Annotated in this window: 48 protein-coding genes (2 of these 48 cut by a window edge); 33 read left to right on the top strand and 15 right to left on the bottom strand. The window is 54.2% G+C overall.

Annotated features, from left to right (window positions below):
• On the bottom strand, positions 1-218 hold the 5' portion of the coding sequence (dxs, locus tag ABD851_RS04335; RefSeq protein ID WP_344975896.1) for a 1-deoxy-D-xylulose-5-phosphate synthase. It extends 1,714 nt beyond the left edge of the window; 218 of the gene's 1,932 nt are visible here — the first part of the coding sequence; its start codon is at positions 216-218; its stop codon lies off the left edge, out of view.
• Between the two features lie 166 nt (positions 219-384).
• On the opposite strand from dxs, the gene ABD851_RS04340 reads away from it, so the two are divergent.
• From ABD851_RS04340 to ABD851_RS04360, 5 genes are all read left to right on the top strand, one after another.
• Positions 385-1,407, top strand: a complete 1,023-nt coding sequence (locus ABD851_RS04340; RefSeq protein WP_344975899.1) for a sensor histidine kinase — start codon at positions 385-387, stop codon at positions 1,405-1,407.
• 70 nt (positions 1,408-1,477) lie between these two features.
• On the top strand, positions 1,478-2,200 hold the full coding sequence (locus ABD851_RS04345; protein WP_344975902.1) for a LytR/AlgR family response regulator transcription factor: 723 nt from the start codon (positions 1,478-1,480) through the stop codon (positions 2,198-2,200).
• A 39-nt stretch (positions 2,201-2,239) separates the two neighbouring features.
• Positions 2,240-3,007, top strand: coding sequence for a phosphoglycerol geranylgeranyltransferase (locus ABD851_RS04350; protein ID WP_344975905.1), 768 nt, complete (start codon positions 2,240-2,242; stop codon positions 3,005-3,007).
• 249 nt (positions 3,008-3,256) lie between these two features.
• Positions 3,257-3,790 (top strand): hypothetical protein, encoded by a 534-nt coding sequence (locus ABD851_RS04355; protein WP_344975910.1) that lies wholly within the window; start codon positions 3,257-3,259, stop codon positions 3,788-3,790.
• Positions 3,791-3,795: 5 nt separating this feature from the next.
• Entirely contained in the window at positions 3,796-4,284 is a 489-nt protein-coding gene (locus ABD851_RS04360; protein WP_344975915.1) for a YcxB family protein, read from the top strand.
• Between the two features lie 5 nt (positions 4,285-4,289).
• Here ABD851_RS04360 and ABD851_RS04365 read toward each other — a convergent pair whose 3' ends face one another.
• Positions 4,290-5,561 (bottom strand): UDP-N-acetylmuramoyl-tripeptide--D-alanyl-D-alanine ligase, encoded by a 1,272-nt coding sequence (locus ABD851_RS04365; RefSeq protein WP_344976402.1) that lies wholly within the window; start codon positions 5,559-5,561, stop codon positions 4,290-4,292.
• 16 nt (positions 5,562-5,577) lie between these two features.
• Entirely contained in the window at positions 5,578-7,113 is a 1,536-nt protein-coding gene (locus ABD851_RS04370) for an SUMF1/EgtB/PvdO family nonheme iron enzyme (protein WP_344975918.1), read from the bottom strand.
• A gap of 233 nt (positions 7,114-7,346) precedes the next feature.
• On the opposite strand from ABD851_RS04370, the gene porV reads away from it, so the two are divergent.
• From porV to ABD851_RS04400, 6 genes are all read left to right on the top strand, one after another.
• On the top strand, positions 7,347-8,525 hold the full coding sequence (porV, locus tag ABD851_RS04375) for a type IX secretion system outer membrane channel protein PorV (RefSeq protein WP_344975921.1): 1,179 nt from the start codon (positions 7,347-7,349) through the stop codon (positions 8,523-8,525).
• A gap of 66 nt (positions 8,526-8,591) precedes the next feature.
• On the top strand, positions 8,592-9,089 hold the full coding sequence (gene ispF / locus ABD851_RS04380) for a 2-C-methyl-D-erythritol 2,4-cyclodiphosphate synthase (protein ID WP_344975924.1): 498 nt from the start codon (positions 8,592-8,594) through the stop codon (positions 9,087-9,089).
• A 126-nt stretch (positions 9,090-9,215) separates the two neighbouring features.
• A complete protein-coding gene (dut, locus tag ABD851_RS04385; protein WP_344975927.1) occupies positions 9,216-9,653 on the top strand; it encodes a dUTP diphosphatase in 438 nt (145 codons plus the stop codon).
• 2 nt (positions 9,654-9,655) lie between these two features.
• On the top strand, positions 9,656-11,413 hold the full coding sequence (locus ABD851_RS04390) for a tetratricopeptide repeat protein (RefSeq protein WP_344975930.1): 1,758 nt from the start codon (positions 9,656-9,658) through the stop codon (positions 11,411-11,413).
• 22 nt (positions 11,414-11,435) lie between these two features.
• Complete coding sequence (gene lolB1, locus ABD851_RS04395; protein WP_344975933.1) at positions 11,436-12,260, top strand: lipoprotein insertase outer membrane protein LolB1; 825 nt, start codon at positions 11,436-11,438, stop codon at positions 12,258-12,260.
• 51 nt (positions 12,261-12,311) lie between these two features.
• Positions 12,312-13,742: a murein hydrolase activator EnvC family protein gene (locus ABD851_RS04400; protein ID WP_344975936.1), complete on the top strand. Its 1,431-nt coding sequence runs from the start codon at positions 12,312-12,314 to the stop codon at positions 13,740-13,742.
• A gap of 56 nt (positions 13,743-13,798) precedes the next feature.
• On the opposite strand, the gene bshA is transcribed toward ABD851_RS04400, so the two are convergent.
• Positions 13,799-14,920 carry an N-acetyl-alpha-D-glucosaminyl L-malate synthase BshA gene (gene bshA / locus ABD851_RS04405; protein WP_344975939.1) on the bottom strand — a complete coding sequence of 374 codons (1,122 nt, stop codon included), beginning with the start codon at positions 14,918-14,920 and terminating at the stop codon, positions 13,799-13,801.
• Positions 14,921-15,103: 183 nt separating this feature from the next.
• On the opposite strand from bshA, the gene ABD851_RS04410 reads away from it, so the two are divergent.
• A complete protein-coding gene (locus ABD851_RS04410) occupies positions 15,104-15,436 on the top strand; it encodes a hypothetical protein (RefSeq protein ID WP_344975942.1) in 333 nt (110 codons plus the stop codon).
• Between the two features lie 133 nt (positions 15,437-15,569).
• On the opposite strand, the gene ABD851_RS04415 is transcribed toward ABD851_RS04410, so the two are convergent.
• A complete protein-coding gene (locus ABD851_RS04415; protein WP_344975944.1) occupies positions 15,570-16,283 on the bottom strand; it encodes an SAM-dependent methyltransferase in 714 nt (237 codons plus the stop codon).
• A gap of 111 nt (positions 16,284-16,394) precedes the next feature.
• Here ABD851_RS04415 and ABD851_RS04420 point away from each other — a divergent pair, with 111 nt between their 5' ends.
• The 5 genes from ABD851_RS04420 (at position 16,395) to ABD851_RS04440 (ending at position 19,508) form a co-directional block, all read left to right on the top strand.
• The gene (locus ABD851_RS04420; RefSeq protein ID WP_344975947.1) at positions 16,395-17,018 is read left to right on the top strand and encodes a DNA-3-methyladenine glycosylase; all 624 of its coding nucleotides are present in this window, start codon (positions 16,395-16,397) and stop codon (positions 17,016-17,018) included.
• A 116-nt stretch (positions 17,019-17,134) separates the two neighbouring features.
• A complete protein-coding gene (locus tag ABD851_RS04425) occupies positions 17,135-17,986 on the top strand; it encodes a bifunctional helix-turn-helix domain-containing protein/methylated-DNA--[protein]-cysteine S-methyltransferase (RefSeq protein WP_344975950.1) in 852 nt (283 codons plus the stop codon).
• Between the two features lie 38 nt (positions 17,987-18,024).
• Positions 18,025-18,732, top strand: coding sequence for a 2OG-Fe(II) oxygenase (locus ABD851_RS04430; protein ID WP_344975953.1), 708 nt, complete (start codon positions 18,025-18,027; stop codon positions 18,730-18,732).
• Positions 18,733-18,735: 3 nt separating this feature from the next.
• The gene (locus ABD851_RS04435; protein ID WP_344975956.1) at positions 18,736-18,981 is read left to right on the top strand and encodes an Ada metal-binding domain-containing protein; all 246 of its coding nucleotides are present in this window, start codon (positions 18,736-18,738) and stop codon (positions 18,979-18,981) included.
• Positions 18,982-18,992: 11 nt separating this feature from the next.
• A complete protein-coding gene (locus ABD851_RS04440; protein WP_344975959.1) occupies positions 18,993-19,508 on the top strand; it encodes a GNAT family N-acetyltransferase in 516 nt (171 codons plus the stop codon).
• A gap of 68 nt (positions 19,509-19,576) precedes the next feature.
• On the opposite strand, the gene ABD851_RS04445 is transcribed toward ABD851_RS04440, so the two are convergent.
• Both ABD851_RS04445 and upp read right to left on the bottom strand, forming a co-directional pair.
• Positions 19,577-20,602, bottom strand: coding sequence for a PorP/SprF family type IX secretion system membrane protein (locus ABD851_RS04445; RefSeq protein WP_344975962.1), 1,026 nt, complete (start codon positions 20,600-20,602; stop codon positions 19,577-19,579).
• A gap of 60 nt (positions 20,603-20,662) precedes the next feature.
• Positions 20,663-21,316, bottom strand: coding sequence for a uracil phosphoribosyltransferase (gene upp / locus ABD851_RS04450; protein WP_344975965.1), 654 nt, complete (start codon positions 21,314-21,316; stop codon positions 20,663-20,665).
• A 141-nt stretch (positions 21,317-21,457) separates the two neighbouring features.
• On the opposite strand from upp, the gene ABD851_RS04455 reads away from it, so the two are divergent.
• Positions 21,458-22,114, top strand: a complete 657-nt coding sequence (locus tag ABD851_RS04455; protein ID WP_344975968.1) for a DedA family protein — start codon at positions 21,458-21,460, stop codon at positions 22,112-22,114.
• Between the two features lie 96 nt (positions 22,115-22,210).
• Here the strand turns inward: ABD851_RS04455 and mdh are convergent, their stop codons facing one another.
• The 3 genes from mdh to ABD851_RS04470 form a co-directional block, all read right to left on the bottom strand.
• Positions 22,211-23,149, bottom strand: a complete 939-nt coding sequence (gene mdh, locus ABD851_RS04460) for a malate dehydrogenase (protein WP_344975971.1) — start codon at positions 23,147-23,149, stop codon at positions 22,211-22,213.
• Between the two features lie 164 nt (positions 23,150-23,313).
• Positions 23,314-23,835, bottom strand: a complete 522-nt coding sequence (locus ABD851_RS04465) for a peroxiredoxin family protein (protein WP_344975974.1) — start codon at positions 23,833-23,835, stop codon at positions 23,314-23,316.
• Between the two features lie 47 nt (positions 23,836-23,882).
• Positions 23,883-24,107, bottom strand: coding sequence for a hypothetical protein (locus ABD851_RS04470; RefSeq protein WP_344975977.1), 225 nt, complete (start codon positions 24,105-24,107; stop codon positions 23,883-23,885).
• Positions 24,108-24,283: 176 nt separating this feature from the next.
• Between ABD851_RS04470 and efp the strand changes: the two genes are divergently transcribed.
• Genes efp through accC form a run of 3 tightly spaced genes read left to right on the top strand, consistent with a single transcriptional unit; the run spans position 24,284 to position 26,757 of the window.
• Positions 24,284-24,850, top strand: coding sequence for an elongation factor P (gene efp, locus ABD851_RS04475; RefSeq protein ID WP_344975980.1), 567 nt, complete (start codon positions 24,284-24,286; stop codon positions 24,848-24,850).
• Positions 24,851-24,880: 30 nt separating this feature from the next.
• On the top strand, positions 24,881-25,366 hold the full coding sequence (gene accB / locus ABD851_RS04480) for an acetyl-CoA carboxylase biotin carboxyl carrier protein (RefSeq protein WP_344975982.1): 486 nt from the start codon (positions 24,881-24,883) through the stop codon (positions 25,364-25,366).
• Between the two features lie 35 nt (positions 25,367-25,401).
• Positions 25,402-26,757, top strand: coding sequence for an acetyl-CoA carboxylase biotin carboxylase subunit (gene accC, locus ABD851_RS04485; RefSeq protein ID WP_344975985.1), 1,356 nt, complete (start codon positions 25,402-25,404; stop codon positions 26,755-26,757).
• Between the two features lie 235 nt (positions 26,758-26,992).
• On the opposite strand, the gene ABD851_RS04490 is transcribed toward accC, so the two are convergent.
• Complete coding sequence (locus ABD851_RS04490; RefSeq protein ID WP_344975988.1) at positions 26,993-29,188, bottom strand: glutamine synthetase III family protein; 2,196 nt, start codon at positions 29,186-29,188, stop codon at positions 26,993-26,995.
• Between the two features lie 301 nt (positions 29,189-29,489).
• Between ABD851_RS04490 and purL the strand changes: the two genes are divergently transcribed.
• Entirely contained in the window at positions 29,490-31,697 is a 2,208-nt protein-coding gene (gene purL / locus ABD851_RS04495) for a phosphoribosylformylglycinamidine synthase subunit PurL (RefSeq protein WP_344975991.1), read from the top strand.
• A gap of 150 nt (positions 31,698-31,847) precedes the next feature.
• On the opposite strand, the gene ABD851_RS04500 is transcribed toward purL, so the two are convergent.
• Entirely contained in the window at positions 31,848-32,708 is an 861-nt protein-coding gene (locus ABD851_RS04500) for a glycosyltransferase (protein WP_344975995.1), read from the bottom strand.
• A gap of 11 nt (positions 32,709-32,719) precedes the next feature.
• Positions 32,720-36,040 carry a preprotein translocase subunit SecA gene (gene secA, locus ABD851_RS04505; RefSeq protein ID WP_344975998.1) on the bottom strand — a complete coding sequence of 1,107 codons (3,321 nt, stop codon included), beginning with the start codon at positions 36,038-36,040 and terminating at the stop codon, positions 32,720-32,722.
• 426 nt (positions 36,041-36,466) lie between these two features.
• Here secA and ABD851_RS04510 point away from each other — a divergent pair, with 426 nt between their 5' ends.
• The 7 genes from ABD851_RS04510 (at position 36,467) to ABD851_RS04540 (ending at position 48,414) form a co-directional block, all read left to right on the top strand.
• Positions 36,467-39,199 carry an outer membrane beta-barrel protein gene (locus ABD851_RS04510; protein ID WP_344976001.1) on the top strand — a complete coding sequence of 911 codons (2,733 nt, stop codon included), beginning with the start codon at positions 36,467-36,469 and terminating at the stop codon, positions 39,197-39,199.
• Between the two features lie 109 nt (positions 39,200-39,308).
• A complete protein-coding gene (locus tag ABD851_RS04515; protein ID WP_344976005.1) occupies positions 39,309-40,565 on the top strand; it encodes an MFS transporter in 1,257 nt (418 codons plus the stop codon).
• 18 nt (positions 40,566-40,583) lie between these two features.
• Entirely contained in the window at positions 40,584-41,738 is a 1,155-nt protein-coding gene (locus ABD851_RS04520; RefSeq protein ID WP_344976008.1) for a Gfo/Idh/MocA family protein, read from the top strand.
• Between the two features lie 200 nt (positions 41,739-41,938).
• The gene (locus tag ABD851_RS04525; RefSeq protein ID WP_344976012.1) at positions 41,939-42,994 is read left to right on the top strand and encodes a sugar phosphate isomerase/epimerase family protein; all 1,056 of its coding nucleotides are present in this window, start codon (positions 41,939-41,941) and stop codon (positions 42,992-42,994) included.
• Positions 42,995-43,156: 162 nt separating this feature from the next.
• The gene (locus ABD851_RS04530) at positions 43,157-43,888 is read left to right on the top strand and encodes a 3-keto-disaccharide hydrolase (protein ID WP_344976016.1); all 732 of its coding nucleotides are present in this window, start codon (positions 43,157-43,159) and stop codon (positions 43,886-43,888) included.
• A gap of 219 nt (positions 43,889-44,107) precedes the next feature.
• On the top strand, positions 44,108-44,905 hold the full coding sequence (locus ABD851_RS04535) for a 3-keto-disaccharide hydrolase (RefSeq protein ID WP_344976019.1): 798 nt from the start codon (positions 44,108-44,110) through the stop codon (positions 44,903-44,905).
• 86 nt (positions 44,906-44,991) lie between these two features.
• Positions 44,992-48,414 (top strand): ThuA domain-containing protein, encoded by a 3,423-nt coding sequence (locus ABD851_RS04540; RefSeq protein ID WP_344976024.1) that lies wholly within the window; start codon positions 44,992-44,994, stop codon positions 48,412-48,414.
• A gap of 123 nt (positions 48,415-48,537) precedes the next feature.
• On the opposite strand, the gene ABD851_RS04545 is transcribed toward ABD851_RS04540, so the two are convergent.
• Both ABD851_RS04545 and ABD851_RS04550 read right to left on the bottom strand, forming a co-directional pair.
• On the bottom strand, positions 48,538-48,903 hold the full coding sequence (locus ABD851_RS04545; RefSeq protein ID WP_344976027.1) for a transmembrane 220 family protein: 366 nt from the start codon (positions 48,901-48,903) through the stop codon (positions 48,538-48,540).
• A gap of 15 nt (positions 48,904-48,918) precedes the next feature.
• Complete coding sequence (locus ABD851_RS04550) at positions 48,919-49,815, bottom strand: sugar phosphate isomerase/epimerase family protein (RefSeq protein ID WP_344976031.1); 897 nt, start codon at positions 49,813-49,815, stop codon at positions 48,919-48,921.
• Between the two features lie 434 nt (positions 49,816-50,249).
• Here ABD851_RS04550 and ABD851_RS04555 point away from each other — a divergent pair, with 434 nt between their 5' ends.
• The 4 genes from ABD851_RS04555 to ABD851_RS04570 all read left to right on the top strand — a co-directional run.
• A complete protein-coding gene (locus ABD851_RS04555) occupies positions 50,250-53,489 on the top strand; it encodes a SusC/RagA family TonB-linked outer membrane protein (protein ID WP_344976034.1) in 3,240 nt (1,079 codons plus the stop codon).
• 36 nt (positions 53,490-53,525) lie between these two features.
• Complete coding sequence (locus ABD851_RS04560; RefSeq protein WP_344976037.1) at positions 53,526-55,337, top strand: RagB/SusD family nutrient uptake outer membrane protein; 1,812 nt, start codon at positions 53,526-53,528, stop codon at positions 55,335-55,337.
• A 116-nt stretch (positions 55,338-55,453) separates the two neighbouring features.
• Positions 55,454-56,998 carry an FG-GAP repeat domain-containing protein gene (locus tag ABD851_RS04565; RefSeq protein WP_344976041.1) on the top strand — a complete coding sequence of 515 codons (1,545 nt, stop codon included), beginning with the start codon at positions 55,454-55,456 and terminating at the stop codon, positions 56,996-56,998.
• Positions 56,999-57,183: 185 nt separating this feature from the next.
• Positions 57,184-57,671 carry the 5' portion of an EboA domain-containing protein gene (locus tag ABD851_RS04570; RefSeq protein WP_344976045.1) on the top strand. The gene runs 238 nt beyond the window's last position, so only the first 488 of its 726 coding nucleotides appear in the window; its start codon is at positions 57,184-57,186; its stop codon lies off the right edge, out of view.

Genomic DNA, 57,671 nt, shown 5'->3' on the forward strand with positions numbered 1-57,671 from the left:
ACCAGCTGGTCGTCCGGTGTGTTGAACACGTAATGCAGGGCAACGGTAAGCTCTACTACACCCAGGCTGGCGGCAAAATGGCCGCCATGCACGCTCACCACATCGATGATATACTGCCGCAGTTCGTCGCAGAGCTGGTTGAGCTGGTCACGTCTCAGACTTTTCAGGTCATCGGGGGAACTGATCTGGCTGAGCAGCGGACCGGGGGTGATGTCCATAGATGCCCGTTTAAAGGGTAAAATAAGACCAAAGATAACGTTTTTCTGCCTTTCACCTTTCGCCTTTCGCCTTTTAGCCTTCACCCCGCCCATTGATATAAAAGGATTTCCTAATTTGCCGTTACGGGTATAGATTTGGTCCCTCGGAGGAAGATTGCCAACCGGTATGTTTAAGAACATTTCAAGATATTATTGGTGGTGTCAGCTGGGGGGATGGCTGTCCTGGCTGGTGCTCAATACCATTGTGTACCTTACGCTGGGGAGGGTCAATACCGATTTTCTCATTTACCAGCTTTTCCTGATTACCAGCGGCTTCGTGGTGACCCATCTTTTGCGGACGATGATCGTGCATTTTCACTGGCTGGAGTATTCGCTGGATAAGGTCATCATCCGGTCCCTGATTGCGGTGATCGTCTGCGGGGTGCTGATCGCCCTCATGCTGGGCGGGCTCAACGGGCTCCTTCATTTCGACAAGGAACGGACGCTGTTCGATCCGAAACGGCTTCTGGGCGCTTCTTTTCTGGTCATGGTATGGACCATGATCTATTTTCTCTGGCATTATTTCCAGAAGGACCAGCAGTATAAGATGGACCGGCTGCAGCTGGAGTCGGTGGTCAAGGGCCTGGAGCTGCGGACGATCAAATCCCAGCTGAATCCGCATTTTATCTTTAATGCCCTGAACAGCATCCGGGCGCTGGTGGATGAAAATCCGCAGCGGGCCCGCACCGCCATTACCGAGCTGTCCAACATCCTGAGGAGCTCCATGCAGCTGGAGAAGATGGAGACGGTGAGGCTCGAGGATGAGCTGAGCATCGTCAGGGATTACCTGGCGCTGGAGCTGATCCGGTTTGAGGAGAGGCTTAAGGTTCAATACCATATCGACCCGGAGACGCTGGACCTGCCGGTGCCCCCGATGATGTTGCAGACGCTGGTGGAGAATGCCCTGAAGCATGGCATTTCCAAATCAATCCGCGGCGGCGTGGTGGAAATCGTCTCCCGCATTGTGGGTCTGCAGCACGAGATTACCATCCGGAACACAGGGCACCTCTCCGCCAATGTCAACGAGGACGGCTTTGGTCTGAAAAGCACGCGGCAGCGGCTTGAGCTCCTTTACCGGGATAAGGCGTCCTTTCAGATTTATAACGGGGATGACCAGCTGGTGGAAACAAAAATACGGATACCGTTGTAAAAAGCTTGGGAGCCTGGTGACAGGGCGGAAGGTCTTATCTTACTGTTAAAAAAAGATAAATATTTTACGGATGAAAAAGGCGCTTATTATCGACGATGAAAGGCTGGCGCGCAGCGAGCTGAAAAAACTCCTGACCGATTTTCCCGAGATCGAGGTAGTGGGTGAAGCGGTGAATGCAAAGGACGGGGAGGAGAAGATAGCCGCCCTCCAGCCGGACCTGCTTTTCCTGGATATACAGATGCCGGACAAAACGGGCTTTGAGCTGCTGGCTTCCCTGGAAAAGGTGCCGCAGGTGATCTTTACTACCGCGTATGACGAATACGCCCTCAAGGCCTTTGAATACAATGCGCTGGACTACCTGATGAAGCCCGTGGAGCCCAAACGGCTGGCCGACGCGCTCCAGAAGCTGCAGCAGCAGGAGGAGAAGGAGCGGCTGGTGCAGCAAAACCGGGGCAAGCTGAGCGAAGCCGATCAGGTCTTTGTGAAAGACGGGGATCGCTGCTGGTTTGTGAAGCTGCAGGACATCCGCCTGTTTGAAAGCGTGGGCAACTATGCCCGGGTTTATTTTGAACAGAATAAACCGCTGATCCTGAAGTCGTTAAACGCGCTGGAAGAACGGCTGGACGAACGGACGTTTTTCCGCGCCAACCGTAAACATATCGTGAACCTGCGGCATATCGAAAAGATCGATACCTATTTCAACGGGGGGTTGCTGCTGGAAATGCAGGGCGGCGAAAAGATAGAGGTATCCCGCCGTCAGGCGGTACGCTTCCGGGAGATGATGAGCCTGTGAGTGATGGAATTCCGGCAAAAAGCATAGATTTGTCACATTATGATCCCTGCCAACGCGATATATACTTCCCTGACAGCACAGAAACAAGCGGGCCGTAAGTCATTTGCGGTCCTGATCGACCCTGACAAGACCAATCCTGCCGCCCTCGAAAAGCTCATCGGGCAGTCGGTAGATGCCGGGGTGGATTATTTTTTTATGGGAGGAAGCCTGGTACTGACGGATAATCTCGACGAATGTATCCTGCAGATCAAGCGTTCGTGCGACATACCGGTGGTCCTGTTTCCCGGCCACCCTTCCCAGCTCTCCCGGCATGCGGATGCCCTGCTGTATCTTTCGCTGATCTCGGGCAGGAATGCCGACCTGCTGATCGGTCAGCACGTCATCTCGGCGCCGGCCGTACGCCAGAGCGGCGTGGAGGTAATTGCCACCGGCTACATGGTCATTGACGGGGGAACGCCTACGGCCGTTTCCTATATGAGCAATGCCGCCCCTATTCCCGCCAACAAGGACGATATCGCCCTTTGCACCGCCATGGCGGGAGAAATGCTGGGCAAGCGCGTTATTTATATGGATGCCGGCAGCGGCGCCCGGCAGACCATCTCGGAAAGCATGATCGCGCGCGTGGCCGCTCACATCTCCGTGCCCCTGATCGTCGGCGGCGGGATCAAAGATCCGGAAAAGGCATACCGCAACTGTAAGGCGGGAGCCGATGTGATCGTAGTGGGGAATGCCATTGAAAAGGGCGAGGCTCCCGTGCGGGAAATTGCCGCTGCCGTTCATTCCCTGCCGGTAAGTACTCCGGCATAACCCACCGCCAATATTATTTTTTTGAAAAAAAATTTGGAACGTAATATTTTTTGCCCTATGTTTGCTTTTAAATAGGGTTTTCATAAGATAGTAACAACGTCGGCGCATTTCCATGCGCCGTTCTTGTTTTTACCCATTTACGGATTCCGGCCCCGGGCAGGACGGTATTTTACGTCGGGCTTCGCCGGCGGTTATACGGTTTCTTTTTCTTCGACATTCTTAGTACCTTACGGTCAAATCCGGATGTATATGAACAAGCGGTTGATCTTGATGCTGGTGCTGGCAGGCAATATCCCGTTTTTTTCTTCCGCCAAGGGGGATCCGATCGGTAAAGGGGAGAAAATAGCGGATGACAGTTGTGTGAAACGCTGCCCGCCCCGGGGCGTGGAGGAATTTATTTTTATGTCGCCCCGCACCCAAAGCCGCAGCCAGGAAGACGACAAATGTGTATTCTACAAAAGCATTACCGAATTTTACAAATGGTACCTGCAGCATGAGGATATGATCCGGACGGCCTTGTCCGGCGATAACCGGGAGAAGGACTTCCTGCCGCCGCTGAACCTCAGCTGGGAAAATCTCCATGAGTATTTTGAATACATCAAAACGCATTATCCTGATGTCGCTATCCGCGCGGGTGACAACAGCGCCGGCCGGCCTGCGGAGCTACCGGTCATCCAGGCCGTCCGCCCCGCGGCCCCGGCTGACGTACCGGATCAGGATATTACGGCTCCTGACGAACCATCTTCCTCCGGCGATGTGCATGTTCAAATCATAGCCAGGTAAGCCACATGCAGATTAACTTTCGTTATCAGAAGGCCGAAGTGATCAATGCGCTGCGGTTCCATTTTTTAAACCGCGCGGAGATCAGGCTGTTCCGGATAGCCCTGTTTGTGCTGCTGGGCATAGCGGTGTTGGGTTATTTTCTGCACATGGTATCCCTGCCGGTGGTGGTGGCCATTGCATTGATGCTGGCTGTGCTGCTGCTGGCCTTCTGGTACCTGCTGCCGCTTTCTATCTACCGGAAAGCAGCTACCTTCAAAGAATTCATCCGGCTGCAGTACAATGAGGACGGGGTTACCATCGGCACCCACGTCGGCGAACGCAGCCTGTCCTGGCGCAGCTTTAACAGCGTGGTGGAAACGGCTACCTTCCATTATCTCTACCGCGATAAGAAATCTTTTTTCCTTGTGCCGGCCCAGGCCTTCCGGGACGAAGCGGAGCGGGGGGATTTCAGCAGGCTGCTGCGAAGCAAATTCGATGATTATATAAAAAAGTAAGCGGCTCAGCGGATGATTTTCTCCATGGCTATGCTCCGGGACCCCTTGATGAGCAAGGCGGTGTTTTCAAAATGCTGCTGCCTGTACCATGTTCCTGCCGCTTCTGCGTCGGGGAAGAAGAGGTAGGGATGATCCACCCGGGCAAAGTCGCCCCCCACCAACACCACCTGCAGCCACGGATATTGTCCGATCAGCCGCACCAGCTCCCGGTGCTCAGCCAGGCTGTCGGCCCCCAGCTCCATCATGGCGCCCAGCAGCAATACCTTGCGGGACCCTTTTAGGGCCGCGAAGTTTTCCACTGCCGCTTTCATGCTGGTAGGGTTGGCATTGTAGGCGTCGAGCACGAGGGTGTTGCTGCCTTCATGTATTACCTGGGAGCGCTGGTTGGCGGGCAGGTATTGCTCCAGCGCTTCCCGGGCCTTTTCGGGCGGTACCCGGAAATATTTCCCTACGGCTATGGCTGCCAGTGCGTTATACAGGTTGTAGTCCCCGACAAGACGGGTAGCTATGGGGCCGGTATAGCTGGTGCTGAGGTGCAGGAAAAGCGTGTTCTCCCGTATGGAGCCGCTCAGCTGCACATCTTCGCCGGTACCGTACCAGTAGATCTCCCGGATGTCATGGCTCATTTCCCGGAGATAGCCGAAATCCCGGCAGACAAAAGCGCTGCCGCCTGTGGCCCGGAGATGGTCAAACAGCTCTCCCTTTCCCCTGCGCACTCCTTCGATGCCCCCGAACCCTTCCAGATGGGCTTTTCCGCAATTGGTGATCAGGCCGTGTGTGGGGTTGGCGATAAGGCAGTAGGAGGCGATCTCCCGCAGATGGTTGGCCCCCATCTCCACGATGGCGATTTCAGTGCCGGCCGGTATGCGGAGCAGGGTAAGCGGCACCCCGATATGGTTGTTCAGGTTGCCTTCGGTAGCATAAGTGCGGTAGGCGGTACCCAGCACCGCGCGGCACAGCTCTTTGGTGGTGGTTTTGCCGTTGGAGCCGGTGATGGCGAGCACGGGGATGTTCAGCTGGTCGCGGTGATGGCGGGCCAGCTGCTGCAGGGCGGTCAGGACGTCATCCACCAGGATGCAGCGTTCGTCCGTCCGAAAAGCCGGGTCGTCGATCACGGCATAGGCGGCGCCCTGTTCCAGGGCGGCTGCCGCAAAGCGGTTGCCGTTGAAATGCGGGCCCTTCAGGGCAAAGAAGAGACTTCCCTCCAACGGGGCGCGCGTGTCGGTATGTACGGCCGGATGCCGGCGGTAAAGCTGGTATAGCGACGGAATGTCCAGAGCGAATGCTTTCGGCTTATCTTTTTGCCCTTGGCTTGCGGAAGTAGTTCCCGGTCTTGAAGTTGTTGCCTTCCTGGCTGCCTACGCGGTCCATGGCGCAGCGAAACCCAACGGTGTTGGCGGCCATGTCCTGCTGCATATAGCGGCGGGTACCCGGCGAGAGCCAGTAGGGGCGGTCATTCCAGGAACCGCCTTTGATGACGCGGCTTTTATCGTTGATCAGCGTGGTATGGCCGTAATCATAAGTGGCGCCGGAAAGCGAATCCCCGTCAAGGTAGTCCCTGACGTCTGCCCGCTGGTAATTCAGCCGGTCGGCGATCAGGGAATCCGGCTGGAGGATGGTCTTTACCTGACCCAGGCTGTCCACTTCCGGCTCGCCCTCCGCATTGCGGTATACATCGCGGAATACATTCCCGCGGAAATAGTTGAAATCGTCGCCGTCTTCCGGAGTCAGGGGGCGATACACGTCCCTTACCCATTCGCTGACGTTCCCGGCCATATTATAGATGCCGAAGTTGTTAGGGTAGAACGATCTTACCGGTCCCGGTATGGAAGCCCGGTCATTCAGCCCCCCGGCCACCCCCATATTGTCGCCGGAGCGCTGTTTGAAGTTGGCCAGGAATTCACCCTGCCAGGCTCCGCGGCGCGGGTCGCGCAGCCCGTTCGGGTTTACGGACCAGGGGTATACCTGACGGTTCATGATCAGGGCCTCCCCCTGTTTGCCTTCGCGTTTGGAGGGATTGGGGTTCTGTCCGATATAAGCGAGGGCCGCATATTCCCATTCCGCTTCGGTGGGCAGCCGGTAGTCCGGCAGCATGACCCCGTCGGACATGTTGAGGGAGCGGGGAGAGCCGTCGGGATTTTTGTAAGGCGAGCTCTTTGCGCCGGCCTTTTTACCCGGAGTGCCTTCGTACAGCCCGGCAATGTAGGACTTGGTGGTAAAATTGTTTTCGTCCGCCTCGTTGTTGATATCCGTGGGGGAAAGCACGCCGGCCTCTATGAGCATCTTTTCGTTGACCCGGTCCGAGCGCCAGCGGCAGTAGTTGTTGGCCTGCTCCCAGGTAACGCCCACTACGGGAAAGTCGTTATACGCCGGGTGACGGAAATAATATTCGACAAGCGGCTCGTTATAGGCCAGCTGGCTTCGCCAGGCCAGGGTATCGGGCAGCGCGGCCCGGTATATCTCGGGATAGCTGCCGCTGAACACCCTTCCCAGCCAGTAAAGGTATTCCCGGTAGTTGACGTTGGAAACTTCGGTTTCGTCGATGTAGAAGGAAGATACGGTGACCCGTTTGGGGATATTGTTCCAGTCGCCCATCACATCCTGCTCGGTGGATCCCATGGTAAAGGTACCGCCCTGTACGAATACCAGGCCGGGCCCGCTTTGCTGCTCCTTATTTTCCGCCACATAATAACCGCCCCAGTTCGGGTCGTTATAGTTCCAGCCCGTAGCGGAGGATTGGTCGTGCTTTTTTTTGATAAGCCCGCAGGAACCGAGGCCCAGCAGTAATGCCGCAAAAGCCAGGATTCCCGCCTGTTGTAGTCTGCTCATGGAACAAAGACATTATACCATACGTAATAACGCAAATATAGCAGTTTTATTTTTGCAGCGGCATGTTCCGTGCGGGGCGGGGAAAACGGCCCATTTCCGCGGAATACGGCGGCATCCTGCAATAAACCTCCGCGGGGTCCGTTATAAGCGCATCCGGCGGACGCTCCACCCGGATGGGGAGCGGTATGCTTAATTTGACTATTTTTACGTCCTTAAATAATTTTACAGCCTGCATGAGAATAGCGGTTGCCTTTTTGTGTGCGAGTAGCGTGTATTTGCTTTCTGCACCCCGTGCGGCGCTGGGCCAGGTCTCTACCGGCGAGCTTGACGGGCGGATCAATACGATCAATACGGCGGTGCCTTTTCTGCGTATATCCCCGGATGCCCGCAGCGGGGCTATGGGAGATGCCGGCATTGCCCTGTCGCCGGATGCGAGCGCCGTTTTCTGGAACCTTTCCAAGCTTCCCTTTGCGGAGAAAGAGAGCTCGGTATCCCTGACCTACACCCCCTGGCTGAAAGAGCTGGTCAACGACGTGTTCCTGGCCACGGTCAGCGGCTATAAAAAGATCGACGACGAACAGGCTATCGGCGCCTCTCTGCGCTATTTCGATATCGGCCATATACAGTTTACCGATGAATACGGGCAGGACCAGGGCGATTTTCATCCCCGCGAATTTGCTTTCGACGCGGGCTATGCGCGCAAGCTGTCCGACCACTGGTCCGTCGGGCTGGCGCTGCGTTACATATACTCCCATCTGGCCTCCGGCATCAACACCAGCACGGGCATCTCCTACAAGGCCGGGCAGGCCATTGCGGGGGATATTTCTGCCTTTTATACCCAGGATGTCACCAACAGCAACGGTACTATGGATACCTGGAACGCCGGCATCACCCTTACCAATCTCGGCAGTAAGATATCCTATACCCGTAAGGCGGGAGAGGGAGACTTTCTCCCATCGGACCTCGGCATCGGAGGGGCGTATACCCACCGGATAGACGAACAGAACAAGATCACTTTCGCAGCGGATATCAACAAGCTGCTGGTGCCCACCCCCGACACCAGCGGGAGAGATGAGAACGGGGTGCCCCGTTACCGGCGGAAAAGCGTGGTGGAAGGTATCTTCGGCTCTTTTTCGGACGCCCCGGGGGGATTTAAGGAAGAATTTCATGAGCTGATGTATTCGCTGGGCGTGGAATACTGGTACGACGATCTGTTTGCCGTGCGGGCGGGATATTACAATGAGCACCGTACCAAGGGCGACCGGAAATACCTGACCGTGGGCGTCGGCATTAAGTACGAACAGCTGGGCTTTAATTTCTCCTACCTGATCCCTTCCGGGGGCATACAGCAAAATCCGCTTTCCAATACCCTGCGTTTTTCCCTGCTGGTGGATTTTAAGCAAAAGGAATAATATCGGCTGCGCGGAGCTTCCGGTAACTGCCGTTTTTTTCACCCTTTATCATATCAATCCGTAATTATGTCGTTTCGTATCGGTTCAGGAGTAGATTTTCATCGGCTGGAGGCCGGCCGGCCTTTCTGGCTGGGGGGCGTACAGGTGCCCCATGACCGGGGCGCCGTGGGGCATAGCGACGCCGACGTGCTGCTGCATGCCATCTGTGACGCCATGCTGGGAGCGGCCTGTCTGGGCGATATCGGGGTGCATTTTCCGGATACGGATGCGGCTTATAAGGATATCGACAGCAAAGTGCTGCTGCGCCGGAGCCGGCAGCTGATCCGCGAAAAAGGCTACCGGGTGATCAATGTGGATACGACGCTGTGTCTGCAGGAGCCCAAGATAAAATCTTATGTCCCCGCCATGCAGCAGGCCATCGCCGCTTGTCTGGATATCGGGACCGGGGATGTCTCCGTCAAGGCCACCACTACCGAACGCCTCGGTTTTGTCGGCAGGGAGGAAGGGGTGATCGCCTATGCCACGGTGCTGCTCATGCGGGACGGGGCGGAATCCCTTGAATAAGTTTTATCTTTGATCTGTCCCCCAGCCCCCTGAAGGGGGAAGTCGATTTGATAATGTGCTGATTTGGTGATGTGCTGATTGCCTTCTCATCAAATTTCCAAATCATCAAATAAAAATAAATCGAATATGCCTTCCGTTAAGATCATTAACCAGTCGCCTTTTCCCCTGCCTGCCTATGCTACGCACAGTGCCGCGGGCATGGACCTGCGTGCTCACCTGGAAGCGCCGCTGACGCTGCAGTCCCTGGAGAGGGCCCTGGTCCCGACCGGTCTTTTTATGGAGCTGCCCGAAGGCTATGAGGCCCAGATCCGCCCCCGCAGCGGCCTGGCCCTCAAGCAGGGACTGACCCTGCTGAATACGCCCGGCACCATTGATGCGGATTACCGGGGGGAAATCCGTATTATCCTCGTCAACCTGTCCGGCGATCCTCAGGTTATCCACCCGGGCGACCGGATCGCACAGATGGTCATTGCCCGTTTTGAGCAGGTGACCTGGGAAGAAGTGGAAATGCTTTCCGCCACCGTGCGGGGCGACGGAGGTTTCGGGCATACCGGAAAACACTGAATATGCTGCGCTGCCGTACGATAATAGTCTTGGGATGTGTGGGTGCGCTGGTTGTAGCAGGCTCCTGCCGGACCACCCGCACGGCAGGACAGGATAATGCCGTATCCGCCGTCAGCACAGGCGCAGACGATTGGCTGTCTCCAGCGCAGCGGGTCGACAGTCTTTTCTTTGAGGCAAAAAAAACAGCGTTTGCCGGAGAGCCGAAAGCGGCGATCCGGCTTTTTGAAGACGTTTTACGCCTGCAGCCCGAAAACGCTGCGGCAAAATATGAGCTGTCCCGGATCTTCGGTCAGCTCCACGAACCCGCCGCGGCCCTCCCTTATGCCCGGAGCGCCTACCAGGCAGACAGCAGCAACCGTTGGTTTACCATTGCTTATGCCGACGCCCTGGTCGGCGACAAGCAGCCGGACAAGGCGGCCGATCTGTTTGAAAACTTATACCGCCGGCATCCTCATGAAGACCAGTACCTGCTGAATGAAGCTATCCTGCGCGGCAATGCAGGTAGGCATACCGAAGCGCTGCAGCTGCTGGACCGGCTGGAAGAGCAGCAGGGTGTAAATGAAGAGCTGGTATATCAGAAGCAGGCCCTTTTTCTGAAAATGGGAAATACAGAAGCCGCCGCTGCCGAGATCCGCAAGCTTATCCGGCTGTACCCGGAGGAAGGCCGTTATTACGCCTTGCTGGCGCAGGTATACGATATGAAGGACCTGCCGGACAAAGCCATCAGCGTATATGATACGCTGCTGAAAAGAGACCCGGGCAATCCCCGCGCCCTGGTGGCCATTGCCCTGCAATACAAAAAAAAGGGAGCGGAGCGGACTTATGAAAAATACATGGGCAAAGCATTTGCCAACCCCGGCTATGCCATTGACGACAAGATCGCTTTTGTATATCCTTTCCTGAAGTACATCGAGGTGGATTCCACCAAAAAAGACGAGGCCCTGAAGCTCTGCCGGATGATCGTACATGCGCATCCGGGCGAGGCACGGGCTTATGCCCTCTACGGCGACATGTGGTATCAGGCGGGGCAGCCGGACAGCGCGCTGGTACAGTACCGCCGTTCCATGGCGCTGGACGATTCCCGGTTTGAGCTGTGGCAGCAGCTGATGCTGATCTATGCCGCAAAGGAGCAGAACGATTCGTTGCTGCGGATCAGCGGGGTGGTCACCCGGCGCTTCCCGGACGAATTGCTCGGCTGGTATTTCAGCGGCGTGGTAAAGGTGGCGGAGCAGCAGTATCCGGAAGGGGTGAGAGACCTGCAGCAGGCGTTGACCGTTCCCATAAAAAATGATAAGATCCGGAACAGGATTTATATTTCGCTGGCGGAAGCCTATAACGCCATGCAGCGCTATGCCGATTCGGACAGCTGTTTTGAGAAAGCCCTCCGGCTGAAGCCTGACGACGATCTTACGCTGAACAACTATAGTTACTATCTTTCCGAACGCGGCGAGCAGCTGAAGAAGGCGGCCCGCATGTCCGCCTTATCCCTGAAGCTGAGTCCGGGGAATGACAATTATGAAGATACGTATGCCCGCATCCTGTTCAAGCTGCGGCGGTACCGCGAAGCAAAACAATGGATGGAGCGTGTGCTCAGCCGGCCCGGCGCCCGGGCGCATCCCGGCTATCTTGAGCATTACGGCGATATCCTGTACAAGCTGAGGCAGGTGGACCGCGCGGTAAAATACTGGCAGCTCGCCCGGGAGAAAGGCGCCGGTTCTGCTGTGCTGGAACGGAAAATTGCGGCGCGGAAATTGCCGTAGAAAATAAATAAACGATTAACGGATGCAAAGGTGTACGAGGAGAGGACTTATCCTGTTGCTGGGTCTGGGGCTGCTGCTCGGCTGGCAGTGCAAAACATCACGGAAAGCGGTGCGCAAGTCCCGCGAAGCAGGAACCTTGTCTCCGCGGCCGGAGCGGGGGGCAGACGAAGCGCTGCAGCTAAAGGCCCTGCATGATACGCTGCTGGCAAGAAGGACAGACTATACCACCTTTTCCGCCCGGGCCAGGGTGGATGTTGAAACCGAAAAGGAAAAACAGCAGGGGATCACCGTTTTTATCCGGATGCGGCGCGACAGCATTATCTGGATATCGGTCCGTCCTGTGCTGGGTATCGAGATGGCCCGGGTGCTGATCACGCCCCGCGAAGTGCAGCTGGTCAATTATTTCAAAAAAACCGTCACCGTGCGAAGCATTGATTCACTCCAGGAAGTATTGCACCTGCCCTTTGATTTCAGTACCCTGCAGGATCTCCTGGCCGGCAATCCCGTTTACCTCACCGATTCCCTGAGCAGCCTCGAGCAAAAGGATGGGGCCTGGTCTTTTATGGCGGAAGGACCGGAATTCAGCAACCGTGTCACCCTCTCTGCCGGCGATTACCGTCTGCAGCAGAACCATCTTACCGAAAAGGACAGCACCCGCCGCGCCTGCGATCTGCGGTATGAGGATTACGAACCGGCAAACGATGGCCGCAGCTTTCCCCTGCACCGCATGATCAGCGTGGCTACCCCTAAAGCTACCGCCCGCGTCGATATCCGGTTCGTTCGTCCGGAATTTGATCAGCCGCTTACCTATCCTTTTGCTGTCAGCAGCAAATACCGGCGGGAGTAAAAATGGCGAACCGTTCTTTTTTCTATATTTGTCTGATTCAAAAATATGCCTGTGCCTTTCAAGATATTTCGTTCTGCCTGTATGATCATACTCCTGTTGTTGCCGGCATTGCTGCGCGCCCAGGAGCGGTCGCCCGAGCGGGCAGAGCTGGAAAGAAAGCGGACCCAGCTGCAGCAGGATATCGAACAATCCACCCGTGAGCTGGGCGATGTGAAGCAGGATCGCCGCAAAAGCATGACCCAGCTTCAGCTGATTCAAAACAAGCTGCGGCTGCGCAACAAGCTGATAAAAAACATCAACCAGGAGATCAACTATATCAACGGGGATATCAACAAAGCCAACCGGGACATCAGCTCGCTGCAGAAAGACCTGGATACGCTGAAAGCCCAGTATGCGGAGCTGGTGGTATACGCGTATAAAAATCATAACACCTATGATTATCTCAATTTCATTCTCTCCGCCCACAGCTTCAACGATGCCATAAAGCGCTTCCAATATCTCAAGCAATACCGGGAGTACCGCAAGCATCAGGCGGGCACTATTCTCGAAACGCAGGACGCTTTAAAGAAGAAGATCGCCACCCTGGCGGCTATCAAGGACAAGCGCAGCAAGGTGCTGGAAAGCGAAGAAGGCCAACGGAAAGATATGGAGGAAGAGCAGCGCCAGCAGGATGAGGTGGTACAGTCGCTGAAGGGGCACGAAAAGGAATTGCTCGCCGATATCAACGAAAAGAAAAAGGCATCGCGGCAGCTGAATGTGAAGATCGCGGCCGTGATCCGTCAGGAGATAGAGGCAGCGCGGCGGAAGGCTGCAGAAGAAGCGGCTGCGCGCGCCCGTGCCGAGGCAGAAGCACGGAAACGCGCAGAAGAGGCGCGGCAGCGCGCCCTTGCCGCACAACGGGCTTCGGGTGAAAGTCCCGCTGCCGGCGAAGCGCAGGAGAGCGCTTCCCCTGCCGTTGCCGATGCCGGCGCAGCAGCCACGGCTCCGGAAACCGCGGCCGCAGCCCCTGAAAAAAGCGCCCGTCCCGAAAATGTGCTGGAAAGTACACCGGAAGCGCTGGCCCTCTCAGAAAATTTCGAGGCCAACCGGGGCCGCCTGCCCTGGCCCGTGGCCAAAGCCATCGTCATGGATCCCTTCGGGGTGCACAAACACCCGGTGCTGGATAAGGTTACCTGGGATAACGACGGGGTGACGCTGCGGACCAATACCGGCGCCTCCGTGCGGGCCGTATTCGACGGCGATGTAGCCAACGTGTTCCTGTTGTCGGGTCGTTGGAATGTGATGATCCGGCACGGACAGTATTTTACCGTATATGCCAACCTCAAGGATGTGTCTGTTCAGAAAGGAGATAAGGTAAAGACCATGCAACCTATCGGTACCGCCTATACGGATCCTTCTACCGGAGATGCGGCGCTTGACTTTAAGATATATAAGGGCAGTGTGGCGGTAAATCCGGAAACCTGGCTGGCCGGCGGACACTGATCGCCGGACACTGACCACCGCCGGGAACAAGTGTCCCTCTCTTTATACGAGCTGCTTCACGGCACAAATTGCTGGTACAACGCCTCGTACTCCGGTATGATCCTGTCGATATGAAAACGCTGGGCCGCCTCGCAGGCCTGTTGCTTGAACTTTTTGAGCAGCGCCTCGTCCTGCAGCAACGCGATGGCGTGAGCCGCCATACCGTCTACGTCGCCCACCGGGCTGAGAAAGCCGGTCTTTCCCTGGATATTGATCTCGGGCAGACCGCCGGCATCCGAAGAAATAACCGCCACGCCGGAAGCCATCGCTTCCAGCGCCGCCAGGCCGAAGCTTTCATACTCCGAAGGCAGGATAAAGATGTCGGAAACAGCCAGCACTTCCTCGAGCTGTTCCTGCTTGCCGACAAAACGGATGTCCCCGCAGATGCCCCATTCCCGGCACATCCCTTCGATCACGGGCCGGTCCGGGCCGTCTCCGATGAGCAGCAGCTTGGCCGGCAGGGCTTCCCTGACCTGTCTGAAGACCTTCACCACATCGGCTACGCGTTTTACTTTGCGGAAGTTGGAAATGTGCAGGAGTATCTTTTCCCCGTTGGGAGCGATCGCCTTCCGGGCATTGGGACATTCCCGGGGCCGGAAGCGACGGGTATCGGTAAAGTTATAGATGACGGAAATGGGTTTCCGGATGTCGAAGGTGCGGTAGGTTTCGTCCCGCAGGTTTTCCGAAACGGCGGTGATGGCATCCGATTCGTTGATGGAAAAAGCCACCACGGGAGCATAGGTCTTGTCCCTCCCTACCAGCGTGATGTCGGTGCCGTGCAGGGTGGTGATCACCGGGATTTTCTTGCCCTGTTTCAAAAGGATCTGCCTGGCCAGGTAGGCGGTAGTAGCATGGGGAATGGCGTAGTGCACATGCAGCAGGTCCAGGTCGTTATTGCTGATGACATCCACCAGCGTGCTGGACAGCGCCGACTCATACGGCGGATAGTCAAAAAGCGGGTAAGTGGGCACATTTACTTCATGATAGTAAATGTTGGGGTGAAAACCGTCCAGCCGTACGGGCTGCTGGTAGGTAATGAAATGCACCATGTGCCCTTTGTCTGCCAGTGCCTTACCCAGCTCGGTGGCCAGGACTCCGCTACCGCCATAGGTGGGGTAGCAAACGATTCCGATACGCATTGCTGTCTGCCGTTATTTTTTAAAGACTATCGCCGCGCTAAGGTAAGCCAAAATGCGGTAAACGATGCGATCCGGCGCGGGAGTACTGCATTGCTTTCCGGGAGCGGCATTGTATCTTTACGGCCTGTCTTTACGACTTGTCCGACCGATTTTGCCTGTCGTGCGGACATAATGCTGTGCTTTATGAAACGCTTTCTCGTATTTCTGCTTTTCGTGTTGCTGATCGCCGGCAGCCTTTTTACTTACTGGCGGTATTACGCTCCTTTTGCGGAAGGACACAAATCGGGGGTATTAAAGGATATTACGCTCAGCTCTTCGTTATATAAAACCTGGAAGGGGAGGCTGTCCGGCCGCGATTTTACCTTTGCCGTGACGGATCCCGAGCTGGCCGATTCGCTACAGCATTGTACCGGCCGGGCGGTGGTGTTGCACTACTATGAATATCATGGGAGCCTGCCCTGGCGGGGCTCCTGCCGCTATATTGCCGATAAGGTGCTGTTTGTGGGGAGACCATAGGGACAATAGGAATGGGTTTCCTGTTTGAGGTTCCGTGGTCTAAGGTTCAAGGTCTAAAGTCTAAAGTTCATCTGCCTGGAATGAAATCTTAGACTTAAAATGCCCTTCACCTTTCACCCTTTACCTTTCACCTTTAAAAAGCGTCCATCACAAAGATGGCCGGCCGTTTGTGCAGGTCTGGCGGAGGGTGCTGCCGCCATTCCGCGACGGAGCGGGTGCGGATGAATTCTTCCGGACCGGTAATGTCTGCGGCGATGCAGAGCCGGGTAGCCGGCTGGCAGTGCTGCAGGATATCTTCCAGGAGCGCCCGGTTGCGGTACGGCGTTTCTATAAAAAGCTGGGTCTGCCCCAGCTGCCGGGCGCGTTTTTCCAGGGCTTTCAGGGTGGATATCCGCTCTTCCTGCTTTACCGGCAGGTAACCGGTAAACTGGAAGTTTTGCCCATTCATCCCCGAGGCGGCCAGGGCCAGGAGGAGGGAAGAAGGACCGGAGAGCGGTATCACCGCCGCTCCTGCAGCATGCGCCGTCTGCACCACCTCCTTTCCGGGGTCGGCTATGCAGGGATAGCCCGCCTCGCTGAGCACGCCGAGGGAAGTTTTTTCCTTCAGCAGCCGGCGAAGCTGTGAAAGATCGGGCGGATGATGCTCGTTCATCGGGTACAGCTGCAGCTCATCGATGACGATAGCCGGGCAGAGCTCCTTCAGGAACCGCCGGGCGGACCTTTCGTTTTCCACAAAGAAATGCCGCAGCTGCGCAGCTGTTTGTGCCACGTAGGCCGGCAGCACGTCCAGCGTATGCGGGCTGAGCACACAGGGGATCAGGTATACTTTTGCGTGGGATTGTGGCATATGGATACAGCTGTGGCTGCGTAATTTACATCAATCGGCCCACATGCTCAAAATGAAGCGGGGTTCTACGGCGTATGAATTAAATTTGTCTGTCTATACAGGAGGATTACAATGACACGTTTACCGGAATCTTTTTATACCCGCGGGGATGTCGTAAAGATATCCCGGGAATTGCTGGGCAAGGTGCTGATCAGCAACTTCGACGGTAACTATACGGCGGGGCGTATCGTGGAAACAGAAGCCTATGCAGGAATCACCGACCGCGCTTCGCATGCCTGGGGCGGAAGACGCACGCAGCGAACCGAGGTGATGTATAACAAAGGCGGACTGGCTTATGTTTATTTGTGTTACGGCATTCACCATTTGTTTAATGTGGTGGTCAACGAAGCCGATATTCCCCATGCCGTATTGGTCCGCGCCGTAGAGCCGGTAGCGGGTATTGAATACATGCTGGAGCGCCGCGGGAAGGCAAAACCTGCTTATACCCTTACCGCCGGTCCCGGGGCGCTCACCCAGGCGCTGGGCATCCGCACGGAGCATACTGGCTATAACCTGATCACGGATGAGCGGCTATGGATCGGAGACGACGGGCAGCGGGTCAGCCCCCGGCAGATTGTAAAAGCTACCCGCGTAGGCGTGGATTACGCCCGCGAAGACGCTTACCGCCTTTACCGGTTTTATCTCCGCGACAATCCCTGGGTCAGCAAGGGGAAGGGGCTGGTGGTTCCGGGTTAGGGATCTGTAACGCCAACTGACAACTGTGCGAACTGCAACGGACAGAAAAAACTCAGCAAGTTTCGGATTTTATGACAGCGATATAGTTCTGACATTTGCAATATAAATTCAGAACGATGAAAGCACAACAACAACTCAATTACAACCGGATTGCCGAAGCAATAGAATATATCAAAAACAACTTCAAAAAACAACCCACCCTTGATGAAGTTGCTTCAAAAGTGCATTTAAGTCCGTTTCATTTTCAGCGTTTGTTCAGCGAGTGGGCGGGTACGACGCCCAAAAAGTTTCTGCAATACATCAGTATTGAACACGCCAAGAAATTATTGGATGGCCGGCAAGCTACGCTTTTTGATACCGCTTTTGAAACCGGACTTTCAGGCATAGGACGGCTGCACGACCTTTTCATCAACATAGAGGGAATGACGCCTGCCGAATACAAAAACGGCGGTAAAAATCTTTCTGTCAATTATAGTTTTGCCGAAAGCCCTTTCGGAAATTTGATTGTGTCTTCCACATCCAAAGGTATTTGTTATATGGCTTTTGACGATGACGAAGCCAACGCATTGAACGATTTGAAGAAAAAATTTCCGAACGCAACGTTCCAAAGAAAATTGGATTTGATACAGCAAAATGCGTTGTTCATTTTTCAAAATGATTGGAGCAAATTGCCCGAGATAAAGCTGCATTTAAAAGGTACGGATTTTCAGCTGAAAGTTTGGGAAACGCTTCTGAAAATCCCGATGGGACGACTTTCTACTTACGGCAACGTTGCAGTACAGATCGGAAGTCCGAACGCTTCGAGAGCGGTAGGCACAGCGGTTGGCAGCAATCCCGTTGCGTTTCTCATTCCTTGTCATCGTGTTATCCAATCTTCGGGCAACATTGGCGGTTATATGTGGGGCAGCACCAGAAAGACCGCTATCATCGGCTGGGAAAGCGCAAAAATCGACATTGGGAAAATGTAGGCAGAATTAACAGTGAACGCAGGAATTTCAGTTATAAAATGATAAAGCAAAAGTTACAAAAAACAGATTGGCAGAGCATAACCGAAATAATGCACACAAACGGTTACGCCATCATCCCCAATCTGTTATCAGATAAACAATGTGAAATGCTGATAACCGGATACAATAATCCGAACGCATACAGGAAAACGGTAGTAATGGAGCGCTACCGTTTTGGTTTGGGCGAATACAAGTATTTTAATTATCCTTTGCCCGATATCATTCAGCAAATCAGAACAAACATTTATCCGCACCTTGCGCCGATTGCCAATACGTGGTTTAGGGCGTTGAATGTTGATAAGCAATTCCCATTAGAACACGGAGAATTATTGCGGCAATGCCGCCAGAACGGACAGCAAAAAGCAACCGTTCTGATATTGAAATACGGCAAAGGCGGTTTCAATGCCTTACATCAGGATTTATATGGCGATATATATTTTCCGGTACAGGCGGTTTTATTTCTGAACGAACCCGGCAAAGATTTTACAGGCGGGGAATTTGTATTGACCCAGCAAATTCCGAGAGCTCAGTCCAAAGCCATAGCTCTCACGCCGAAGAAAGGAGATTTGCTGATTTTTACGACCAATTTCAGGCCTGAAAAAGGCATAAAAGGTTATTATCGTGTATACATGAAACACGGAGTAAGCGAAGTAAGAACAGGCGAACGCTATACATTAGGCATTATTTTTCATGATGCTATCAGTTAGGATATGATACGGCACACTGAAATATCCGATAGCGATTTGCGCAATAAAATCAGACAACAGAAAATCCGTTTAGGCGGAAATAGCAAGCTGAAGATTTATGGTATATTGCGTTGTGCTGCAGGCAAAAGAATGAAAAGGGAAAACAGGGTTTTCTTTACATCGGAACAGGAAGCGCGGCAAAATAATTACCGGCCCTGCGGACGTTGTTTGAAGATAGAATATAAAAAATGGAAGAGTGAATTTATTTAATCAAACCGTAGATGAATATAACATATAGATACGGCATAAGGCGCGATTGGCGCAAGTTGAAAGAGTTGGCTGTTAATTCCTGGGAGCAATATCGACCAGCGTTAACACCTGAAAACTGGCAAATATTATTTGACAACTTAACCGATGACGCGACATACACATGGTTGCTTGACAAATCAAGGAGCTTCATATGCACCACCGGAAAAGATGAAATTATTGGAATGGCCTTCCTTGTTTCTCATGGCAATCCGACCGACATTTATGACAAAGAGTGGTGTTATATTCGTTTTGTGACAGTTGATCCAAACTTTAGTGGACAAGGGATTGGGCGAAAGCTCACAACTTTATGCGTTGACAGCGCCAGACAGAACGGTGAAAAAGTAATTGCACTTCATACTTCTGAACTTATGAATGCAGCCCGTCATATTTATGAAAGTCTGGGCTTTAAAATTGTAAAAGAAATTGACCAACAGCTCGGAAAGCGATATTGGCTTTACATGCTCAATCTTAATGAAGCCGTGGAATAGAGAAAATGACGATTGGAATTTTCCTGGCCTAATGGGAAACTCGAAACCTCAAACCGGAAACGTCGAACTCAGAACTTCGGGCAGACCAGCTTTTTGCGGTTGGGGTCGCGGTGCTGGTGGATATAGATCAGGGATAGCTCCAGTCCGCCTTGGTAATGGGAGGCCGGGCTGAGGTCCGAGATGTTGATGTCGTAGCTCATGCCGGCCTGGAAGCTGCCGACTTCGAGTCCTATATAAGGACTGATGGCATCGTTCCAGCGATACCAGCCGCCGATGTAAAAGATCGTAGGATTGTCTTCCACCTTGTTGACCACCAGGCCCAGCGCCCCACCTGTATTGATCTCCTGTGCACCGCCCTGCTGCATGTATAACGCGCTGGCATATACGCGGACGGCCTCAGACACCACAAAGCCTCCGCCTCCATGCAACGTATAGCGGGCCTTCAGATAGTCGGCCTGCTTCAGAAAAGCCTCGTCCGGTTCGGTGATATGATAATAGGAAGCCCCGAAATACAGGTTGTCTGCTTCCCCGATGGCGGCATTGTAGAGCAGTCCGACATTATAGTCCACATACGAAAGGCTGGTCCGGTTGAAATATTCGCCGCTGGGCAGGGTGGGGTTAAAGCCCATATTGGTCAGCTGGTTCTCAAAAGAGAGCTTCTGCAGATCGAGCCGTTTCTGTGAAAGAGCGATCTGCAGGCCCAGCGCCAGGGTTTGACGTCCTTCTTCATCCAGACCTTTGTGGTAAGCCGTGGAAAGACCAAGGTAATTGCTTCGAAGTCCGCCGCCGCCGGTCTGGTCGTACATGGCCAGCACGCCCACACCCCAGATATCGTTGTAGGCAATGGTGTTTTTCAGAATGTCGAAATCGGCGGAAACCGTTCCGGTTACAAAAGGGGTGGAGAGGGTATACCACTGGTTGCGATAGTTGCCGGCCACGCGGAAATCGCCGTTGAACAAGCCCGTAAATCCCGGGTTCAGGGTGAGGGGAGAGGCGAAAAACTGCGTGAAATGCTGATCCTGTGCCCCTGCGGGACGCACGTTGCAGAGCAGGACGACTGCCGTGAACAGGGGAAGAAGCAATAGGTTACGCATAAGCCCAGGTCGCTGTAACAGCATCTGTTACAGATGAACAGCATCCGGTAAAGTTACGAATCATTGTTGTTTTTTGAGCCCGAAGGCCAGGTCGCCGGCGTCGCCGAGACCCGGAACGATATATCCCTTGTCATTCAGCTGTTCATCTATGTCGCCGGCCCACAGGGTAATTTTTGGAAATGCTTCTTGCACCCGGCGGATGCCTTCCGTCGAAGCCAGCGCACTGACCACATGTATGGCGGCCGGCTGTCCTCCCTCCTTTAACAGGCATTGGAGGGTTTTGACCAGGGAAGCCCCTGTAGCCAGCATGGGATCGGCAAGGATAAGGACGCGGCCGTCCAGCGGTGGGCACGAAAGGTAATCCAGCTGTATATCGAAGGAACCGTCCGCATGGTGTTTGCGGTAAGCGGAGATAAAGGCGTTATCGGCACGGTCGAAATAATGCAGCAGTCCCTGGTGCAGCGGCATCCCGGCCCGCAGAATGGTGGCCAGCACCGGCTGCTGCTCCGGCACAGCGCAGGTAGCCGTGCCCAGAGGGGTCGTCACCGTGGTCTGCCGGTAGGACAAGTGTTTGCTGATCTCGTAAGCAGCGGCTTCACCGATGCGCTCCAGGTTGCGGCGGAACCGCATACGATCGGTTTGGAGCTGCTTGTCGCGGATCTCACCCACCCATACCCCTGCCAGGGAAGGGGTAGCACTGAGGTTAATGACCATGGCTGATTTTTTAACATTTCAAAATACGAATTAATCCGGAACAGGCACAATAGTTGCGCCAAGGCAGAAAAAAGGATCAAAAACCACGGCGGTACTCATATATTCTGTATTTTTAGCCGCGCTTGCCCGATACGTTAGCATATGGATCAACTGTTAGAACTCTTTAAGCACCTGATCAACCCGCAATGGATACTGGAACATGGCGGGTTATGGCTGTTGCTGTTTATCATTTTCGCAGAGACGGGCTTGTTTGTCGGGTTTTTTCTTCCGGGCGATTCGCTGCTTTTTGTCACCGGGATGACCCTGTCTGCCAGTGGACATATTAACGGTCTGAACGTATGGGAGGTTATTGGCGTGATGGCGCTGGCCGGTATAGCAGGCAATTTTGCCGGTTACTGGTTTGGCCGGAAATCGGGGCCCTTGCTCTTTAAGCGGAAAGATTCCCTGCTCTTTAAGAAAAAACATCTGGAAGCTGCGCATGCTTTCTATGAGAAATACGGGGGCGGGGCCATTGTATTTGCCCGCTTTCTGCCTTTTATCCGGACATTTGCTCCCATCGTCGCCGGGGTGGTAAAGATGGAATACAAGAAGTTTATCGTTTACAATATTATCGGCTCCGTAGCCTGGGTCTGCTCCATGATCCTGCTGGGATATTACCTGGGTAAGGCGATCCCCGGCCTGGATGAACACCTGGAGCTGATCGTGCTGGGCATTATCATTATCACCACCGCCCCGGTGCTGCTGCGGTTCTTTCTGGGGAAAAAGAAAAGCCCGGCCGTTCCTCCCATAAATCCATAATTCTTTTCGTAGTCCTGCTGCAGAGGCTCCCTCATAAAAAAGCCCTGCCACACGGAAGTGCGGCAGGGCCTGCAGGTAATCATATCATCAGCGCGTTCAGGCCGGTACCTGGGCATTGTCCAGCACCGACATCACTTCCCGCACATGCTGGGCAGATTCCACGAGCAGGGCCTTTTCGGCTTCGTTGAGCTGCAGCTCGATGATCTGCTCGATACCCTTCTCGCCCAATACTACCGGTACGCCCAGGTATATCTTGTCCAGGCCGTATTCGCCGGTGAGCCAGGCGCAGCAGGGGAATATGCGTTTTTCGTTTTTACAGATGGCTTCCACCATCTGGGCTGCGGCCGCACCGGGAGCATACCAGGCCGAGGTGCCCAGCAGGTTCACGATCTCTCCGCCGCCTTTTTTGGTTCTTTCGATGATAGCGTTCAACTTGTCTTCCGCTACCAGCTCGGTAACGGGAATGCCGCCGACCGTTGTATAGCGGGGCAGGGGGACCATCGTATCGCCGTGGCCGCCCATCAGTACCGCCTGGATATCTTTTGGAGAGCACCCGATCTCATCGGCCAGGAAGGCCTTGTAGCGGGCGGTATCCAGGATGCCGGCCATGCCGAATACGCGGCGGCTGTCCACCTCCGCCGTCAGGTAAGCGCAGTAGGTCATTACGTCCAGCGGGTTGGACACGATCACGATCACCGCGTCGGGAGAGTGTTTGATCACGTTGGCCGTAACCGATTTTACGATGGCGGCATTGGTGGAGATGAGATCATCCCGGCTCATCCCGGGTTTACGGGGCAATCCCGAGGTGATCACCACTACATTGCTGCCGGCGGTGGCGGCATAGTCGTTGGTAATCCCCTTCAGCTTTGTGCTGTAATAATTGATGGGAGCCGTTTCCCACATATCGAGGGCTTTGCCTTCGGATACGCCTTCCTTGATATCAAGCAGCACCACTTCCTGGAGGAAGTCTTTATGAGCCAATACATTGGCACAGGTTGCTCCTACATTTCCTGCACCTACAACCGTTACTTTCATTGTAAAATGTATATTTTAAAACGTTAGAGATGAATTCGCCCTTACAAAAGTAGTCATTTTGACCAGAATCCGGGAAAGGGGAACCGGGTTATTCCGTAGGAGGAGCGGATTTTGGGAAACAAACGGCAATTTTAACAAAGCTTTAGGAAGAAGTTGGAGAGGTCTTATTCCTTTTCGTGCAGGTAGTGCAGCAATGTGTCCACCGGGGCGGTACCTTCGTGGTGAAAGACGATCTTGTTATGCCGGTTATAAATATAGATACCGGGGTAGTTCCGCATATCGTAAAAGAAATTCAGCCGCCGGGTGGAGTCGCTGCCCATATGGATGAGCGGGTATTTCTGGATGCCGTATCCCCGGTAGAAGGCCGTCATTTCGTTATACCGGAAAGGCGTGATCATGATGATCTGGGTGCCTTTGAACTTCTGGATGTTCTTAACGATGTCCTCCGTTTCGTGCATGCAGTGCTCGCAGTCCACGCTGAAAAGAATGATGGCGGTGGGAGTGCGCTTCTGGACGTCCTGGTTGGTGAAAACGCTGCCGTCCGGCTGGGTCATGCTAAAGGGCGGTATCTCGGGGAAGCGCAGGTATACGGGAGGGTGACTGCCGGAGGAAGTCTGGGCCTGTGCCTGCAGGCCTCCTGTAAGCAGGGCTGCCAGTATCGCCGGAAGAATGATTCTTTTTACCATGCCGCGGTTTTGCCCTAAAGATACAACCAATGTGCCAAATAAAAAGATCAGGCGTTGCGCTGCCGGTCTTCTTCCGGCAGGGTAGTGGGCTGCAGGATAGCGCCGGTGACACAGCAGATCATTACCACGATGAGAAAGATGCCGACCGGCCAGTATACAAACAGGAAGATGGTGCCCAGCACCGCGAAGAATGCCGAAGCCCAGTAGAAGTTATGGGCTTTTTTTTCTGCCGGGGTAAAGGTATGATTCGAGGAATCAGACGATTGTGCCATATTCTATATATAGTTGATTGGTAGTAAAAAGCGCCACAAGGTAGCACTTTTTCCGTAGATTCACCGCGTTGTGGGCCGGAACAGACAGAAAAATAATACGATATCCTTGGATTTACCTGCAAAATTTTACTTTTGCAGTTCTTATCTAATGTTTAATTTTAAACGCAAAGCTATATATGGCTACTACTGCAGACATGAGAATGGGTCTTATCCTGAAGCTGAACGGAGAGCTTTTTCAGGTAACGGACTTCGGACAGAACAAAACGGCTCGCGCCGCAGCCAAGGTATGGGCCAAGCTGAAAAGCGTGGAATCGGGCAAGAACATTGAGCATACCTGGAATTCCGGCGATACCATCTTTCCCGTTCGGATAGAAAAGAAGCCTTTTCAATTTCTTTATAAGGACGATGCGATTTATCATTTCATGGATGTGGAAACCTATGAGCAGTTTCCGCTCAATGAAACCATGGTGGACCAACCCAAGTTTTACAAGGACGGACAGGAATGCTTCGTGCTGATCAATACCGAAACGGACCAGCCGATGAGCGTGGAGCTCCCGGACAAGATCGTGCTGAAGGTTACCTATACCGAACCGGGGTTGAGAGGAGACACGGCAACCAAGACCCTCAAACCCGCTACGGTAGAAACTGGAGCTACCGTGATGGTGCCGCTTTTTGTGGATACCGATGAAGTAATCCGGGTAAATTCCCGTACGGGGGAGTATATCGAACGGGTAAAAGAATAAGCTGTCTATTCTCACACATAAATCACACCTATGGATTTTAAACAGATACAGGAGCTGGTAAAGCTGGTCAACAAATCCAACATCAGCGAACTGAGTATCGAGCAGGAAAGTTTTAAGATTACCATAAAGCAGGAAGGAAAGGTAGAATCTCCCACACCGCTGGTGGCTATGCCCGCAGCCGTTCTGCCGCAGCAGATGCCCCAGGCCGCTGCTGCGCCTGTGGCGGCACCTGTCGCCCAGCCTGCCGAACCCGCCGCCCAGCCTGCCGCTTCCAATCTGGTGACCATCAAGTCGCCCATGATCGGTACCTTCTATCGCAGTCCGACGCCGGATAAGCCGGCTTTTGTAAATGTGGGCGACGATGTAGCGGCCGGATCAGTGGTATGTATCATTGAAGCGATGAAGCTGTTTAATGAGATCGAAAGCGAAGTGAGCGGGAAGATTGTCAAGGTGCTGGTGGACGACGCTTCTCCCGTTGAATATGATCAGCCGCTGTTTCTTGTGGAGCCAAACTGATTTGAGCAAAAGGATCAAGTCAACAAACCTGAAAAATGTTCAAAAAAATACTGATCGCCAACCGTGGCGAAATAGCGCTGCGCGTTATCCGTACCTGTAAAGAAATGGGTATAAAAACGGTAGCGGTTTATTCTACGGCGGATAAAGAAAGCCTGCACGTCAAATTTGCCGATGAGGCCGTTTGTATCGGTAAGCCGCAGAGTACGGAATCCTATCTGAATATTCCCCACCTGATGGCGGCGGCCGAGATCACCAATGCGGATGCTATTCATCCGGGCTACGGCTTTCTGGCCGAAAATGCCCGCTTTGCCGAGATATGCGGAGAGCACGGCATCAAATTCATCGGCCCAACTCCCGATATGATCCGGCAGATGGGCGATAAGATGACGGCGAAGGAAACCATGATCCGCGCAGGCGTGCCGGTAATACCGGGCTCCGACGGTCTGCTGGAGAATCTGGACGAGGCGCGTGAGATCGCCCGGGAAATGGGTTACCCCATTATCCTGAAAGCCACCGCCGGCGGCGGCGGCAAGGGCATGCGCGTCGTATGGGAGGAGCGCGCGCTGGAGCACAATTACAATACCGCCAGGGCGGAAGCCAGGGCGGCCTTTAACAACGACGGGATCTACATGGAGAAATTCGTGGAAGAGCCCCGCCATATCGAGATACAGATCGCCGGCGACCAGTTTGGCAAGGTCTGTCACCTTAGCGAACGCGATTGTTCCATCCAGCGCCGCCATCAGAAGCTGGTAGAGGAATCGCCTTCTCCCTTTATGACGACGGCTCTCCGGAAAAAAATGGGAGAGGCGGCCATAAAGGCAGCTTCGGCCATTAATTACGAAAGTGTGGGTACGATAGAATTTCTGGTGGACAAGCACCGGAATTTTTATTTTATGGAAATGAATACCCGCATCCAGGTGGAGCACGGGGTTACCGAAGAGGTGATCAATTTCGACCTGGTGAAGGAGCAGATCAAAATTGCCGCAGGCATCCCCATCACGGGAAAGAACTACCTGCCGGAGATGCATGCCATCGAATGCCGGATCAATGCGGAGGACCCGTTTAACGACTTCCGCCCTTCCCCGGGCCGGATCAACGTCCTGCATATACCCGGCGGCCACGGTGTGCGGGTGGACTCTCATATCTACGCCGGCTATGCCATTCCCCCGTATTACGACTCCATGGTGGCCAAGATCATCACGGTGGCGCAGACCCGCGAAGAGGCCATCGATACCATGGACCGCGCGCTGAGCGAATTTGTCATCGAGGGAATCAAAACCACCATTCCCTTCCACCAGCAGCTTATGCGGAACGAAGATTTCCGGAAGGGTAATTTTACGACCAAGTTTACCGAAACCTTTAAGCTGGAGCCCGAGCCCCAGATCCCCTAAGGGAAGGTGAAGGGTTAAAGGTAAAGGGTGAAAGGCATATTTTAAGTTTAAAGTTCAAGATCTAAAGTTTTATTCCAGGCAAATTAACTTTAGACCTCAAACTCTAGACTTCCGGAACCAGAAATCAGAAACTTCAAACCGGAAATCAGAAACCTCAAACCCGGAAACCAGGAACTGGAAATTGAAAAAGCCCCGATGGATATCAGGGCTTTTTTTACACCAAAACAATTATTGATTAGCGCAAGAAGAGCAGTTCTCTGTATTTCGGCAGCACCCAGTATTTGTCTTCTACCAGGAACTCCAGCTTATCGCAGTGGTAGCGGATCACGTCGAAGTACGGCTTGATCTTGTCGCAGTACTGAATAGCTCTTTCGCGGCTGTCTTCCACCTTGTTGGCCACCTTGCGGGCTCCGATCATATCCTCCACGTTGGTCCGGATCACGTTGATATGTTCCGATATCTTGGCCAGAATGGCTTTCTGAGCGGTATAGGTAGACTCGTCCATGCCCACTTCCTTGAGCCCCCGGATATTGGCGATGAGCTCGTTCTGGTATTTGATGGCAGACGGCAGGATATGATTGGTGCACAGATCGCCGATCACCCGGGCTTCGATCTGAACTTTCTTCACGTAGTCTTCCAGCAATATCTCATGACGGGCGTGCAGCTCCTTGTCGGTATAGATGCCCAGGGTCTTGAACAGCTGCAGGGAAGATTTGGCGAGCAGCGCATCCAGGGCATAAGGCGTGGTCTTCACATTGGGCAGGCCGCGTTTTTCGGCTTCGGCGGTCCAGTCGTCGCTGTAGCCGTCGCCTTCAAAAAGCACCTTGCGGGAAGCCACGATATACTGCTGCAGGATCTGCAGGATGGCGATCTCTTTCTTTTCTCCTTTTTCGATCAGGGTGTCTACTTCCTTTTTGAACTTGATCAGGGTGTCGGCCACGATGCTGTTCACGATGGTCATCGCGGAGGCGCAGTTGGCGGAAGAGCCTACTGCCCGGAACTCAAACTTGTTTCCGGTAAAGGCAAAAGGAGAAGTACGGTTGCGGTCCGTATTGTCCAGCAGCAGCTCGGGGATATGACGGTGCAGATCCAGCTTCAGGATGGCTTCATCCTGCTCGTCGAACTTATTGTCTACCCGGGTCTCTATTTCCTGCAATACCTGGCTCAGGTAATGACCCACGAAGACCGAGATGATAGCGGGAGGCGCTTCGTTGGCGCCCAACCGGAAGTCGTTCCCCGGAGAGGCGATGGCCGCTCTCAGCAGGGGGGCATGATCATGTACCGCCTTGATGGTGTTGACGAAGAAGGTCAGGAACATGAGGTTGGTCTTCGGCGTTTTGCCGGGAGCCAGCAGGTTTACACCCGTATCGGTGGCCATGCTCCAGTTGTTGTGCTTGCCGGAGCCGTTGATGCGGGCGAAAGGCTTTTCGTGCAGCAGCGCCTTAAGCTTATGCCGCTTGGCTACCTTGCTCATGACATCCATGAGCAGGGTGTTGTGGTCTACGGCCAGGTTCACTTCTTCGAAGATAGGAGCGCACTCGTACTGTGCGGGGGCTACCTCGTTATGACGGGTACGCAGGGGAATGCCCAGCTTATAGGCTTCTTCCTCAAAATCGCGCATAAAAGCGTAGGCGCGTTCGGGGATGGAGCCGAAATAATGATCTTCCAGCTGCTGTCCCTTTGCGGGGGCGTGACCTACTACCGTACGGCCGCACATCACCAGGTCGGGGCGGGCATTGGCCAGTCCTTCGTCCACCAGAAAGTATTCCTGCTCCCAGCCGAGGGTGGCGGTAACCTTGGTCACGTTTTTGTCGAAGTAACGGCATACGTCGGTGGCGGCCTGATCCAGCGCGGACAGCGCCTTCATCAGGGGCGCCTTATAATCCAGCGACTCTCCGGTGTAGGATACGAAGATGGTCGGGATACACAAGGTCTTGCCGTAGCCCAGGTCCATGATAAAAGCCGGCGAGGAAGGATCCCAGGCGGTATAGCCGCGTGCTTCAAAGGTGGCGCGCAGGCCGCCGCTGGGGAAGCTGGAGGCGTCGGGCTCCTGCTGTACCAGCGCGTCTCCGTCGAACTGTTCGATGGAGCTGCCGTCGCTTTTTATGGTAAAAAAGGAATCGTGTTTTTCTGCGGTAGTGCCGGTAAGCGGCTGGAACCAGTGGGTGTAGTGGGTAACGCCTTTGTTCTCTGCCCAGGCTTTCATGCCGGCTGCGATCTGGTCCGCCATCTTGCGTTCCGTTTTGGCGCCGGTCCGCACTGAGTTCATCAGGCTTTTGTAAGCCTCATCGCTCAGGTACTCGCGCATGACCTTGCCGGAGAAAACATTGCTACCAAATATTTCGGTAATTCTTTTGTGGCCATTCTTTGCCTCCGGAGCAGGAGGAAGATGACTCAGGTGATCCAGGGCGGAAAATCGCAGTGATAACATAGATTGAAATTTTTTGCAAAAAAACATTATAATCCGGTAAGATGCAAATTTTTTTGAGCGATTAAAAGAAATTTAGGCTTTTTTCATTTTGAAAGCTGGTTTATTGGTGATTTTTCTATTTGAAACTATGTCGATCTCTGATAAAAATAGATATTAAAAAAATAATAATGTCAATTCGGATACGGATATGCTATTATATTATGTCGATCCTGCTGTTGCCCGCCCCTTTATTTTAGCTGTGTCCGAATTTATTACCTTTGCGTCTCAATCATCATTTCCACCAAACCGGTCTTTATCCAGCATGCAGATCACCGTAGACACCGCCCTGCAACTCGGGCTGAACGAAGCAGAATTTGAACAGATAAAATCCATCCTGGGACGTACGCCCAATTTTACCGAACTGAGCATGTACTCGGTGATGTGGAGTGAGCACTGCAGCTATAAAAACTCCATTGCCTGGCTGAAGACGCTTCCCCGGGAGGGTGCGCGTCTGCTGGTGAAAGCCGGTGAGGAAAATGCCGGCCTGGTGGACATCGGAGACGGCTATGCCTGTGTTTTCAAGATAGAATCGCATAATCATCCTTCCGCCATTGAACCTTTCCAGGGCGCCGCTACCGGCGTCGGCGGCATACACCGCGATATCTTTACCATGGGCGCCCGCCCCGTGGCTGCGCTCAATTCGCTGCGTTTCGGAAGTCTGGAGGACCCCAAGACACGTCACCTGCTGGAAGGCATCGTACAGGGTATCGGTCATTACGGCAACTGCTTCGGGGTGCCTACCGTAGGCGGCGAGGTGTATTTTGAAGGATGTTATAATACCAATCCCCTGGTGAACGCCATGAGCGTAGGGGTAGTAAAGGTAGGGCAAACCGTTTCCGCTACGGCGCACGGCGCGGGTAATCCTGTGTTTATCGTAGGATCCGACACCGGAAAAGACGGTATGGGCGGAGCTTCTTTTGCATCTGCCGATATTACCGAAGACAGCGCTGAAGACCTGCCGGCCGTGCAGGTGGGAGATCCCTTCCAGGAGAAAAAGCTGCTGGAGGCCTGCCTGGAGCTGGTCCCCACCGGAGCGCTGATCGGCATGCAGGATATGGGGGCCGCCGGCATCACCTGCTCCACCGCGGAAATGAGCGCCAAAGGCGAGCACGGCATGCGCATCGACCTGGACAAGGTGCCGGCCCGGCAGGAGGGGATGAAAGCCTGGGAAATGCTGCTGAGCGAAAGCCAGGAACGGATGCTCATCGTGGTAAAGAAAGGACGTGAAAAAGAAGCCCTCCGGATATTTGAAAAATGGGACCTGAACTGTGTACAGATCGGGGAGGTGACCCGTGAGCCCCTGCTGCGGTTTTACCGGTACGGGGAGCTGGAGGCGGAGGTACCCGCCGAGAGCCTGGTGCTGGGCGGCGGTGCACCGGTATATCAGCGCGATTACCGGGAGCCGGCCTACCTGCAGCAGATAAGGGCTTTTTCGGCTGGTTCGGTACCCGTGCCCGCTGACCTCAGGTCCGTAGCAGAGCAGCTGGTGCAGCTGCCGGCCATTGCCTCCAAGCGGTGGATCTATACCCAGTACGACAGTATGGTAGGTACGGGCAATGCCAGCACCAATGCGCCTTCGGATGCCGCCGTATCTCTGGTAAAAGGTACCGAAAAGGCCCTGGCCATGACCACGGATTGCAATGGCTATTACGTATATGCGGATCCGTATAAAGGCGCCCAGATCGCCGTGGCAGAGGCTGCCCGTAATATCGTGTGCAGCGGCGGCACGCCGGTAGCCATCACCAACTGCCTGAACTTTGGCAATCCCTACGATCCCGAAGTGTATTACCAGTTCGTGCAGGCCATCAAAGGAATGGGCGATGCCTGTACCAAATTCGATACTCCCGTTACCGGCGGTAACGTCAGCTTTTATAACCAGTCGCCCGACGGACCGGTATATCCCACTCCGGTGATCGGCATGGTCGGGGTGCTGGACCGCATGGAGCGGCGCATGACGCTCGATTTTAAACAGGCGGGCGACGTCATTTACCTGCTGGGGCAGAGCCGCGACGATATTGCCGGCAGCATGTACCTCCGGAAGATAGCCGGCATGGCTTTCAGTCCGGCTCCGCATTTCAACCTGGATGAAGAATATAACCTGCAGCAGATGACCGCCACGCTCATCCGTGCCGGGGTGCTGCAGTCCGTACATGATGTAAGCGACGGCGGTCTGCTGGTGACGTTGCTGGAAAGCGCCATGCCGCGGGAGCTGGGCTTTTCCCTGCAAACAGACCCCGCTGTACGGGCAGACGCCTTTTTGTTTGGTGAAGCGCAGAGCCGCATTGTGGTGTCGGTACAGCCGGAGCAGGCGCAGCGGCTGGAGCAGCTGCTGGCCGGTATGGTCTGGTCGCGTCTCGGCGAGGTAACCGGCAACGGCCGGCTGCTGGTGGATCAGGCGGACTGGGGAAGCATCGGCGACTGGAAGGAGCAATATGATACGGCGCTGGAACGGAAGGTCTCCGGTTTCTGAGTCTACGTTGATTTGATGATTTGAAAATTTGGAGATTTGATGATGAAGCCATCAGCACATCATCAGATCAGCACATCATCAAATCCTTAAATGCCCTTCACCTTTCACCCTTCGCCTTTCACCGTTATTCCCCCTTTAGGGGGCTGGGGGTCACCTTTCACCCGTTAAAGGAGGCCTGGGATCCGACTGCAGCCGCCGGATGCTGCGGCTGTAATAAAGCATCAGCCGCCATCTTTCTCCCCACGAAAAGGGAAGCCGCAGCAGTTTCCGGAAGAACAGCCGCCGGGCTTGCCGGTGCCGCCGCCGCTCTTCCTGCGGGCTGAAAGTCTGTACGCTGCTCGGGAGGCTCTTCCGCCACTTGTAGCTGATGCGGAGGGCGCTTTCCATCCAGGCCCTGCCCGGCTGTCCCTCCGAAAAATGTTCCAGCAGCAGGTCATAGATCACCCGTACCCGGTAATGCTGCCCTACCTGCAGTGAAAAGTCGGTATCATATCCATGGAAGCCTTGCAGCAGCGCCTCATCAAAAGGGTGTTTTTCCCAGACGGCTTTCGGGCTGGCCATAAAAACGCCGTCCACCGTTACCACGTCCAGGTAATCTCCGGAGCAGCCGTCCGGCTTTTCAGTATGTGTGAATTTTTCCCGGGAAGAAAAGCGGTGGCCCTGCACGATATTTATCCCGCGCAGTTCTTTGAATACAGACCAGGAAGAAGGGATTATACTTTTGTAACAACCTCCCGCCACGCCCACGAGACCCGCTCCTTCCTCCTGCAGGTGGCGGGTAACGGTTTTCCCCCAGTCTGCCGTCAGGAAACGGACATCTTCGTGCACAAAACAAAGAAAGGGATAGCGGCTGGCCGCCGCGCCTGTGTTATAGGCTTTGGTGAGACTGTACCCTTTTTCCCGGTTGCGGATCACGACCAGCTCAAAGGGTACCCCGATGGTCTGCCCGATATTGGCGCTTACGGCCTGCAGCAGGCCGTCGTCAATGGAGCAGATGATGACCGAGATCATGGGCCCGGCGCTCAGGCCGCATCTTTACCGTGACAGTGCTTGTATTTCTTGCCGCTTCCGCAGGGGCAGGGATCGTTTCTGCCCACTTTGGGCGCCACCCTGACGGGTTCCTGCCGTACCGGCTCTGCATTGTCATAATATTCTTCTTCCTCTCCGCCCCCTGCCGCAGCATAGGATTCCTTGCGGGTTTTCATCCGGCTCATATCGGTTTTCTGCTCGCGCCCTTCCCGGATCTGCTCCTGGGAATTGTCCTGCGTTACCGGAATGCTGGCTTTGCAAAGGAAAGACACGATCTCCTTGTTGGTTTCAGAGACCATGCTCCGGAACAGGTTAAAGGCTTCCATCTTGTAGATCACCAGCGGATCCTTTTGTTCGTAGACGGCGCTTTGTACCGATTGCTTCAGATCGTCCATGGCCCGCAGGTGCTCTTTCCAGGCCTCGTCGATAAAGGCCAGGGTAACGGTTTTCTCCAGTGAGCTGGTCAGCTCCCGGCCTTCGGAGTCGATGATCTTTTTCAGACCGGACAATACATTCAGCCCTTTGATGCCATCGGTGAAGGGCACGGAAATGTTTTCGATGCGGCTGCCCTGTTCCTTGTATATGCGGGAGATGACCGGGAGGGTCTGTTCGGCCAGTCCCTCTGCCTTGCGGTTGTAGGATTCGCGGGCCTCTTCATAGAGCTGCGCCGCCAGGTCCTGCGGCTGCTGCTTTTCCAGCTGTTCGGCCGTGATGGTCGTATCTACGCCCAGGTCCACGATGGCGGCCAGCTTGAAGCCTTCGTGGTCGCCCTGCTCTTTGTAGCTGACCACGAGATTTTCGGCTACATCGTAAAAGGCATTGTCGATATCTACGGCAAGCCGTTCGCCAAACAGGGCATGTTCTCTGCGCGCGTAGATGACGGTACGTTGCTTGTTCATCACGTCGTCGTATTCGAGCAGGCGTTTGCGGATACCGAAGTTATTTTCTTCCACCTTCTTCTGCGCGCGTTCGATGGACCGGGAGATCATGCTGTGCTGGATCACCTCGCCTTCCTTGTGACCCATGCGGTCCATGAGGGAGGCGATGCGTTCGGAGCCGAACATGCGCATCAGGTCGTCTTCCAGCGATACAAAAAACTGGGAGGAGCCGGGATCGCCCTGGCGGCCGGCACGGCCGCGGAGCTGGTTGTCTACCCGGCGGCTTTCATGGCGTTCGGTGCCGATGATGGCCAGCCCGCCTGCATCCTTCACACCGGCTCCCAGCTTGATATCCGTACCGCGGCCGGCCATATTGGTGGCAATGGTGACATTGCCGCCGATGCCCGCTTCTGCCACGATCTGGGCTTCCCGCTGGTGCTGTTTGGCATTCAATACATTGTGGGATATCTTTTTCTGCGTGAGCATGCGGCTGAGCAGCTCGGAGATTTCCACCGAGGTGGTGCCTACCAGCACCGGTCTGCCGGCTTCCTGGAGCGCCACGATCTCGTCGATGACGGCTTTGTATTTTTCGCGCTTGGTTTTGTATACCAGGTCGTTGGAGTCATTACGGACCACAGGGAGATTGGTGGGGATGGTGACCACATCCAGCTTGTAGATCTCCCAGAACTCGCCGGCTTCGGTCTGGGCCGTACCGGTCATGCCGGCCAGCTTGTGGTACATCCTGAAATAGTTCTGCAGGGTCACCGTGGCAAAGGTCTGGGTGGCGGCTTCCACCTTTACGTTTTCCTTGGCTTCGATGGCCTGGTGCAGCCCGTCGGAGTAGCGCCGGCCTTCGAGCACGCGGCCCGTCTGCTCGTCCACGATCTTGACCTTGCCGTCCACTACGATGTATTCCACGTCTTTTTCAAACAGCGTGTACGCTTTAAGCAGCTGCTGTACGGAATGGATCCGCTCGCTTTTTACGGCAAAATCCTTGAGCAGCTCATCCTTGCGGCGCATCTTTTCTTCGGGGCTGTCTTCGGATTTTTCGATCTCGGCGATCTCGGCCCCCACATCGGGCATGATAAAGAAGTTGGGGTCTTCCCCGCTGGCGGTGATCAGGTGTATGCCTTTGTCGGTGAGGTCTACCGTGTTATTCTTTTCGTCGATGACAAAGAAAAGCTCTTCATCCACCTTGGGCATGTCCTTCTGCTGGTCGCCCATATAGCGGTTCTCCGCCTTTTGCTGAACGACCTTCATGCCGGGTTCGCTGAGGAATTTGATGAGGGCGCTGTTTTTGGGCAGCCCGCGGAAGGCGCGGTAAAGGGCCAGCCCCCCGGTATTGGGATCGTCTTTGCCTTCGGCGATCAGCTTCTTGGCGTCGTTCAGCGCGCTGAGCACTACCTTTTTCTGGGCCTCCGCCAGCCGCTGAATGCGGGGTTTTAAGGCCAGGAACTCCTGTTCTTCCCCGCGGGGTACAGGACCGGAAATGATCAGGGGGGTCCGGGCATCGTCGATCAGGACGCTGTCCACCTCATCCACCATGGCGTAATGGTGCTTGCGCTGCACCATTTCATCGGCATTGTGCACCATATTATCGCGCAGGTAATCAAATCCGAATTCGTTGTTGGTGCCGTAGGTGATATCTGCCAGATAGGCATTTCTGCGGGCTGCGGAGTGCGGTTCGTACTTGTCGATGCAGTCCACGGTGAGCCCGAGGAATTCAAAGATCGGGGCATTCCATTCCTGGTCGCGCCGGGCCAGGTAGTCGTTTACCGTGACAATATGCACGCCTTCCCCGGCCAGGGCGTTCAGATAAGCCGGCAGGGTGGATACCAGTGTTTTTCCTTCCCCGGTGGCCATTTCCGCGATCTTGCCCTCATGCAGCACGGTACCGCCGATCAGCTGTACATCGTAATGGAGCATGTTCCAGGTGACCTGGCCGCCGGCCGCTGTCCAGGAATTTTTGTAGGAGACCGTATCGCCGTTGACCTGGATGTATTCTTTGCTGACCGCCAGCTTGCGGTCAAGCTCGGTGGCATTTGCTGTCAGCTCGGTGTTGTCGCGGAACCGCCGGGCGGTTTCTTTGACCACGGCAAAGGCTTCGGGGAGCAGCTCCTTGAGGATGGCTTCTATCTGTTCATTGCGCGTTTCCGACAGTTTATCCGCTTCCGCATAGATCGCTTCTTTCTGTACGATTTCCGAATCGGGAAGCTTCTCCGCCTCTTCCTTCTTGGCGGCAATGGCGGCATCGGTATCCGCCAGATGCTGTTTTATACGTTCGCGGAACTCCTGCGTTTTTTGCCGGAGCTCGTCGTTGGACAGGCCGGCAAGCGGTTCGAAGACCGCATTGATACGGGCTACCATGGGCGCGACGTTTTTGATATCCCGCTCCGATTTATTTCCGCCAAACAGCTTCGTGAGTACGCCGATCATGATCTGTAATATTCAGTTAATAAATTAATGCAGTTACTTTGTTCGTCCGATGGCGAATATCTGCCTCATTTCAAACAAGCCATTAAACCATCTGCCCCGGTTGACATCCAACAGCCGGTTTTTCCGCTGCCGGACCTTGTGCCGGCATCCGCTGCAACGCAGCCGCTGGTAAGGGCACGTGGCAAGGCCGGACCATCCTGCTTTCCCGGCAAATAATGTGCACTTTTGTAAAGTGTGCCAGGATGGCAGTGGACGAACCGAACAAAGTTAGCAAATATAAGAAAGCTTCGGCGTGGAGATACCTGCCGTTTATCCTTTTTTTCTTGTATGGGAGCCGGGTAAATGTTTTTTTTGTTGCGGTGTAAACCGGGAACCGCAGAGGATCAGGGGATTGAAGCCGAACATACGGATCAGTAATTACAGGTTATGCGTTTTTTGTTTACGATTTTGATCATCTGCTGCTGTTGTGCAGGGGGATATGCCCAGAGCGTTCCGGCAGCGAAGAAGGGAACCGTAAAGGGAGTGGTGCTGGACGAAAGCGGGCAGCAGGGGCTTCCCTATGCTACCATACAGCTGTGGCGGATGGCGGATTCAGCCGTAGCGGGAGGCGCCCATACCATGGCTACGGGCGCTTTTACAGTAGGCGGGTTGCCCGCCGGCAAATATTATCTCCGGGTCAGCTATCTGGGATATCAGGCCATGGATACCATCGTGGCCCTCAGTACCGGCAGCCTCTCGGCGGATTTGGGAAAAGTAGTGCTGAGCACAGCCGCCCGCACCCTTCAGTCGATTGATATCGTAGGCAACCGTCCCCCCATGCAGGTAAAAGGCGACACCGTAAGCTTTAATCCTACCGCCTACAAGACCGAGCCGGATGAAACGGCCGAGGATCTGATCGCGAAAATTCCGGCCCTGCAGACCGACGACCAGGGCAATATCAAATCCCAGGGGGATAATATCGTAAAGGTGCTGGTAGACGGAAAGCCGTTCTACGAGGGCAACTCCAAGGATGCGCTGAAGATGATCCCAGCTTCCATCCTGGACCGCATAGAGGTGATGAACGATCCCGATATGGAATACGACGCCTCCGATCCGGAAAAGCCGAGGGTGCTGAACCTGGTGATCAAAAAAGACCAGAAGCGGGGACATTTTGTCACCGCACACGGCAGCGCAGGCAACCGCGGGCAGGCCGAAGGCAACGGCCGGGTGAACCTCATCCGCGGCGAAAGCATGACGGCCATCCGCGGTGGCGGCAACAAGGGAGTGCAGGACAGCTATAACTACAACCTGAATCCTTATTACCGGAATTATGTAAACGAGAAGTTTAGCTACCGGGTCGGGCTGAATTATTCGCATACGCAGAACGAGAGCTTTGGCAGCACCCGCAAGCAGAACTTTTTTTCGGATACCTCTTATTTCGTAAACGAATCCAGCACCAGCCAGGGGGAGAATAACGGATATGGCCTTGGCGGCGGTTTTGAATACAACCCGACCAAACAGATGCGCATCCGCTTTTCCCAGTCCTTCAACCTGGGCCGGAGCGAGAATGGCAGCTATAACACCTATACCTATACGGACGCGCTGGATTCGCTGCTTACCCAGGGCAACCGCAGCAATACCGCGGAAAACAAGAGCGGCGGGGCCAATTCCAGCCTTAACTTTATCTACCGGTTTAAAAAGCCGGGGCGGCGCCTGGAGGCCAACCTCGCCTATAATTATAATACCGGCAACAATACGAGCACCATATATGCTCTCCGGCATGACCTGAAGGCGGGTACCGGCACCGATACCACAGACCAGACCAAGCTGCGGGAGACAAATAACAAGGGCGTGGATTTCCGGGCCAACTATGTTACGCCTTTCCTCAGCAAAAACTCCAGTCTGAACCTGGGCTATCACGTCTCGGCGGGAAATAACCTGAACGATAACTCTTCCTATGACAACGAAGCCTCCGGGCTGGTTTTCGACTCCGTGCTGAGCAATCAGTACCGGAACCACGACTACAGCCATAACCTGTCTGCGGATTATGCCATCCATCTGAATGATTTCAGATACTGGGGAGGCGTCTCTTATCAGTATATCCTGACCCGCGGATTCAATTTCCTCAAAGACAGCAATTACGTCTCCACCCGATACAGCCTGTACCCCCGCGCAGGAGTACGTTATGATTTTGACGAGCACAATGACATTATCCTACATTACAGCGGCAGCCTCCGGCCGCCGAGCTTTGAACAGCTGCAGCCCACGATAGACAATACGGATCCGCAGCATATCCGGAAAGGCAATCCCGGGCTCAGTCCGGAATTTTCGAGCAGGATCCGCCTGCACTTCAAGCGTTATAACCCCGTTAGCATGAATTCTCTCAGCGTGCGGATGGCGTATAACCTGAACCGTAATCAGATACAGAATATAAACTCGTACGACACCACTACCGGCGTAGTCACTACCCAGCCGGAGAACATTCCCTCCAATTACGGACTGGACGGGGATGTGGATTATGTGGTCACGCTGAGCGACAAGTCTTCCATCAACCTGCATACCGATGTGTCGTATAACAGCTTTGTGCAGCGGTACAACCAGACGGATTACAGCAGCAGCATCGACGCCAACACGGGCAACATCACGCTGCAACAGGAGATGGATGGCAACCTGCGGCTGAACGGAGGATTTAAATTTTATATCAACGTAAAGGATATCCTTTTTCTTTCCGGTGGGATGAACGTGGATTATTCCACTTTTACCGCGGATGTGATGCTCAAGGACGGCAGCGCTCCCCCCTCTCCGGATCTGCAGTATTACGATCTGCACAGCAGGCTGAGCAGCGAGATAGAGCTGCCCTGGGATATAAAATATGGTATCTATGCCGGTTTTTCCAAGCAGAGCAATGTCAGCGACAACACCCTGGACGGGTACAACCTGCTGGTCCTGAACTCGGCCATTACCAAAAGGCTGTTTAATAAAAAGGGCGCAATATCCCTGCGGGTCAATGATATCACCAACAGCATCGCGAAGCGGAATGCCGTCATCGACCCGGATTTTGCCAAAAACTCCCCCTTTGCAGACCTTACCCGTTATTACACCCTCAGCTTTAATTATACCATCAATAAGCTGGGCGGCAAATGGAAAAAAAGGATAGAAGAGGAGCAGGACCGGGACTAAAAGACCTCTCCGGAAAAATTCAGCTTGCTTTATTAAAATAGGCGGACTATCTTTAAAATCTCTTGTTGTTTTAACGCTTATTCCATCATCATTACGAAAAAAGAAATTTATGGAACAAGGTATCCAGCCCAAAAAACTGTTTTTTACCAGCTGTCTCGCGCTGATCGTTACCGCGATGACCTTCGCTATCCGCGCCGAGATCGTCACCATCTGGGGCGCCGACTACCAGCTTACCGGAAAAGAGCTGGGGCTTATTGCCGGTACGGCCTTCTGGGGCTTTACGCTGGCGCAGATATTCGGTGGTCCGCTGATCGATCTTATCGGCATGAAGCGGATACTCACCATTGCCTTTATCGGTCATATCCTGGGCGTCATTGTTACCATCTTTTCAGCTTCCTTCTGGCCGCTGTTTCTGGGTACGCTGCTGATCGGCATCGCCAACGGAGCGGTGGAAGCAGCCTGTAATCCCCTGGTGACCACCATCTATTCCAATTCCAAGACCAAAATGCTCAACCGCTTCCACATGTGGTTTCCCGGCGGAAACGTCATCGGCGGGCTGGTGGCCTATTTTATGGTGGAAGAGCTGCACCTGAGCTGGCAGCTGCTGATGGGCCTGCTGCTGGTGCCTACCCTGATATACGGGATTATCTTTTTCTCCATGAAGTTTCCGCAGACCGAGCGGGTGGCATCCGGTGTCAGCTATAAGGGTATGTTAAAGGCCTGCGTAGGTCCCCTGTTCATCTTTATGGTGATCTGTATGCTGCTTACGGCATCCACGGAGCTGGGTACCGGCCAGTGGATCAATGCCCTGCTGGGCCAGGTGGGCGTTCCGGCCATCCTTTTGCTGGTATTTATAAACGGCATCATGGCCATCGGACGTCTGTTCGCCGGTCCGGTGGTTCACCGTCTGAATCCTCCCGGAATGCTGCTGCTGTCTGCTATTATTGCCGCCCTCGGACTCTTCTGGCTGAGTAAAGCGGACGGCTATACGACATTTGCCGCTGCTTTTGTTTTTGCCGTAGGGGTATGTTATTTTTGGCCTACTATGCTGGGCTTTGTTTCTGAATACATCCCGCAGACCGGAGCGCTCGGGCTGAATATCATGGGTGGAGCCGGAATGCTTTCCGTAGCCATAGCGCTGCCCTTTATGGGTGCCTGGTACGACCAGCATAAGGCGGATGCCCTGCAACAGGGTGCGGCGCAGGTGGCTGCCGAACTGCAGGCCGGCCGGCATACGCTGCAGAATGTGGCGGTGCTGCCGCTGATCCTGATCGTGGCCTTTACCTTCCTTTTCCTGGCTTACCGCCGCAAACCGCGGGTAGTGCTCAGTAAGGAACCGCTGGCCACGGAGCTGCCGCAGGCTTAATAAAACGGAATATATATTATGACGAACAGAAAACTCAGAATGGGTATGGTCGGCGGTGGTAAAGGCGCCTTTATCGGCGCCGTGCATCGCATCGCGGCCAACATCGACGGGCAGATCGAGCTGGTGGCCGGCGCCTTCAGCAGTAACCCCGCCCGGTCGAAGGAAACGGGAGAGGAGCTGTATCTCTCGCCGGAACGTGTATATGGCTCCTACGAAGAAATGATCCGCAGGGAAAAAGAGCTGCCGGAAGGAGAGCGCATCGATTTTGTATCCATCGTTACTCCCAACCACCTCCATTTCGGACCGGCGAAGCTGGCCCTGGAAAACGGCTTTCATGTCGTGCTGGACAAGCCGATGACCTTTTCGCTTGCGGAAGCGCTCGAGCTGCAGCAGGTGGTGGAGCGCACGGGGCTGCTGCTCTGCCTTACCCACACCTATACCGGCTATCCCATGGTGAAGGAGGCGCGGCAGCGCGTGGCTTCCGGCGCCCTGGGAAAGATCCGGAAAATCTATGTGGAATATCCCCAGGGCTGGCTGAGCGCCCCGCTGGAGGCTTCCGGCAACAAGCAGGCCGGCTGGCGTACCGACCCCGCCCGCAGCGGCATCGCCGGCAGCATGGGGGATATCGGCACGCATGCCGCCAACCTGGCGGAATATGTCAGTGGTCTGAAAATAACCCGGCTTTGTGCGGATATCAATATTGTGGTTCCGGGCCGGCAGCTGGACGACGACGGGGGCGTGCTGCTGAAATTCGACAACGGCGCCAGCGGCGTGCTGATGGCCTCGCAGATCGCGACAGGAGAGGAAAACTGCATCAAGGTACGGGTCTACGGTGAAAAAGGCGGGCTGGAATGGAAGCAGGACGACGCCAATACGCTGCTGGTGAAATGGCCGGATAAGCCTGCGGAGATTGTCCGTACCGGCGGACCGGGGCTGTCTGCCCTGGCTGTGCACAATACCCGCACACCTGCCGGTCACCCGGAAGGGTACCTGGAAGCCTTTGCCAACCTTTACCGGAATTTTGCGCTGTGTGTACGTGCAAAGTCAAACGGCATAACTCCCGAACCGGAATGGCTGGACTTTCCGGGAGTGGAAGAGGGCGTAGAGGGTATGCTGTTTATCGAAAAGGTGATCGAGTCCGGCAAGTCGGAGCAGAAGTGGATTGACCTGTGAAGCCGGCGGTCAGGAGCGTTCCTGATATATAAAACCTAAACGGACGGATAAAGCCGGGCGCGATCCAAAGGGGCGTGTCCGGCCATTTATAAAGACAAATAGTAACAGATGAAACCGAGCATGACAATACTTTCTCACACAGGGAAATGTTAATATATGCGAGGTTCCATCCGACCATTGAAAAAGACAAAAATTAACGGATGAAAACGATAAAAGGACCCGGTATCTTCCTGGCGCAGTTCCTGGGCGACGAAGCGCCTTTTAACAGCCTCAAAAGCATTTGTGAATGGGCCGCCGGGCTGGGCTATAAAGGTGTGCAGATCCCTGTTTGGGATCCCCGTTGTATTGACATAAAAAAGGCGGCCGAGAGTAAGGACTACGCCGATGAAATAAAAGGCATCGTACAGGAAGCCGGGCTGGAGATCACCGAGCTGAGCAGTCATATTATCGGGCAGCTGGTGGCCGTACATCCGGCCTATGATGACCTGTTCGACGGCTTTGCGCCCCCCCAATATCACGGAAACCCTGCCGAGCGTACCCGTTGGGCGGTGGAACAGCTGAAATATTCCGCCAAGGCCAGCAGGAACCTGGGGCTGAATGCGCACGGTACCTTCAGCGGCGCCCTGCTGTGGCACACCGTATATCCCTGGCCGCAGCGCCCGGCCGGTCTGGTGGAAACCGGTTTCCGGGAACTTGCCAAAAGATGGGTGCCCATACTGGATGTGTTCGAGGACTGCGGAGTAGACCTTTGCTATGAGATCCATCCCGGTGAGGACCTGCACGACGGTATCACTTACGAGCGGTTTCTGGAGGCAACGGGCAACCATAAACGCGCCTGCCTGCTGTACGACCCCAGCCATTTTGTGCTGCAATGCCTGAACTACCTGGAATATATCGATATCTATCACGAGAAGATCCGCATGTTCCATGTAAAGGATGCCGAGTTCAACCCCACCGGCCGCAGCGGGGTATACGGCGGCTACCAGGGATGGGTGGAACGGCCCGGCCGCTTCCGCTCCCTCGGCGACGGACAGGTGGATTTCAAGGGTATCTTCAGCAAGCTCAGCCAGTACGATTACGGCAGCTGGGCCGTCATGGAGTGGGAATGCTGCCTTAAACATCCCGAAGACGGAGCCCGGGAAGGAGCTCCCTTTATCCGCGATCATATCATCCGCGTCACCGAAAAAGCTTTTGACGACTTTGCCGGCGGCGGAGCAGATGAAACGCTGAACCAGAAGGTGCTCGGCCTGAAATAACGGCCGGGTAACGGGAATGGCTACCTTAGAACCGTGAAGGAAGTCCTTGCCACCGGGTCAGCTTGTTTGTATTTTTTAACTAAAACGTTTTACCTTGTAACGGATTGTCCGGATTCCCGCTTTGTGCATCCGGATCATTTTTTATAAAAAAATAACCTTTATATGAAAAACTCAGGTAGGGCGCTGTGTCTGGCCATCGCTGCTTTGATGACCTGCAGTGCTGCACGGCTTACTGCACAGACGGTGAACACGCTTTCCAAAAAGGAAATGCGGCAGGGCTGGAAATTATTATTTGACGGCAAAGACCTGCAGGGCTGGCATCCTTACCTCCACCCCGGAGAAAAGCCGGCCTGGAAGGTGGAAGACGGAACGATCATGACGGACATGCCGGCAAAAGGCGGCGCCGAGGACCTGGTTACCGATGAGGAGTACGGAAACTATGAGCTGAGCCTGGAATGGAATATTGAGGAAGGCGGTAACAGCGGGATCATTTTTAATATCCATGAAGATCCTTCGCACCGCGCCACCTATTTTACCGGTCCCGAGATGCAGGTGCTGGACAATGTAAAGGCCAGCGATAACAAAAAGGAAAACCACCTTGCCGGTTCCCTTTACGATCTGATACCGGCCGACCCCAAGGCCGTGCATCCTGCCGGACAGTGGAACCAGGTAAAGATCCGCGTGGACGACGAGGGCCACCTTGCCTTCTGGATGAACGGGAAGAAGGTGGTGGAGACCCAGCTTTGGACCGATCAGTGGAAAGAGATGGTGGCGGGCAGCAAGTTCAAAAACTGGAAGGATTTCGGTACATATAAGAAAGGGCATATCGCCCTGCAGTTCCATGGCGGTATCGTGAAGTTCCGCAACATCAAGATACGGCCGCTGAAAGGGTGAAGGGTGAAGGGTGAAAGGCAAAGGGCATTAATTTGGTAATTTACTTCGTGCATAATGTTTTTTTTATTTGTCTCAGTGAAGGCTTCGCCTTTGATGATATGCTGATTTATTTCGTGCTCAATGATCTTTGGTGGTCTCAATGAACGCTCCGCGTTTGATGATTGTTTCATCATCAAATTATCAAATTCCCAAATCATCAAATCAATCATAACCCATCCTATGAAACAGACATTCGTTTTCATCATGATCTGCGGCATGCTGGCCTCCTGCGGCAACAGTGGCAGCGGCAACGCGGCCCAGGACAGCACGGTTGCCGGTCCCGCAACAGACAGTTCCGAGGCCACCGCAGAAACGGCTCCGCCGAACCAGCTTACCGACGCCGAAAAAGCGGCAGGCTGGCAGCTGCTCTTTGATGGTACGTCGCTCAGCGGCTGGCACTCCTTCCATCAGCAGCAGCCGGGCAGCGCCTGGAAAATACAGGACGGCGCCATCATGCTGGATACCGCTCAGCGTAAAGGCTACCAGATAAAGGGTGGGGGAGATCTCCTGACCGACGCCACCTATGGCAACTTCGACCTGAAGCTGCAATGGAAGATACAGCCCTGCGGTAACAGCGGCGTGCTTTTCTATGTGCAGGACGAGCCCAGATATGCCGAAAGCTGGCATACCGGCCCCGAGGTGCAGGTGCTGGACAATTCCTGCCACTCCGATGCCAAAATACCCAAGCACCGCGCCGGTGATTTGTATGATCTTATCTCCTCCAGTCCCGAGACGGTAAATCCTGCCGGCCAGTGGAACGACGTAGAGATCCGTTCAGACAACGGACATCTGCAGCTATTCCTGAACGGGGTACAGGTCGTGGAAACACAGCTGTGGACGGATGAATGGAAAAAGCTGGTGGCCGGCAGCAAGTTTAAGGCCATGCCCGGATTCGGTACCTTCAAGGAAGGTCACCTTGCCCTGCAGGACCATGGCTTCATGGTCTGGTACCGCAATATCCGCATCCGGAAGCTCTGAACAGGAGCAGCGATAATTTAAAAAAAAGTTTAAACCCAAACCTGTAAATTTATGTCCTCATAAATTACAGGTTTTATTTTTCTACTATGCGTCTATTTCATACTCTTCTTCTGTTAGGCGGCGTTGCGCTGCTCGGGATCTCCTGCACCCATAAACGTCCGGGCCGTCCGCGGATCCTCGTTTTTGGAAAAACCGCCGGTTTTCACCATGCCTCCATCCCAGACGGTATGAAGGCCATCCGGCAGCTGGGCACTGAGAACGGTTTCGATGTGGACACCACTACCGATGCCGCGAAGTTTACCGAGGATACCCTCAAGCAATATACTGCGGTAGTATTTATGAGCACTACCGGCGATGTGCTGGATGACCGTCAGCAGGCAGACTTTGAAAGATATATCCAGGCCGGCGGCGGCTATCTGGGTGTACACGCCGCCGCGGACTGCGAATATCACTGGCCCTGGTACGGCAAGCTGGTCGGCGCTTATTTCAAAAGCCATCCCCGGCAGCAGCAGGCCACCCTGCATATCCACAAGGACGCGAAGTTCCCGGTGACGGATTCCCTGCCCGATCCCTGGACGCGGAAGGATGAGTGGTACAACTTCCGCCAGCCGCCGACGGATGTGCATGTGCTGGTATCGATAGACGAAAAATCGTATGAAGGCGGGGAAAACGGAGATAATCATCCCATGGTATGGTACCACGAGTACGACGGAGGAAGGGCTTTTTATATGGAGCTGGGTCATACCAACGAATCCTATACGGAACCCAATTTCCTGAAGCTGCTGCTGGCCGGTCTGAAATATGCCATCAGTAAAAACGAAGAGCTGGACTACCGGAAAGCCACCAGCCTGCGCATACCCGATGAAGACCGCTTTGCCAAGGAATTTCTGGGCGGGGGGCTTGACGAGCCCACCGAGCTGACCGTATTGCCCAACCTGGATATCCTCATCGGCGAGCGGAAGGGACAGATCATGTTTTACAATGCTGCGCAAAAAAAAATGTCGCAGGTAGCGGAGCTGAAGGTATACAGCAAGGCCCTGCATGTAAAGGGGGTAAATGTGGAAACCGGTCTGATGGGACTGCAGGCCGACCCGCAGTATGAAAAGAACCACTGGATATATGTTTATTATTCCCCGGTGGATAAATCCGTAGACCGGCTGTCCCGCTTCAAGTTCGAGAACAATACCTTCAACCTGCAAAGCGAGCAGACCATCCTGGAGGTAAATACCAACCGGGAGATATGCTGCCATACCGGCGGATCCATCGCTTTTGACGGCGAAGGCAACCTGTATCTGTCGGTAGGCGACAATACCACGCCCTTCGACGAAAAGGATACGGTTACCGGCAAGGGCTTCCCGGTGAACCTGCACGGTTTTTCCCCGCTGGACGACCGGCCGGGGTATGAGCATTACGACGATCGTCGCGCCGCCGGTAACAGCAACGACCTGCGGGGCAAGATACTGCGTATAAAGGTCCATGAAGATGGTACCTATGAAATACCGAAGGGAAATCTTTTCCCGGAAGGCACTGCCAAAACGCGACCGGAGATATATGTGATGGGCGATCGCAACCCCTACCGTATTTCAGTAGACAAGCACAACGGTTACCTGTACTGGGGTGAGGTAGGTCCCGATGCCGGCAACGACAGCCTTGAAACGCGGGGCCCCCGCGGTTACGACGAAGTAAACCAGGCGCGCAAGGCCGGCAATTTCGGATGGCCCTACTTTGTGGGAAACAACTATCCTTATCATCAGTATGATTACGCTACCGGCACCCCCGGCCCGGCATTCGATCCTGAGCATGTGGTCAATAATTCGCGTAACAATACCGGTATACGCGATCTGCCGCCCGCCCAGCCCGCCTTTATCTGGTATCCCTATGCCGCCTCACCCGATTTCCCCCAAGTGGGACAGGGTGGGCGTACCGCCATGGCCGGCCCGGTATATTACGTGAACGACTATCCTAAAGAGACCCGTCTGCCGGATTACTACGACGGCAAGTTCTTCGCTTACGACTGGATCCGTAACTGGATCAAGGTGGTGACGATGGACAAGGAAGGCAACCTGCAGAAGATAGAGCCTTTTATGCCGCATGAGAAATTCAACAATATCAGCGATATGGAGGTGGGTAAAGACGGCCGCATCTATATCGTAGAATATGGCAAGGGATGGTTTGCCAAGAACCCCGACGCGGGTCTGTATGTGATCACCTATAACGGGGGCAACCGTCCGCCTGAGGCTTCGCTCGAGGTGAACAAAAAGGCCGGTGCGCTGCCCTTTGCGGTACATGCCTCCGTGAAGGCAAACGACCCCGACGGAGATTCGCTGACCTATCACTGGCAGCTCGGAGATCAGGTAAAAAGGGATACAAAAACGCCGGAGCTGGACTATACCTTCCAAAATCCGGGAACCTATCCCGTATCGGTATCCGTGGAAGATACGCATGGTGCCAGCGTAAAGAGCAGCGCGATCACCGTATATGCCGGAAATGAGGCGCCGCAGGTAGACCTGCAGGTGAAAGGAAATCCTTCCTTTTATTTCCCTGGGAAGCCGGTCGCCTATGCGGTGACGGTGCAGGACAAGGAAGACGGCAGTACGGAGGCCGGTAATCTGGATCTTTCCCGGCTGCTCGTGCGGGCCGATTATTTGGAGAGCCCGGACAAGGCAGCCCTGCCTGTAGGGCATGAGGCCGCGATGGTGGCCGGCGTATCCGGCAAGAGCATCATGGAGTCGCTGGATTGCCAGTCCTGTCACAAGGTGGATACCACCTCTGTAGGTCCTGCCTTTATGCGGGTGGCCGAAAAATACAAATCCGATCCCAAAGCTGAGGATTACCTGGCGCATAAGATCATAAAAGGCGGTTCGGGAGTATGGGGAGAGGTAGCGATGGCCGCCCATCCCAACCTGTCGGTGGATGATGCGGAGAAGATCGTCAGCTGGATTCTTTCCCTGGCCGACGAGAGGGCCGCAGGACCCTCGCTTCCCCCTTCCGGCACGGTTAACCCCGGGCAGTTCAAGCTTACCGATCAGGGCGTGCTGATGATCAGCGCAGCCTATACGGACAAGGGCGGAAATCAGGTGCCCCCGCTTACAGGCCGGAGCACCGTTGTGTTGCAGAATCCCTACCTGTCCGCTACGGATGCGAAGTCTTCAGGATTTTCAGATCAGAAGATGGGGGATCTGCAGTTTGCCGCGTTGAATGGAGCAAAGGGATGGCTGTCTTTCAGAAAGATCAGCCTGCAGGATATACATACGGTAGAAATCCGTTATGGCGTGGATACTGCGGTGGCGCAGGGCTGGCAGCTGGAGCTGCACCTCGACAAGCCTGACGGTCCGCTGGCCGGGCAGGTTACCCTGGGTCCGGGCGCATCCGCGAAGAAGCCGGTAACGGCAACGCTTACACTCGGCGATGCTGCCGGCAATGCTCCGCACGACCTGTACTTTGTGGTGCAGAAAAAGGAAGCGTCGGAAAAAGGTCGGCTGGGGATCGTCGGCATGCGGTTCCGGTAGAAGTCTAAGGTTCAAAGTTTAAGGTCTAAAGTTAATTTGCCTGGAATGAAACTTTAGACCTTAAACTTTAAACTTAAAGCGCCTTTTACCCTTCTCCTTTCACCTTTTTACCCTGTCAGGGGCTTAGGAAGTATACACCAAGTAATTGATCAGCAGGGCGCCCGAGATGATCAGCAGCCCGAAAAACTCCCGCGTCTTTTCGATCCAGGGCTTTGTGGCCTGCATGGTAGCGGCAATATTCTGCGCACGGTACTTGGTTATCCAATCCCTTACCCCGTCTTTGGCAAAGAACAGGATCACAGCGTAGACCAGGTAAAAAGCAATGGCTACCAGGTAGGCGATGGGGAAATAATACCCGAAAACGGCCGCCCCGCAGCAAAGCGCGGCGAAAAGATAGATGGGCACCCAGAGCCAGGAATCCGTATCGTTCAGGTTCAGCCAGGCAAACCACAGGAAGGCCAGGCAAAAGATAACATTGATGATGATCATGATTAAGATAGTCTGCTATACAATATTTTTCTTCAGGTACTGGTAGCTCTTCGTAATGCTGACAAAGGGATCGCCGGGGCATTTGTCCTGTTCTACAAAGAAATGCTGCATGCCGGCTTCCTGCTTGTGCTGGAAGATGGTTTTGAAATCAATAACACCGCTGCCTACTTCCGTAAAATTCTGCTCGGGCGTATTGTCCATATCCTTTACATGCCATAGCGGAAAACGGCCCGGATTTTGCTGGAAAAGCTCCAGGGGTTTACGGCCTGCCCGGGTGACCCAGTAAAGATCCATTTCCATTTTTACGAGGTCCTTGTCGGTTTCCCGGAGCAGCACGTTATAAGGCAGTTCCCCGTTTATGCTTTCAAATTCAAAGTTGTGATTATGATAGCAGAATTGTATCCCTGCTTTTTTACAGGTTTCTCCCGCCTTGTTGAAGCTGAGTGCAATCTGTTTGTAATCGTCGATGGTTTTTCTTTCTTCCGGCATCAGATAGGCGCATACCATGTATTCCAGTCCTGCGGTATGTGCATCCTCTACGGCCTTTTCCCAATCGTGCAGTATCGTGCCTTTGGCAAAGGTGCCGTTCTGCAGGGCGGCTCCCAACATATAATGACTGCTGGGCATCTGCAGGCCGTTCTTTTTCAGCAGGGCGGCAAAGTCTTCCGCGCTCATGCCATAAAAAGACTCCGTTCCGGTATAGGTGGCGCCTTCTACGATCTGATAGCCCACCTCGGCCACGCGGGCCAGCGTGCCGCTGGGATCTTTTTGCATCGCATCGCGGACGGTATAGAGCTGCAGCCCTATTTTATTGCTGCTGCTTCCGCTGCAGGCGCTGAGCAGAGAAGGGCCGAGGCCGATGCCCAGCGAAAGCAGCGTGCCTTGCTTCAGAAAGGATCTTCTGGATGTCATGATAAGCTTTTTAGGATAAAGGAATGGGGACTGATCATGATCGATCCCGTTAAATTTCCTGTAAAGATACGTTCTCCGCAGGCAACCTCTACACCTGCAGACCCGCTTTATTTTCCTATAAAGATACATTCTTGCCGGGTTAAAGAAAGCCCTATTTATGTAAAAACCAGCTAAAATGTAAAAAACACATCATAATAGCGGATTACTTTTTGTTATGTGCTGTCCTTTGCTTAATTTTCAGTAACTTTTTTACGACCTAATCTCTGCTATCATTGAGCACATCCTGAAAATCCCTTATCGATTTGTTTCGATCAGATGAATTACCCGTTGATTTTTGAACCTGTTTTACTCATCTTAAAATCTGTCCTATGTCTCCTCCGACCTGATCCGATGTCATTTGTTATTCCTCCTTTTCATTAACCAAAATCTATTGTATGAGACACCTCTCTCAAAGGGCAATATTTTGCCTGGTGTCCTTGCTATGCGCCACAACAGCCATGGCCCAGAAGGATATTTCAGGCAAGATAACCAGCAATGCCGATAAGCAGCCTGTTGTCGGTGCTACCATCCGTTTAAAGGGAACGACCACCGGCACCGTCACCGGCGCCGACGGGTCCTTCAAGCTGACCATTCCGGGAACCGGAGATGAGCAGCTCGAAGTATCCTTTGTCGGATTCAACACGAAAACCATTCCGGTAGGAGATCAAAGTACTTTCAATATCGGCCTGGATGAAAATGCCAGCACACTCGAGGAAATCGTGGTTACCGGTTATACCACCCAAAAGAAAAAGGACCTTACCGGATCTGTGGCGGTGGTGAATGTCGATGAAATGACCCGGCAGCCTTCCGGCACGGTTACCAAGCAGCTGCAGGGGCAGGCATCCGGCGTCACAGTGGTCGGGTCCGGACAGCCGGGCAGTAATCCGCAGGTAAGGATCCGCGGCGTCAACACCTTTGGCAACAATACTCCGCTATATGTTGTAGATGGGGTGCCCACCCAGAATATAGCAGACCTCAACCCCAATGACGTAGCTTCAATGCAGGTGCTCAAAGATGCGGGCGCTGCCTCCATTTATGGATCGCGCGCCTCCAATGGCGTAATCATCATTACTACCAAAAAGGGCAGCGGTAAGGTGACGGTCAGCTACGACGGATATTACGGCACACAACGTCCGCTGGGCGGCAACCCCTGGCATACGCTCACTCCTATGGAGATGGCCCAGCTGAAGTTCAACGCCCTGGAGAATACCGGAACGCCGGTTACCGCCGCAAAGCCGGACCCTCTTTACGGCGGCGGGCCGGATCCCACCCTGCCTGATTATATAGAGCCTGCCGGCGCCAAAGAAGGCAGCCCGGAAGTGGACCCTTCTAAATATAATGTAAACATGTATGACGACGGCTACTCCGATTTCTATCGCATTGTGAGGGCGAACAAAACCGGCACTGACTACTTTCATGCCATTTTCAAGCCGGCGCCCATTACCAGTCACAATATCGCGGTGAGCGGCGGCGGTGAAAAAGGTAACTACCTTTTTTCTTTTAACTATTTCAACCAGCAGGGCACATTGATCGAGACCCACCTGAAAAGATATACGATCCGTTCCAACACCCAGTTCAATATTACGCAGCATGTCCGCGTAGGCGAAAACCTTGCCTATTCCATTACCGATAACCCGACAATAAGCGATCTCACCGAAGGCAGCGCCATCGGCATGGCCATGCGGCAACAGCCCATCATCCCCGTATATGATATCATGGGAAATTACGCCGGATCGTTCAGCTCCGCCCCCCTGGGTAATGCCAGAAACCCGGTGGCTATACAGGAACGCACCCGTAACAACCGCGGATATACCAACCGGCTTTTTGGGAATATGTTCGTAGAAGCGGACTTCCTGCAGCATTTCACCGTCCGCACCAGTTTCGGTGGAGAAAGCTTTGCCACCAGCTCTCATTCTTTTACCTTTCCCCAGTACGAGAATCAGGAGAATGAGACCACAACGGCCTCTTATACCGAAAACTCCTCTTACGGCTATAACTGGACCTGGACAAATACCCTCCAATACAAACAACGATTCAATGATATGCACGATCTGCAGGTGCTGATCGGAACGGAAGCCTACAACAACGCCGGCCGGAACTTGGGCGGCACTACGAAGGATTATTTTTCCTTCGATCCCAGCTATACCAGTCTTACTTCCGGCACCGGCACTCCCGTCAACAGCAGCAGCAGCTATACCGACGGGCTGTTCTCACTGATCGGCAGGCTGGATTATAGCTTCCGGGACAAATACCTCCTTAGCGCTACCGTACGGCGCGATGGCTCCTCCAAGTTTGCTACTTATCAATATGGTTGGTTCCCGGCAGTAACTGCCGGCTGGCGTATCTCCCAGGAAAATTTCATGAAGGACATTTCCTGGCTGAGCGATCTTAAGATACGCGGCGGTTATGGGGTAATGGGTAACCAGCTCAATGTGGAGGCCGATAACCCTTACAGCACCTTTAACCTGGACAAAGGCAACTCTTATTATGATATCCGGGGCACCAGCAGTAGTATTGATCCGGGCCTTCGACAGAACCGTATCGGAGCTCCCGATGCCAAATGGGAAAAAGATGTAAATGCCAATATCGGTTTGGATGCCTCGATGTTCGACGGCATGCTGGAGCTGAGCGCAGATTACTATCGTAAAGATATCCGTGATCTGCTCTATAATCAGGCGCTTCCCGGGACCGCCGGCAATGCCACCGTGCCCTTTGTGAATGTGGCCAAGATGAAGAACTCGGGTGTGGACGCTTCTGTACGGGTTGCCACAGACCTGGCAAAGGACCTGAAGCTCACCGCCACGGTCTCCTTTACCACCTATCGTAATGAGATTGTGAACGTGTCCACGCTTTCCCAGTATTTTGACCAGGACGGCCGCCGCTTTAACGGAGCCAGCATCATCCGGAACGCCGTCGGTCAGCCCGTATCTTCCTTCTTCGGCTACAAGGTGACGGGCTTCTGGAACGATCAGCAGGAAATCGCTGCCGCCAACGAAGGGGCAAAGAAGGCCACGGGAGATACAGGCGCCGTATATCAGACGGATGTGGCATTGGGCCGTTTCCGGTATGCGGATATCAATGGGGACGGCGTGATCACCCCCGACGACCGCACCTATCTTGGTAGCCCCAACCCGGACTTCAGTTACGGGCTGAACCTCGGGCTTACCTATAAAAATTTTGATTTCAGTATCTTCCTGTATGGTGTACAGGGCGCGGAGATATGGAACAACCTGCGCTGGTGGATGGACTTCTATTCTTCCTTTGCCGGAGCAAAAAGTAAAACTGCCCTGTATGACTCCTGGACCCCCGAACACCATAATGCCCGGGCACCCATTCAGGAAAATGTAGGTTCTTTCAGTACCAACAGCGTGCCCAACTCCTATTTTGTGGAGAACGGATCCTATCTCCGTGCAAAGAATATGCAGCTGGGTTATACTTTTTCCCCCAACCTGATCAGGCGCATCGGCCTGGAAAAGCTCCGGGTCTATATCCAGGCGGCCAACGTATTTACCATTACAAAGTATACGGGTACCGATCCTGAAATCAATGGCAACGGGGTTACCGACTACGGGATCGATGAAGGAGCATATCCGAACCAGCGCGAATTTCTGGTCGGCGTCAATCTTTCATTCTGAGGCGATATTGTTTTCAACACCACAAAAGCAAAAGCTATGAAATCAAATAAATCTGCATCCGCCTGTAAGAAGGGAAACCTGCTGATGCGACCCGCTTCCAGGCTTGCGCTCCTGCTCATGGTCGTGGCGGCCCTGCTACCCGTTTCCTGCAGCAAGGACTATCTGGACCGGGCTCCCCGCGGCGGCATAGAGGGGACTACCCTGAACAACAAAAAAAGCGTGGATGCCCTGCTGATCGGTGCGTACGCCGCACTGGACGGACAAAACGTCGGGGCGGCCAATCCCTGGGAATCCTCCCCGGATAACTGGATATATGGCAGCGTAGCCGGCGGAGATGCCCATAAGGGCAGCGATGGTACCGACCAACCCGCGATCATCCCCATTGCCAATTTTAATTCCGATCCCAGCAATGGCTTCTTTAACAGCAAATGGGTAGCCGTATACGAAGGGATTTCGCGCACGAACCTCGTGCTGCAAAAGGCAAAACTGGCCGAGGACATGACCGATGAGGAAAGAACCGGAGCCAATGCCGAGGCGCGTTTCCTGAGAGGCTATTACTATTTCGATCTGAAGAAGATGTTCAACATGGTGCCCTGGATCAGCGATACGACTAACGGATATAACGTGTCGAACGAAAAGGACATATGGCCGCTGATCGAAGCGGATTTCAAGTTCGCCATGGATAGCCTGCCCGAAACGCAACCCGAAGTGGGCCGCGCCAACAAATGGGCTGCCGAAGCTTTTCTGGCCAAGACCTATCTGTATCAGCATAAATACGCTGAGGCAAAGACGCTCTTTGATGAGGTTATTGCGAAGGGACAGACCTCAAACGGTCTGCGTTATGCCCTTACCCAAAAGTTTGAAGATAACTTCGATGCCGCTGCGAAGAATAACTCCGAATCGGTGTTTGCCATACAAATGGTCGCTAATGACGGCACGAACGGCATTGCCAATGCCAACCAGGGCGACATGCTCAACTTCCCATATGGCAATAGTCCTTTTGGTTGCTGCGGATTCTACCAGCCTACGCAGGACCTGGTCAATTCCTACCGTACCGATGCTGCCGGCCTCCCTTATTTGGATGACTATAATCAGCATGCGGTGAAAAGCGATATGGGAGTGCCCTCAGATAAAGCATTTACTCCGGATAACGGGAACCTGGATCCCCGTCTCGACTGGACCGCCGGTCGCCGGGGCATCCCGTATCACGATTGGGGGCTGCATCCGGGTAGGGATTGGATCCGGGATCAGAACTATTCCGGTCCGTATGCCCCCAAAAAGAATGTGTACTGGCAGTACAATGAGGATAAATACCATGATGCCAACTCCTGGGCTCCCGGCTCAGCCATCAATGTGGTGGTGATGCGTTTTGCTGACGTGCTGCTGATGGCCGCCGAATGTGAAGCGCAGTTGAATAACCTGGCCAAGGCGGAGACTTATGTGAATCAGGTGCGCAACAGGGCGGCCAATACCGCGGGATGGTTGTATAAATACAAGGATAATGCAAAGCCGCTGGATGGATTCTCCACTACGCCGGCCGCGCATTATGTGATAAAACCTTATCCCGGAGGCGCGTTTACCACGAAAGCATATGCCCTCAAAGCCATCTATTTTGAACGGAAGCTGGAACTGGCCATGGAAGGGCAGCGTTTCTTCGACCTGGTGCGCTGGGGCATTGCGGCAACGGCGCTGAACAATTTCTTTGCCTACGAAGGAAAGCTTACGAGTGACATCAGGAATGGCCATTTCAACAGTGGAAAAAATGACTATTATCCCATACCGCAGACGCAGATCGACCGCAGTTCGGTCAACGGTACAGCAACGCTCAAGCAGAATCCCGGATACTGACCCCCTAAGGGAGAAAGGTGAAGGGAGAAAGGTGAAAGGCATTTTAAGGATTTGACGATGTGCTGGTTTACCCGGTGCACCAGCACATCTCAGATCAACGTTAGATATTAAGCATTATGCGATACCATAGGCCCGTTCCAGGCGCGGCAGCCGTCATATCCTTGCTGTTGCTCAGCGCCTGCCTGGGTCGAGGTCCTTCATCTGCCCGCCCTGGCGACCGGGATACAGCCGCAGGTAACGATCTTGTGCGGCAGTATTGCAGCAGCTGCCATCTGCCGGTATACCCGGACATGCTGGACAGCGTCGTTTGGACAGATCACGTCCTGCCGGCCATGGCTCCCCATCTCGGGATCGGGGTCTGGCAGGAGAAGGAATATTATCCGCGGACGCGAGATACCGCCGGCCGCCTGATCTCCTTTGACCGGTGGATGGCGCTTGTGGATTATTATAAGGCCCAGGCTCCCAAAAATATCCCGCCTGCACAGCGACCTGTGCCGTTTCGGAACGACAGTTTTGTCTTCCGGCTCCGGAAGCCGCTATGGACAGACAGCATACATACGGCCGCCACCGGCATGGTCTGTATCGACAGTTCCGGGCACAACGTGTTTTTTGCCGGTGCGCTGGACAACCTGCTCTACCGCTGGAACGGACGGGATACGCCGGTTGCGGTTCGGCAATTGCCATCTCCGGCCGTACGGATGCTCCTGGAGAAGGACCGCCCGGGCCGCGCCGTGCTCACCTGTATCGGTAATATGCGGGCGGTGGACAGGGCCGAAGGCGAAGTGCTGGAATTGCCGCTAAACGGCGACCCGAAGGCGTCGCCTGTCGTTATCGCCGGTCATCTTCCCCGGCCCGTACAGGCCGTTCCGGGCGATTTTAACGGCGACGGCCGACAGGATTGGGTGGTCTGTGGTTTCGGACACAATCGCGGCGGTCTCTTTTTGCTGGAACAGAAGGCGGACGGCGGGTTTAACCGGAAGGTGCTGCGGGAGGTGCCCGGAGCGGAACAGGCCGTGGTCACCGACTTCAACCGCGATGGCCGGCCGGATATCCTCGCCCTGTTCGCCCAGGCCGACGAAGGCGTCTGGCTGTTTTTAAACGAAGGTCGGGGCCGCTTTACCGTGAAAAATCTGTTACGGTTTCCGCCGGTTTTTGGCTCTACTTCCTTTCAGCTGACAGATGTCAACAAAGACGGGCGACCGGACATCCTGTATACCTGTGGGGACAATGCCGATTATTCTCAAGAGCTGAAGCCCTTTCATGGTGTGTATCTTTTTCTGAACCAGGGCGGCACACGATACAGGCAGGCCTGGTTTTATCCGGTGAATGGCTGTACAAAAGCAGTGGCAGCCGATATGGACGAGGACGGAGATGTCGATATTGCCTCCATCGCTTTTTTCGGGGACCTGGAGCACTGTCCGGAAGAGACCTTTATCTGCTTTGAGCAGGACAGGCCCATGCATTTCATACCGCACGCGATACCCGTGCATGCCTCCGGCCGGTGGATCAGCATGGATCTGGGCGACCTGGACGGGGACGGGGACCCGGATATCGTGCTGGGCAACTATTCCAACGGCCTGATCATCCAGGATCATCTGGTGCCGGACTGGAACACTACGCTACCGGTTATCCTGCTGGAAAACAAAAGCAGAATGCCCTGACGCGCCGCATGCCCCGGCGTTGCCGCAACGCGGCTCGCGCCGCCCTGAGATTACGGCGTAAGCCCGCAGGCGATACCGTACGGCGGCACATGATGCAGGGAAGGGCCAAAGCAGATAAAAGGTAAATGACGAAGGTCGGTGGACTACTGACCATTGATTCCCAACCACCGGTTAAATCATTACCTTTGTCTTTGCGTAAAAGCAAAGAGATGGGATATACTTACGATCAGGTAAAGCTGAGCGAGACGATAGCGCAGCAGATCGGGCGCCGGTCAGCGACTTCCCTGCAATGGCTGCGGCAGCAGCAGGAGAAGCTGCTGCAGGGCGGAAAGAATAATGTTTTCGGGGTGACTTTTACGGCCATTCCCCGCTTTGTCGACAAGGGCGATGCCGGTCTTGCTGAGGCCGATGCGGACTTGTTTTCGGAGCTGAGGAACGGGTTCACGCCTCTGCACTGGCCGCTGGACCGCCTGGCCCGGGCCTGGTGGCTGCTGCAGCTGCCGGCCGCCGATGAGGCTTATTATGTGATGCAGGTCGAGTCTCTCTTTGAAGCCGCTGCGGTACAGGAGCAGGTGGCCCTCTACAGCGCACTGCCCTTGCTTGCCTATCCCGAACAGTTCAAGCTTCGCGCCGCCGAAGGCATCCGCACCAGCCTGGGCGATGTCTTTGATGC

The sequence above is a fragment of the Compostibacter hankyongensis genome, from assembly GCF_039541075.1.
Lineage (GTDB): Bacteria > Bacteroidota > Bacteroidia > Chitinophagales > Chitinophagaceae > Compostibacter > Compostibacter hankyongensis.

What these genes read in the sequence shown, in the direction of transcription:
- ABD851_RS04360 (WP_344975915.1), top strand. Translation starts at nt 3,796, where the DNA reads ATGCAGATTAACTTTCGTTATCAGAAGGCCGAAGTGATCAATGCGCTG.
- ABD851_RS04545 (WP_344976027.1), bottom strand. Translation starts at nt 48,903, where the DNA reads ATGATCATCATCAATGTTATCTTTTGCCTGGCCTTCCTGTGGTTTGCC.
- ABD851_RS04440 (WP_344975959.1), top strand. Translation starts at nt 18,993, where the DNA reads ATGAATATAACATATAGATACGGCATAAGGCGCGATTGGCGCAAGTTG.
- ABD851_RS04490 (WP_344975988.1), bottom strand. Translation starts at nt 29,188, where the DNA reads ATGTTATCACTGCGATTTTCCGCCCTGGATCACCTGAGTCATCTTCCT.
- ABD851_RS04560 (WP_344976037.1), top strand. Translation starts at nt 53,526, where the DNA reads ATGAAATCAAATAAATCTGCATCCGCCTGTAAGAAGGGAAACCTGCTG.
- mdh (WP_344975971.1), bottom strand. Translation starts at nt 23,149, where the DNA reads ATGAAAGTAACGGTTGTAGGTGCAGGAAATGTAGGAGCAACCTGTGCC.
- ABD851_RS04565 (WP_344976041.1), top strand. Translation starts at nt 55,454, where the DNA reads ATGCGATACCATAGGCCCGTTCCAGGCGCGGCAGCCGTCATATCCTTG.
- ABD851_RS04530 (WP_344976016.1), top strand. Translation starts at nt 43,157, where the DNA reads ATGAAAAACTCAGGTAGGGCGCTGTGTCTGGCCATCGCTGCTTTGATG.
- dut (WP_344975927.1), top strand. Translation starts at nt 9,216, where the DNA reads ATGCCTTCCGTTAAGATCATTAACCAGTCGCCTTTTCCCCTGCCTGCC.
- ABD851_RS04345 (WP_344975902.1), top strand. Translation starts at nt 1,478, where the DNA reads ATGAAAAAGGCGCTTATTATCGACGATGAAAGGCTGGCGCGCAGCGAG.
- ABD851_RS04425 (WP_344975950.1), top strand. Translation starts at nt 17,135, where the DNA reads ATGAAAGCACAACAACAACTCAATTACAACCGGATTGCCGAAGCAATA.
- ABD851_RS04415 (WP_344975944.1), bottom strand. Translation starts at nt 16,283, where the DNA reads ATGCCACAATCCCACGCAAAAGTATACCTGATCCCCTGTGTGCTCAGC.
- ABD851_RS04535 (WP_344976019.1), top strand. Translation starts at nt 44,108, where the DNA reads ATGAAACAGACATTCGTTTTCATCATGATCTGCGGCATGCTGGCCTCC.
- ABD851_RS04370 (WP_344975918.1), bottom strand. Translation starts at nt 7,113, where the DNA reads ATGAGCAGACTACAACAGGCGGGAATCCTGGCTTTTGCGGCATTACTG.
- ABD851_RS04350 (WP_344975905.1), top strand. Translation starts at nt 2,240, where the DNA reads ATGATCCCTGCCAACGCGATATATACTTCCCTGACAGCACAGAAACAA.
- ABD851_RS04445 (WP_344975962.1), bottom strand. Translation starts at nt 20,602, where the DNA reads ATGCGTAACCTATTGCTTCTTCCCCTGTTCACGGCAGTCGTCCTGCTC.
- upp (WP_344975965.1), bottom strand. Translation starts at nt 21,316, where the DNA reads ATGGTCATTAACCTCAGTGCTACCCCTTCCCTGGCAGGGGTATGGGTG.
- ABD851_RS04525 (WP_344976012.1), top strand. Translation starts at nt 41,939, where the DNA reads ATGAAAACGATAAAAGGACCCGGTATCTTCCTGGCGCAGTTCCTGGGC.
- ABD851_RS04435 (WP_344975956.1), top strand. Translation starts at nt 18,736, where the DNA reads ATGATACGGCACACTGAAATATCCGATAGCGATTTGCGCAATAAAATC.
- ABD851_RS04515 (WP_344976005.1), top strand. Translation starts at nt 39,309, where the DNA reads ATGGAACAAGGTATCCAGCCCAAAAAACTGTTTTTTACCAGCTGTCTC.
- ABD851_RS04465 (WP_344975974.1), bottom strand. Translation starts at nt 23,835, where the DNA reads ATGGTAAAAAGAATCATTCTTCCGGCGATACTGGCAGCCCTGCTTACA.
- ABD851_RS04550 (WP_344976031.1), bottom strand. Translation starts at nt 49,815, where the DNA reads ATGACATCCAGAAGATCCTTTCTGAAGCAAGGCACGCTGCTTTCGCTG.
- porV (WP_344975921.1), top strand. Translation starts at nt 7,347, where the DNA reads ATGAGAATAGCGGTTGCCTTTTTGTGTGCGAGTAGCGTGTATTTGCTT.
- efp (WP_344975980.1), top strand. Translation starts at nt 24,284, where the DNA reads ATGGCTACTACTGCAGACATGAGAATGGGTCTTATCCTGAAGCTGAAC.
- ABD851_RS04510 (WP_344976001.1), top strand. Translation starts at nt 36,467, where the DNA reads ATGCGTTTTTTGTTTACGATTTTGATCATCTGCTGCTGTTGTGCAGGG.
- ABD851_RS04470 (WP_344975977.1), bottom strand. Translation starts at nt 24,107, where the DNA reads ATGGCACAATCGTCTGATTCCTCGAATCATACCTTTACCCCGGCAGAA.
- ABD851_RS04355 (WP_344975910.1), top strand. Translation starts at nt 3,257, where the DNA reads ATGAACAAGCGGTTGATCTTGATGCTGGTGCTGGCAGGCAATATCCCG.
- ABD851_RS04390 (WP_344975930.1), top strand. Translation starts at nt 9,656, where the DNA reads ATGCTGCGCTGCCGTACGATAATAGTCTTGGGATGTGTGGGTGCGCTG.
- ABD851_RS04555 (WP_344976034.1), top strand. Translation starts at nt 50,250, where the DNA reads ATGAGACACCTCTCTCAAAGGGCAATATTTTGCCTGGTGTCCTTGCTA.
- accC (WP_344975985.1), top strand. Translation starts at nt 25,402, where the DNA reads ATGTTCAAAAAAATACTGATCGCCAACCGTGGCGAAATAGCGCTGCGC.
- ABD851_RS04540 (WP_344976024.1), top strand. Translation starts at nt 44,992, where the DNA reads ATGCGTCTATTTCATACTCTTCTTCTGTTAGGCGGCGTTGCGCTGCTC.
- ABD851_RS04520 (WP_344976008.1), top strand. Translation starts at nt 40,584, where the DNA reads ATGACGAACAGAAAACTCAGAATGGGTATGGTCGGCGGTGGTAAAGGC.
- ABD851_RS04455 (WP_344975968.1), top strand. Translation starts at nt 21,458, where the DNA reads ATGGATCAACTGTTAGAACTCTTTAAGCACCTGATCAACCCGCAATGG.
- ABD851_RS04500 (WP_344975995.1), bottom strand. Translation starts at nt 32,708, where the DNA reads ATGATCTCGGTCATCATCTGCTCCATTGACGACGGCCTGCTGCAGGCC.
- ABD851_RS04340 (WP_344975899.1), top strand. Translation starts at nt 385, where the DNA reads ATGTTTAAGAACATTTCAAGATATTATTGGTGGTGTCAGCTGGGGGGA.
- secA (WP_344975998.1), bottom strand. Translation starts at nt 36,040, where the DNA reads ATGATCGGCGTACTCACGAAGCTGTTTGGCGGAAATAAATCGGAGCGG.
- ABD851_RS04410 (WP_344975942.1), top strand. Translation starts at nt 15,104, where the DNA reads ATGAAACGCTTTCTCGTATTTCTGCTTTTCGTGTTGCTGATCGCCGGC.
- ABD851_RS04420 (WP_344975947.1), top strand. Translation starts at nt 16,395, where the DNA reads ATGACACGTTTACCGGAATCTTTTTATACCCGCGGGGATGTCGTAAAG.
- ABD851_RS04430 (WP_344975953.1), top strand. Translation starts at nt 18,025, where the DNA reads ATGATAAAGCAAAAGTTACAAAAAACAGATTGGCAGAGCATAACCGAA.
- purL (WP_344975991.1), top strand. Translation starts at nt 29,490, where the DNA reads ATGCAGATCACCGTAGACACCGCCCTGCAACTCGGGCTGAACGAAGCA.
- accB (WP_344975982.1), top strand. Translation starts at nt 24,881, where the DNA reads ATGGATTTTAAACAGATACAGGAGCTGGTAAAGCTGGTCAACAAATCC.
- lolB1 (WP_344975933.1), top strand. Translation starts at nt 11,436, where the DNA reads ATGCAAAGGTGTACGAGGAGAGGACTTATCCTGTTGCTGGGTCTGGGG.
- ispF (WP_344975924.1), top strand. Translation starts at nt 8,592, where the DNA reads ATGTCGTTTCGTATCGGTTCAGGAGTAGATTTTCATCGGCTGGAGGCC.
- bshA (WP_344975939.1), bottom strand. Translation starts at nt 14,920, where the DNA reads ATGCGTATCGGAATCGTTTGCTACCCCACCTATGGCGGTAGCGGAGTC.